This is a genomic window from Nocardia sp. NPDC046763, from assembly GCF_040645495.1.
GTDB lineage: Bacteria > Actinomycetota > Actinomycetes > Mycobacteriales > Mycobacteriaceae > Nocardia.
The window spans coordinates 55732-111804 of sequence record NZ_JBEYYI010000015.1; the positions used below are offsets into that span (position 1 = coordinate 55732).

The window sequence follows — 56073 nt, forward strand, 5'->3', positions numbered from 1 at the left end:
GCAACGAGAAGCATGTCAAGCAGGTGGCCGAGGCCAAGCTGCCCACCGAGTTCGGCGACTTCCGGGCCATCGGCTACGAGAGCGAATATGACGACGCCGAGCACGTGGCCCTGGTCATGGGCGATATCGGCGACGGCATGGACGTGCTGGTGCGCGTGCACTCCGAATGCCTCACCGGCGATGCCTTCGGCTCGCTGCGCTGCGACTGCGGCCCGCAGCTGGACGCAGCCATGGAGATGATCGCCCAGCAGGGCCGCGGTGTGCTGCTCTACATGCGCGGCCACGAGGGCCGCGGCATCGGGCTGCTGCACAAGCTGCAGGCCTACCAGCTGCAGGACGGCGGCGCCGACACCGTGGACGCCAACCTGGACCTGGGCCTGCCCGCCGACGCCCGCGACTACGGCATCGGCGCGCAGATCCTCGCCGATCTGGGCATCACCTCGATGCGGCTGCTCACCAACAATCCCGACAAGCGTGCCGGGATCGAGGGCTACGGCCTGAGCATCAGCGAGCGGGTGGCGATGCCCGTGCGCGCCAACAAGCACAATCTGCGGTATCTGCGCACCAAGCGGGATCGGATGGGCCACGACCTGGTCGGCCTGGAAGACCTGGACCTGGGCGAAACCGCGAACTGACGCGCCGGAGCCGACTATCGAGAGGGCGGAACAAGAATGAGCGGTACGGGCGTACCGACCTTCGAACTGGCCGATGCCAAGGACCTCAAGCTGGGGATCGTGGCGTCGCGCTGGCACACCACCATCTGCGACGCGCTGGTCGCGAACGCGGAGCAGACCGCCCGGGCCGCGGGCGTCGCCGATATCACGGTGGTCCGGGTCGCCGGCGCGATGGAGCTGCCGGTGGTGGCGCAGGCGCTGGCCCGCAGCCATGACGCGGTGGTCGCGCTGGGTGTCGTGATCCGTGGTGAGACACCGCATTTCGAGTACGTGTGCGATTCGGTGACCGCCGGTCTGACCCGGGTGTCCCTCGATGAGAGCACCCCGGTCACCAATGGCGTGCTCACCGTGAACACCGAGCAGCAGGCGCTGGATCGCGCGGGCCTGCCCGGCTCGATCGAGAACAAGGGCGAGCAGGCCGCGGCCGCCGCCCTCGACGCCGCGCTGACCCTGCGCGAACTGACCCAGACCGTCTAGCCATGCCGGTCGTGCGGATCTGGAAGCGGGACGGCTCCGAGGAGCCGCCCCGCAAGCCTGCCGCCACGCCGGAAACGCCTGCGGCGCACTCCGATCCGCGGGCCGAGCAGAAAGCGGAGTCCAAGGACACCATGGCCGAGCCGACCGAAACCGAAACGCCGGTGCAGCCCGGCACCGCCGCGGGCGACTGGGATCTCGAGGTGCGGCCCCACCACGCCATCGTCACCGTGCGGATCGTGGCGGGGGTGCTGGCGGCCATCTTCATCTTCGGCGGCATCGTGCTGCGGCACGGATCCACCGGCGTGAACTTCCGGGTCTCCGACCAGATCGGCCTGATGGTGTTCGGCCTGCTGCTGGCCGGCGGCGTGCTGACGCTCACCCGGCCCCGGGTGCGGGTCGGGCGGCGAGGGGTGACGGTGCGCAATATCGTGGGCGACAGCGAGTTCCAGTGGAAGGACATCCGCGGGATCTCCTTCCCGGACAAGAAGTCCTGGGCCCGGCTGGAATTGGCGCACGACGAGTACGTGCCCATGATGGCCATCCGCTCCAACGACAAGATGCGCGCCGCCGAGGCCATGGACCGGTTCCGGGAACTCGGCGCCAAGTACAGCGCCGAGAACGGGGACCGGCACTAGCGCGGGCCGCCGAGCACCGCGCCCTCGCGGCGCGGGTCCGCGCCGCCGATCCAGCCATTGCCGTCGCGGACCAGGGCCGACAGACCGCTGGACTGCGGCGCGACCGAGACCTGATCCCCGAACTGGCGCAGTTTCTGCACCAGCGGATCGTGGTCGCCGTTGTCGGTGGCGTCGACGGCCGGATGCTCACCACCCACATAGGTGGTGGGGGAGTTGGCCGCGCCGAAGTCGATCATCGACACCGCCTGCTGCGGGTTCATGCCCCAATCCAGCATGCCCACCAGGGTTTTCACCACGAACTGGATGATCACCGCCCCGCCGGGCGAACCGGTGACGTAGCTGAGCGCGCCGCGCGAGCCGTCGGGATTGCGGTCGAAGACCAGGGTCGGGGCCATCGAGCTTCGCGGCCGCTTGCCCGGGTCGAGGCGGTTGGCGATCGGGGTGCCGTTCATGTCGACCGGTTCGGCCGAGAAGTCGGTGAGCTGGTTGTTGAGGATGAACCCGTCCACGAAATGGAATGACCCGAACGCGGATTCGACCGTGGTGGTCATGGCGGCGGCGTTGCCGTACTTGTCGACGATGGAGATGTGGCTGGTGCCGTGCTCGGGCTGCTGCGGGCCGTTGCCGACCGGCGCCGGGCCGAAGTCACCCGGCTTGGCGGTGCCCAGGCTCCTGGTCGGGTCGATGACCGCCGCACGCTGCTTCAGGTAGCTGGGATCCAGCAGTGTCTGCGGCGAATTGCCCGGCAGCGGAACGAAATCCGAGTCGGCGATGTACTTGTCGCGGTCGGCGTAGGCGAGGCGTTCGGCCTCGGCGATCAGGTGCACGGCCTCCGGGGTGGGCTTGCCGCCGTTCCGGGCGGTGGCGCTGTCGCCGCCGAGGTCCGTCGGCTTCATCGCCGCCAGGTCGAAGTTGGACAGGATGCCCAGGGCTGCTTCCACCGTGATGCCGCCCGAGGACGGATTGGGCATGCCGCATACCTCGTGGGTGCGGTAGGGCGAGCACACCGCGGTGCGCTTCTTCGCCTGGTAGGACTGCAGATCCGCCAGGGACAGCAGCCCCGGGGTGCGTCCGCCGGCGGTGGCGGCTGTGGTGTCCACGATGTCGGCGGCGATCGCGCCGGTATAGAAGGCGTTCGCCCCGTCGGTCGCGATGGCCGACAGGGTCTTGGCGAAGGCCGGATTGGTGAGCGTGCCGCCGGACGGCTTCGGGCTGCCGTCAGGCTGCAGGAAATACGCCTTGGCGTTGTCGTCGCGCGCGAGGTCGGCCTTGGAGTCGGAGATCTGGCTCGCCATCCGCGGTGAGATCGTGAAGCCCTGATCCGCCAGGTCGATCGCCGGCGCGAACAGGCTCTTCCACGGCTGCTTGCCGTGCTCGTTGTGGGCCAGCTCCAGCATCCGCAGCACTCCCGGCGTGCCGATGGAGCGCCCGCTGGCCCGCGCATTCGGTTGCGGCACAGTGTGATCGGCGGCGCTGATGTAGCGCAGATAGTCCTCGGTGGCGGCCGCCGGGGCGGTCTCGCGGCCGTCGTAGGCGTCGACGGTCCTGGCGTTGGCGTCGTAGTACATCAGGAACGCGCCGCCGCCGATGCCGGTGGCCTGGGGCTCCACCAGATTCAGCACGGTCTGTGCCACGATGAGCGCGTCCGCGGCGGTGCCGCCGTCTCGCAACACCCGGCAAGCTGCCTCGGTGGCAACGGGATTGGCGGTGGAGACCGCGAAATCGCCGGTGCGCACGGGTGTCATGCCGGTGCGGTAGCCGGTGGCGACCTCGGGGTGCAGGGCCAGATTCGTGCCGCTGGGCCCGGCGGGCACCCCGGAGGTGACCGGAGTTCCGTTGGGCGACACCGTGCACGACGCGGTCTGGTTCGTCGACGACGAACAGGCGGTGACCAATCCGACCAGCAGCAGCAGAGCGGCAGCGCCGCTCCCGATTCGTCGCAAGCGCCTCATGATCGGACTCTAGCGCCGTGGGCCCGTGCGGGCAGGGGCTTTGAGGGGCCGGATCGGGGGGCTACCGGGGAACTCCGAGCCGTCGGTCGTCCAGGGATTTCAGCGCTTTCAAGGCAATCTCTGAAAAGCACACCAATTGGTCGCTTGACCGGGCCTTCCCTTTCGAGGGTTTCCCCGCTCTGGGCGTCGATGTGGAACCCAGCAAACGACAAGGTACCCTCAGGCTGCCTCACTTCACGATTGCGGAGGGTTAACCCGGCGAATGACCGAGATCCGGACTACTGCCACCAGCCTCAATGCCGAGGACAGCGGCTATCACAAAGCCCTCAAACCTCGGCAATTGCAGATGATCGCCATCGGCGGTGCCATCGGTACCGGCCTGTTCCTGGGCGCGGGTGGCCGGCTCCACAATGCCGGCCCATCGCTGTTCCTGGTGTACCTGATCTGCGGCATCTTCGTCTTCTTCATCCTGCGCGCGCTCGGCGAACTGGTGCTGCACCGTCCGTCCTCGGGCTCGTTCGTCTCCTATGCGCGCGAATTCTTCGGCGAGAAGGCCGCATTCGTAGCCGGCTGGATGTACTTCCTGAACTGGTCCATGACCGGGATCGTCGACACCACCGCGATCGCCACCTATCTGCACTACTGGGGACCCTTCCAGCCGATCGCGCAATGGCTGCTGGCGCTGGGCGCGCTGATCATCGTGCTCGGCATCAACCTGGTCTCGGTGAAATGGTTCGGCGAGATGGAATTCTGGGCCGCCATGATCAAGGTGGTGGCCCTGATGACCTTCCTGGTCGTCGGCACCGTCTTCCTGGCCGGGCGCTTCGCGGTCGAGGGGCAGAGCACCGGCCTGCGCATGGTCTCCGACGCCGGCGGCTGGTTCCCGACCGGCGTGCTGCCGCTGGTCACCGTCACCTCCGGCGTCGTGTTCGCCTACGCCGCCGTGGAAATGGTCGGCATCGCGGCCGGCGAGACCGAGAATCCGGCGAAGATCATGCCGCGCGCCATCAATTCGGTGATCATGCGTATCGCCGTGTTCTATTGCGGCTCGGTGATTCTGCTGGCGCTGCTGCTGCCCTACACCGCGTACAAGGGCGGCGAGAGCCCGTTCGTCACCTTCTTCGGCAAACTCGGTGTCGCGCACATGGGCTCGATCATGAATTTCGTGGTGCTCACCGCGGCGCTGTCGAGTTTGAATGCCGGACTGTATTCGACCGGCCGCATCCTCCGCTCGATGGCGATGAACGGCAGCGCGCCGAAATTCACCTCGCGGATGTCGAGCGCCGGTGTGCCGTACGGCGGCATTCTGCTCACCGCCACTATTGCGCTGTTCGGTATCTGGCTGAATTACATTGTGCCGTCGCAGGCCTTCGAAATCGTGCTGAACGTCGCGTCGCTCGGCATTCTGGCGTCCTGGGCGACCATCGTGCTGTGCCAGTTGAAGCTGTTCTACCTGTGGAAGACGGGGCAGGCGGAGCGTCCGGCTTTCCGGATGTTCGGTGCGCCCTACACCGGCATCGCAACGCTGGTTTTCCTCTTCGCGGTGCTGGTGCTGATGGCTTTCGACCGTCCGGTCGGTACGTGGACGGTGGCCAGCCTGGTGATCATCGTGCCCGCGCTGGCCATCGGGTGGAAGTTCGCCAGCCCGCGGGTGCTGGCCATCGCCACGTTGCGTGAGGGCTACACCGGCGAGTTCCCGGTGATTCCGCCGATCCCCATGGACGACAAGTAGTTTTCCGCTTCCGGAGGTAGACTGGGAAACTCTGTCCGGACCTGCGCTTTTCAATGGCCGCACGCGAAATCGCGTGCGGCCGTTATGTGTTCGAGATCACTGATTCCAATGCCGGCTATCGGTTGTGGCCATGGTCATAACTTGGTCAACCGGATTGTCTGGAATCCGAACATTTGGTTAGCGTCAGGTTCAGCGTGTTCGCAGGGGGCGCGCGACCAGGGGTTACTCGATGAGGAGTGCTGTGAGTTCGCAAACGGCCGTTGCCGACCAGGTGGATATGACACTCGGCGCCACGGAAAACGGCGTTCCAGCCACATTTTTCGAGCGGGCGCTCGACGGGGTGCGGGGGTTGCGCCGTGATGGTTCCGAGATCGACATGCCCGCCAAGGTCCGGGAGACGCAATACGCCGCGCTCGGCGCGATGGGACTGGCGGTGCTGCACAGCCTGCTGTCCATCACCGGCGGCGTCTCGTGCGTGGTCGGCAGTATCGGCCACTTCTTCGCCGCCTGGGTGACCGGCGGTGTCGCACTGCTTTTCGGGCTGCGCTCGCGCTGGATCTGGGTGACCGCGCTCGGATTGGCCAGCCTGCAGTCGTTCCTGGGCATCTTCACGCTGGTGTCGGCCGAAATGCCCACGGGCGTGGGACCGTTCACCGTGCTCTTCGGCGTAATGGTGTCCGGCGTGGTGCTGGCGCTGCTACTGCGCCGCGACCTCTACCGCTGGTTCGCGGTTGCACCCTGAAGTGATCGAGCGGCCTGCCGCCCGGACCAATATCCGGGCGGTGGGCGACAACTGATTTCGTGCCCTTCCGGGTAACTCGCCGGGTACGTCCTGAATTGGTTCGGCAGCCAGCCGCCGGCACGGGTGCATGTCGGCCAACGGCACTCAGCTGCCCGCTAAAGTTCCGGGGAGATCGGTCGCCCACCGCCCGGACCAATATCCGGGCGATGGGCGACAACTGATTTCGTGCCCTTCTGGGTAACTCGCCGGGTACGTCCTGAATTGGTTCGGCAGTCAACCGCCGGCACGGGTGCATGTCGGCCAACGGCACTCAGCTGCCCGCTAAAGTTCCGGGGAGGCGGTATTGCCCAGCGCGCGGCCGGCGGCGCGACCGGAGAAGATGCAGCCGCCGAGGAAGGTGCCCTCCAGCGCGTTGTAGCCGTGCACACCGCCACCGCCGAACCCGGCGACCTCGCCCGCGGCGTACAGGCCTGGGAACGGGGTGCCGTCGGCGCGGATGACCTGCGAGTCCAGATTGGTCTGCAGTCCGCCCAGGGTCTTGCGGGTCAGGATGTTCAGGCGCACGCCGATCAGCGGGCCGTGCGCGGGATCCAGGATCTTGTGCGGGCTCGCCACCCGGACCTTGTCGCCCAGGAAGCGGCGGGCGTTGTTGACGGCCATCAGCTGGGCGTCCTTGCTGTATTTGTTCTCCACATCCCGGTCGCGGGCCACGATCTGGCGCTCGATGTCGGCGAGGTCGAGGTGCGGGCCGCGCGAGATCTTGTTCATGCCCGTGATCAGCTCGGCGAGGGTGTCGGCGACCACGAAGTCCACGCCGTGCTGCTTGAACGCCTCCACCGGGCCCGGGGCGCCCTTCGCCACCCGGCTCTTGAGGGCCAGCTTCAGATCCTTGCCGGTGAGATCGGGATTCTGTTCCGAGCCCGAGAGCGCGAACTCCTTCTCGATGATCGACTGGTCGAGGATGAACCACGAGTAGTCGTAGCCGGTGGCCAGGATCTGCTTCATGGTGGCATTGGTGTCGAAACCCGGGAAGGCCGGTGCGGTCATGCGCTTTCCATTGGCGTCGAACCACAGCGAGGACGGGCCGGGAATGATGCGAATGGCGTGATCGGGCCAGATCGGATCCCAGTTGTGGATGCCCTCGGTGTAGTGCCACATGCGGTCCCGGTTCACGATGCGCCCGCCCGCGGCCTCGGTGATGCCCAGCATGCGGCCGTCCACGTGCGCGGGCACGCCGGAGATCAGGTGCTCGGGGCAGGGGCCGAGCCGGTCGGTCGGCCAATTGCGGCGGATGAGTTCGTGATTGTGACCGATGCCGCCGGAGGATACGATGACCGCCCGCGCGCGGAACTCGAACTCGCTCACGATATTTCGTGACGAGGCGACACCGCGGGCCTCGGTGGCGGGCTCCAGCACGCTGCCGCGCACGCCGGTCACCGCATCGTCCTCGACGATCAGTTCGTCGACCCGGTGCCGGAAGGCGAAGCCGACCTGTCCCCGCTTCTCGGCCTCGAGCACGGGTTCGAGGAACACCCGCACCACTTCGGGGCCGGTGCCCCAGGTGAGATGGAAGCGCGGCACCGAGTTGCCGTGCCCGTCGGCGGCCACGCCGCCGCGCTCGGCCCAGCCGACCACGGGCGTCACCCGCAGCCCGAGATCGTAGAGATACTGCCGCTTCTCGGTGGCCGCGAACTCCACGTACGCGCGCGCCCACTGCCGCGCCCAGTGGTCCTCGTCCTCACGGTCGAAGCCGGCCGAGCCGAACCAGTCCTGCACGGCGAGCGCGAGGCTGTCCTTGACCCCGAGTCGCCGCTGTTCGGGACTGTCCACGAAGAACAGCCCGCCCAGTGACCAGAACGCCTGGCCGCCCAGGTTGGCGCGGTTCTCCTGATCCAGCACGAGCACGCGGCGTCCCGCCTTGACCAGCTCGTGCGTGGCGACGAGGCCGGCCAGCCCGGCCCCGACCACGATGACATCCGGATTCTCGATCATGCCCATGATTTCCTTGGTGTCGAAGTTCGATACACGAATGTATCGAACGAGGTCGCTACTGTACAGGTGCTCGATACGGTGCTGTATCGAACGAGGTTGTCGGTGGGACATGGCATGGTTCGAGTGTGCCGACTTCTTCGTCCGGATCCCTGTCACTCGCGGCGGCGCGCCGCACTGCACTCGCGGCACAGGGCTTCGCCTCGGCACCGCCGAGCGGGACGCCCACCCGGCGCGCGGTCCTGAAGGTGCTCGACAGCACCCGGCTGCTGCAGTTGGACTCGGTGTCGGCGGTGGTGCGCGCGCACTACGCGCCGGTGTTCAGCCGGATCGGGGCCTACGACCGGGCGCTGCTGGACGAGGCCGCGTGGGGGCACACCGCTCGGCGGCCGCGGCAGCTCATCGAGTACTGGGCACACGAGGCGGCGCTGATTCCGGTCGAGGACTGGTCGCTCATGCGCTGGCGCATGGTGCAGTACCGGCACGGACGCTGGAACGGGATGCGGCAGGTGCTCGAACGCAATCCGGCCCTGGCCGACGATGTGCTCGGTGTGGTCAAGGAGTTCGGGGCCAGCACGGCGGGGGAGATCGAGCGGCATCTGGAGCTGGATCGGCCACGGGCCAAGGACAATTGGGGCTGGAACTACAGCGACACCAAGGTGGTGTGCGAGGCGCTGTTCGCGGCGGGGGAGCTGACGGTGCCGAAACGGGTGGGCTTCCAGCGGCACTACGACCTGGCCGCGAATGTCCTTCCGGCCCCGGTCCTCTCGCGCGAACCGGACGAAGCCGACGCCGTGCGGGAACTGGTGCGGCGGGCGGCGCGAGCGCACGGCATCGGCTCCGAAACCGATCTGCGGGACTACTACCGGCTCAACCGCCGCCAAACCGAGCCCGCCATCGCCGATCTCCTCGACGCCGGGGAGTTGGAGCAGGTCACCGTCGCCGGCTGGGACAAGCCCGCCTACCTGCATGCCGAGGCCCGCACTCCGCGCCGGGTGACGGGCGCGGCGCTGCTGTGCCCCTTCGATCCGCTCATCTTCTTCCGCGACCGCACCGAGCGGCTCTTCGACTTCCACTACCGCATCGAGATCTACACGCCGGAACACAAACGCGTGCACGGGTATTACGTCTTCCCGTTCCTGCTGGACGGCGAACTGGTGGCGCGGGTGGACCTGCGGGCCGAGCGCGGGACCGGGCGGTTGCTGGTGCCGGGCGCGTTCGCCGAGCCGGGCCGGGACCACTCGCGGGTGGCGGCGGCGCTGGCCGCGGCGCTGCGGGCCATGGCCGACTGGCTCGAACTCGAAACCGTCGAGGTGGGCGAAAAGGGCGATCTCGCACCGGCTTTGCGGCGCGAGATCGTGTAGGTCCGCACGACGCGGACCGGAACGGTGAGCGTCAGGTCAGAACGGCCCGTCGGTCCAGGCATTCAGCACGATGCCGTTCTTGCCCTCACCCCTGCACTCGATCGTCATGGGGATGAGCGGCCGTGGCGAATCGCCCACGATGTAGGTGGGGGCCTGGTAGCCGCTGCCCACCTGCCGGGTGCCCAGGCACTGCACCACCGCGGCGTACCAGGTGTCCGCGGGACAGGTGAAGGTCGCCGTGTCGAGCGCCCGCTCGATGCGGCAGACCGAGTCGGCGCCGGCGGCCGGCGCCGACACCGTGATCAGGCCTGCCACGCCGATGCCGAGTGCGGAACCTATCGCGAGTGACCGGCGGCGCGGGTGGAGATGGTGATGGTTCGTCATCGAACAAGCTCCCTCGTATACGGACAGATCAAGCGAAACAGTTCATCCCATACTGGGCACGAGACCCCGCTGGACGGCCGAACCTCGCGGAGATCGGTGTCCCGGCGTGGCGTGTCCTGCGGGACGCGTGGACGCTGCGGCCCGCGCCCGATGCGCATCCGTAGGCGATGCACTGCTGCGCGCGAGCGGCGGCGCAAACGCAGTCGGATCATGGCGTTCCCTCCCGGTGAATGATCTTGCGGATACTTCGTCGCCGGGACCGCCGCGGATGGTCGCCCGGGGCCCCGTGGGTGTGTCGGAGGCCTTGGCCGCCTGTCGGGGGCACTGACTAACCTGGAACCGTGGCAGATCCCGCGACCTACCGGCCCGCACCGGGCACCATTCCCGTCGAACCAGGCGTCTACAAGTTCCGGGACAAGTTCGGGCAGGTCATCTATGTCGGCAAGGCGAAAAGCTTGCGCCAGCGCCTGAACTCGTACTTCGCCGACGTGGCCGGGCTGCACCCGCGCACCCGGCAGATGGTGACCACGGCGGCCGGGGTCGAGTGGACCGTGGTGTCCACCGAGGTGGAAGCGCTGCAGCTGGAATACAACTGGATCAAGGAATTCGATCCGCGCTTCAATGTCCGCTACCGCGACGACAAGTCGTATCCGGTGCTGGCGGTCAGCCTCGACGAGGAGTACCCGCGGGTGTTCGTCTACCGCGGCGCGCGCAAGAAGGGCGTGCGGTACTTCGGCCCGTACGCCCACGCCTGGGCCATTCGCGAGACCCTGGATCTGCTGCTGCGGGTGTTCCCGGTGCGGACCTGCTCGGCGGGAGTCTTCAAGCGGCACAGTCAGATCGGGCGGCCGTGCCTGCTCGGCTATATCGACAAGTGCTCCGCGCCGTGCATCGACCGGGTGAGCGCGGCCGAGCACCGGCAGATCGTGGACGACTTCTGCGACTTCCTCTCCGGCAAGACCGACCGCCTGGTCAAGCAGCTCGAGCGCCGCATGCACGAGGCCGCCGACGAACTCGACTTCGAGCTGGCCGCCCGCCTGCGCGACGACGTGCAGGCGCTCAAGCGCGCCCTGGAGAAGCAGGCCGTGGTGCTGGGCACCGGCACCGACGCCGATGTCATCGACTTCGCGGTGGACGAGCTCGAGGTCGCGGTCCAGATCTTCCACGTGCGCGACGGCCGGGTGCGCGGGCAGCGCGGCTGGGTGGTCGACAAGTCCGGCGACGCCCTGGACCCGGGGCGGTCAGGCCCGGAGGCGTCGCTCCACCGCCCAGCGCTTGCCGGCGTAACCGCGGAGGGTCCCGCCGCAGGTCCGATCGAGCCCGACGTGGCGGAATCCGGCGGCGAGCTGGCCGCCCTGGTCGAGCAGTTCCTCACCCAGTTCTACGGCGAGCAGACCGCGGTCGCCGCGCAGAGCGGGGACGCGCAGCCCGGGGCCGTGGTCCCGCGCGAGGTGCTGGTCCCGGCTCTGCCCAATGATCATGAGCAGGTTCAGCAGTGGCTCTCGGACCTGCGCGGATCGGCCGTGCAGCTGCGGGTGCCGCAGCGCGGCGACAAGAAGGCGCTGGCCGAGACCGTGCAGCGCAATGCCCGGGAGGCCCTGGCCCAGCACAAGCTCAAGCGCGCCGGCGACCTGACCGCGCGTTCGGCAGCGCTGCAGGAACTACAGGACGCCCTGGATCTGGACAGCGCACCGCTGCGCATCGAATGCGTGGACATCTCGCATGTGCAGGGCACCGATGTGGTGGCCTCGCTGGTCGTGTTCGAGGACGGCCTGGCCCGCAAGTCCGAGTACCGGCACTACGCCATCAAGGAGGCCGCGGGCGACGGCCGCTCCGACGACGTCGGCAGCATCGCCGAGGTGACCCGGCGGCGCTTCGGCAAGCTCCGCCGCGACCTGGACGCCGCCGAGGCCGCCGACCTCGAATCCGGTTCGGACCCAGTCGAATCCAGCCTGCCCGGCATCGATCCCCGGACCGGTAAGCCGCGCCGCTTCGCCTACCCGCCCAACCTGTATGTGGTGGACGGCGGTGCGCCGCAGGTGAATGCGGCCGCGGAGGTGCTCGACGAACTCGGCATCACCGATGTCGCGGTCATCGGACTGGCCAAGCGCCTGGAAGAGGTGTGGGTGCCGAACGAGGCGGACCCGGTGATCATGCCGCGCACCAGTGAGGCGCTGTATCTGCTGCAGCGGGTCCGCGACGAGGCGCACCGTTTCGCCATCACCTTCCACCGCTCCAAACGCTCGCGGCGGATGACCGAATCGGTGCTGGACTCGGTGCCCGGACTGGGCTCGGCGCGCAAGACCGCGCTGGTCACGCACTTCGGATCGGTCGCCAAGCTCAAGCAGGCTACGGTGGAGCAGATCACCGAGGTCCCGGGCATCGGCGTGGCGACGGCCAAGGCGGTCCTGGCCGCCCTGCAGCAGCCGTAGCAACCGAGCGTGCGGACCCATCGGTTCGCCGCGAAGGCGCGTCGAATCGGGGCCCACCGGGTAGAGTGCGACACGCCGAATAGCAAAACTGCGACACGCCGTGTGTGCAGGTCGGGAGCGGAAATCACAGCTGTGTCTCGCTCCCCTCGTGTGCCTGCCGCGTTTCGGGGTGTCGGTGCAGGATGATCGAGGGAACTCCAGACACGAACCGGTAGGACATGACGCGCGTCGAAGCCAGTACTGATACGGCCGAAAACAGCAAGGCAACCGATACAGGTGAGTCCCAGCCGACCGCTCGCCGCGGGCGGTCGGCACCCGATTCCGCACCGGTCGAAGTCGTCATCGTGACGGGCCTGTCCGGCGCCGGGCGCGGTACCGCCGCCAAGGTGCTCGAGGATCTCGGCTACTACGTGGCCGACAATCTTCCACCCGAATTGATCGGGCGCATGGTCGATCTCGGCCGCGGCGCCGAACCGCCCATCCGCAAACTGGCGCTCGTCATGGACGTGCGCAACCGCTTCTTCACCGGGAACCTCGCCGCGGTCGGCGAGCAGTTACGGGCCGCGGGTGTGCGTACCCGCATCCTGTTCCTGGAGGCCTCCGACGATGTGCTGATCCGCCGCTTCGGGTTCGCGCGCCGCCGCCATCCGCTGCAGAGCGAGAGCGCCGACGGCACTCTGACCGCCGGCATCGCCGCCGAGCGGCAGCGTCTGGACCCGGTGAAAACGGCCGCCGACGTGGTCATCGACACCACCGCGCTGTCCATTCACCAGCTGCATCGCAAGCTCGAGGAGGTCTACGGCGGCGACGCCGCCACCGTGCTACAGCTGACCGTTCAATCGTTCGGTTTCAAATACGGAGTCCCGCTCGACGCCGACATGGTGTTCGATTTGCGGTTCCTGCCGAATCCGCATTGGATTCCCGAACTCCGCGAAAAGACCGGACAGGACGCCCCGGTCAGCGAGTATGTGTTGTCGCGGCCGGGCGCCCAGGACTACCTGGGCACCGCGCGGCATCTCGTCGACCTGACGACCGAGGGCTACCGCCAAGAGGGGAAGCGATACATGACCGTGGCAGTGGGCTGCACCGGCGGCAAACACCGCAGTGTGGCGATAGCGGAGGCGCTGGGCGAGGCGCTGGCGGGCAGCGACTCGGCCCCGGCGGGCAATGACTCGGGTGACGTGGTGCGCGTGGTTCATCGGGATCTGGGGCGGGAATGAGTGAGAACGACTCCGTCCGCTCCACCAATCCGGCCATCGTGGCCCTCGGTGGTGGGCACGGCCTGTATTCGACGCTGACCGCCATCCGGCGGCTCACCCGCAAGATCACCGCGGTGGTGACGGTCGCCGACGACGGCGGCTCCTCGGGGCGGCTGCGGTCCGAGCTGGGCATGCTGCCCCCTGGCGATCTGCGAATGGCCTTGGCGGCCTTGGCCGAAGAGGCCGACGGCATCTGGGCGCGAACTTTGCAACACCGCTTCGGCGGCACCGGCGCGCTGGCCGGGCATTCGGTGGGCAATCTGATTCTGGCGGGTCTCACCGAGGAGCTGGGCGATCCGGTCGCGGCCCTCGACGAAGCCGGGAGGGTCCTGCGCATCACCGGCCGCGTGCTGCCCATGTCGCCCATCGCGCTCACCATCGAGGCGGATGTGTCTGGGCTGGAAGGCGATCCGCGCGTGAGCCGCTGCATCCGCGGTCAGGTGGCCGTGGCGACCACGCCGGGTAAGGTGCGCCGGGTGCGGCTGATCCCCTCGGACCCGCCCGCCTGCCCCGAGGCGACCTCGGCCATCGAGCACGCCGACGTGGTGGTGCTGGGCCCCGGAAGCTGGTTCACGAGCGTCATCCCGCATGTGCTGGTGCCCGAATTGCACGAAGCGCTACTACACACGCGGGCACGGAAAGTGCTGGTGCTCAACCTCGCTGCCGAACCGGGCGAAACGGCCGGATTCAGCGCCGAACGGCACCTGCATGTATTGTCCCAGCACGCACCGGATTTCACAGTCGACCATGTTCTGGTGGACTCCGGTTCCGTACCCGAGGGTAGGGAACGCGAACATCTGGCAAGAGCTGCCGAACAGCTGCGTGCGCGAGTAACCTTCGCTGATGTCGCCGAGGCGGGGACGGACCGGCACCACCCCGGAAAGCTTGCCGCCGCACTGGATCAGGTGATCCGGCAACCTCGGCCGGAATTGGCAGGGCTTCGAGTCGAAGGACGGCATATGGGCCAACGTGTGCGGTCCGGGTTGGGTGGAAAGGAGCGCGTCTCGTGGCGATGACAGCGGAAGTGAAGGACGAGCTGAGCCGGCTCTCTGTATCACAGGTGAGCTCGCGCAAAGCGGAATTGTCCGCGCTACTGCGGTTCGCCGGTGGATTGCACATCGTCGGCGGTCGAGTGATCGTCGAAGCCGAGGTGGACATGGGTTCCATTGCACGTCGGCTGCGCCGAGAGATCTTCGAGCTGTACGGATACGGCTCGGACGTGCATGTCCTCGGCGCCGGCGGGCTCCGGAAAACCTCCCGGTACGTGGTACGGGTTTCCAAGGAGGGCGAGGCGCTGGCGCGTCAGACCGGTTTACTCGATGTGCGCGGCCGCCCGGTGCGCGGGCTTCCAGCCCAGGTGGTGGGCGGCAGCATCGGGGATGCCGAAGCCGCTTGGCGTGGAGCGTTTCTCGCGCACGGCTCGCTCACCGAACCGGGCCGCTCCTCGGCGCTGGAGGTGAGCTGCCCCGGGCCGGAGGCGGCGCTCGCCCTGGTCGGCGCCGCGCGGCGGATGGGCATCTCGGCCAAGGCGCGCGAGGTGCGCGGCACCGATCGCGTCGTGGTGCGCGACGGTGAGGCGATCGGCGCCCTGCTCACCCGCATGGGTGCGCAGGACACCCGGCTCACCTGGGAGGAGCGGCGCATGCGCCGCGAGGTCCGGGCGACGGCCAACCGGCTGGCCAATTTCGACGATGCCAACCTGCGTCGTTCGGCCCGGGCGGCCGTGGCGGCGGCGGCCCGCGTGGAACGCGCGCTCGAGATACTGAGCGAGGATGTGCCGGATCATCTGGCCGCCGCGGGCAAGCTGCGCGTGCTGCACCGGCAGGCGTCCCTGGAGGAGCTGGGCCAGCTGGCCGATCCGCCCATGACGAAAGACGCTGTGGCGGGCCGGATCCGGCGGCTGCTGTCGATGGCCGACCGGCGCGCCAAGGAACTCGGCGTGCCCGACACCGAAAGTGCTGTCACCGCAGAACTGCTCGAAGAGGCGTGAAACATCCACGCCGCCGCCTAAACTGATCGATACCGCACGGTGATTCCGTCCGGAAGCGCCGCAACCCCAAGGGTCGCGGCGCTTCCGGTCGTATGTGACGAAAGTGAACGTTTCGTAGTTCACCGTGGCGGGGGTATGTCCGTGATGTTTCCGTTACAGGTCTAGGGTTAGCACCGCAACGGAAACGATCCGCGAAGCTGAGGAGCGAAAACGTGACTGTCCGGGTAGGGATCAACGGCTTCGGCCGCATCGGGCGAAACTTCTTCCGAGCCGTCGAGGCGCAGAAGGCCCTCGGCACCACCGACATCGAGATCGTGGCGGTCAACGATCTGACCGACAACAAGTCGCTGGCGACCCTGCTGAAGTACGACTCGATCCTCGGCCGCCTGCCGCAGGACGTTTCCCTGGACGGCGACGAGACCATCGTCGTCGGCGACCAGCGCATCACCGCGCTGGCCATCAAGGAGGGCCCGGCCGCGCTGCCGTGGGGTGACCTGGGTGTCGACGTAGTCGTCGAGTCCACCGGTATCTTCACCGATGCCACCAAGGCGAAGGGCCACCTGGCCGCCGGCGCCAAGAAGGTCATCATCTCCGCGCCCGCCAAGGGCGAGGACATCACCATCGTGATGGGCGTCAACGACGACAAGTACGACGGTTCGCAGAACATCATCTCGAACGCGTCCTGCACCACCAACTGCCTGGGCCCGATTGCCAAGGTGCTCAACGACTCCTTCGGCATCGAGCGTGGTCTGATGACCACCGTGCACGCCTACACCCAGGACCAGAACCTGCAGGACGGCCCGCACTCGGATCTGCGTCGCGCCCGCGCGGCCGCGCTGAACATCGTGCCCACCGGCACCGGCGCCGCCAAGGCCATCGGCCTGGTGCTGCCCGAGCTGCTCGGCAAGCTGAACGGTTACGCGCTGCGCGTGCCGGTCCCGACCGGTTCGCTCACCGACCTGACCGTGGACCTGGCCAAGACCGCCTCGATCGACGAGATCAACGCCGCCATGAAGGCCGCCGCGGACGGCCCGATGAAGGGCATCCTGAAGTACAACGTCGACCCGATCGTCTCCTCCGACATCGTGACCGACCCGCATTCCTCCATCTACGACGCGCCGCTGACCCAGGTCATCGACAACCAGGTCAAGGTCGCCTCGTGGTACGACAACGAGTGGGGCTACTCCAACCGTCTCGCCGACCTCGTCGGCCTCGTCGGCAAGTCCCTCTAAGCGCCGATGACCATCAAGACTCTGCAGGATCTGCTGAACGAGGGCGTCGAGGGCCGGGGCGTGCTGGTGCGCTCCGATCTCAACGTTCCCCTCGATAACGGCGTCATCACCGACCCGGGCCGCATCATCGCGTCCGCGCCGACGATCAAGGCGCTGGCCGAGGCCGGCGCGAAGGTCATCGTGACCGCGCACCTGGGCCGCCCCGAGGGCGAGCCGGATCCGAAGTTCTCCCTTGCGCCGGTCGCGGCGCGGCTGTCGGAGGAGCTGGGCCGCAATGTCCAGCTCGCCGGCGACGTGGTGGGCCAGGACGCGCTCGCCCGCTCCGAGGGCCTCACCGACGGTGATGTGCTGCTGCTGGAGAACATTCGCTTCGACGCGCGCGAGACCAGCAAGGACGACGCCGAGCGCACGAAGCTCGCTCGTGCCCTGGTCGAGCTGGTCGGCGACGACGGCGCGTTCGTGTCCGACGGTTTCGGTGTGGTGCACCGCAAGCAGGCGTCGGTCTACGACGTGGCCAAGCTGCTGCCGCACTACGCGGGGACGCTGGTCGCGGCCGAGACCGAGGTGCTGAAGAAGCTCACCGAGAGCCCGGAGCGCCCGTACGCGGTCGTGCTCGGCGGTTCCAAGGTCTCCGACAAGCTGGCGGTCATCGAGGCGCTCGCGCCCAAGGTCGACACGCTGGTCATCGGCGGCGGCATGTGCTTCACCTTCCTTGCGGCACAGGGCCTTTCGGTGGGCACCTCGCTGCTGCAGGAGGAGATGATCGAGACCTGCAAGGGGCTGCTGGACAAGTACGGCGACGTCATCCACCTGCCGGTGGACATCGTGGTGGCCGACAAGTTCGCCGCGGACGCGGACTCGAAGACCGTGCCCGCCCACGAGATTCCGGACGGCTGGATGGGTCTGGACATCGGTCCCGACTCGGCCGCCCGCTTCTCGGCGCTGCTGACCGAGGCCAAGACCGTGTTCTGGAACGGCCCGATGGGTGTGTTCGAGTTCGAGAAGTTCTCGGCCGGCACCCGCGGTGTCGCCGAGGCGATCGCCACGGCGACCTCGAAGGGCGCGTTCACGGTCGTCGGTGGCGGCGACTCGGCCGCGGCCGTGCGTACCCTCGGTCTGCCGGACGACGGTTTCTCGCATATCTCCACCGGTGGCGGCGCGTCGCTGGAATACCTGGAGGGCAAGGAACTTCCCGGCCTCGCCGTGTTGGAGGACTGAACCATGGCACGTAAGCCTTTGATCGCCGGCAACTGGAAGATGAACCTCAACCACCTCGAGGCCATCGCTCTGGTGCAGAAGATCGCATTCGCGTTGCCGGAGAAGTACTTCGACAAGGTCGACGTGACGGTGATCCCGCCGTTCGTGGACCTGCGCAGCGTGCAGACGCTGGTCGAGGGTGACCGTCTCCTGATCACCTACGGTGCCCAGGACGTGTCCACCCACGACGAGGGCGCCTACACCGGCGAGATCAGCGGCTCCATGCTGGCCAAGCTGGGCTGCAGTTTCGTCGTGGTGGGTCACTCGGAGCGGCGTCAGTACCACAACGAGGACGACGCCACCGTGCTGGCCAAGGCCAAGCAGGCGCTCAAGTACGGCATCACCCCGATCGTCTGCATCGGTGAGGGCCTGGGCGTCCGTGAGACCAAGACCCACGTCGAGTACAACCTCGAACAGCTCCGCGGCTCCCTCAAGGGCTTGACGGCCGAGGAGATCTCGAAGATCGTCATCGCCTACGAGCCGGTCTGGGCCATCGGCACCGGCAAGGTCGCCACCCCGGCCGACGCGCAGGAAGTCTGTGGCGCCATCCGTAAGGAACTCGCCGAGCTGGCGAATCCCGAAGTGGCGGCCGGTGTCCGGGTCCTCTACGGCGGCTCGGTCAACGCCAAGAACGTCGGCGAACTGGTCGGCCAGACCGACATCGACGGCGCTCTCGTGGGCGGCGCGTCCCTGAAGGGTGACGAGTTCGCCACCCTCTCCGCGATCGCCGCCGGCGGCCCCCTGCCGTAACGGTTTCCGCTGCACAGGGCCGGGCATCCACCGGATGCCCGGCCCTTCGCCGTCTCCGGGCACGAGTGGGTGATCTCCGGCGGACGCCGCGCCGGGGCGCTCCCCTCGGCCGCAGTGCTCATACAGAAGAATGATCGGTATGAGCGACTGGAATACGAACATCATCAACGAGTTTCGGGCCAATGAGGGACGGGTCGGCGGGCCGTTCGAGGGGGCGCCGATGATTCTGGTGCACCATCGGGGCCGCAAGACCGGGCGGGAGCTGGTGACGCCCATGATGTACCTGGCCGATGAGCAGGATTCGGCGACCGTGTACGTTTTCGCGTCCAACGCGGGCGCGCCCACCAATCCGGACTGGTACTACAACCTGACCAAGGCGGGGAAGACCGAGGCCGAGGTCGGGACCGAGACCTTCCCGGTCGAGGTCATCGAGGTGACCGGCGCGGACCGCGACCGGATCTTTGACGAACAGGCCCGGCGATACCCGGGTTTCGGCGAGTACGCCGTGAAGACCGCCGGTATCCGCACCATCCCGGTGCTGGCGCTGCGCCGGGCCTAGGTTCGCGGCCGCAGGGCGCGGGTGCTTGGTCCGCGCCCTCGTAGGCGTCGGCGCGAGTGCGTTCGACGTATGGGTGGTCGGGGGTGCCCGAGGGGGATGGTGGGCGCGGAGATCGATCTCTAGTAGGCCGACGACCGCGGGCCGAGGCGGGGTCGACGGTGGTGGCGGCCTCGTTCGTCGGTGGGGAATCCGGGAGTGGGGTGCGGGGTCGCCTCGTCCATGAATTCATTTGCGGCGGTAGGGGAGTCGGCGGGGGAGCGTCAGCCGCCCGGGTGCGGGGGCGTGGGAATCGCGGGCGAGTGATCGCCGAATCTTGCTGGTCAGGACCTTGTCGCAGGCTGTCCGCATTGCTGACATAGAGTCCCTTCTTGACAGCTACTGTCATATCGGCAGATACTCGCTGTAACGAAGGAGGGCGACGGATGTCATTGCGGGAGCGGCAGCGCCGGCAGGTGCGCGACGAGATTCAGCGGGCGGCGTACGAGTTGTTCGCGGAAAAGGGCTTCGGGGAGGTGACGACCGAGCAGATCGCCGCCGCGGCGGGTGTGTCGGCCAGTACCTACTTCCGGCATGTGCGGAGCAAGGAGGATCTGCTGCTGGATCCGGTCCGCGAGGGCGGGTCGGGAATCGTCGCGCTGCTCGAGGGGCGCGACGGCGACGAGCCCGCGGATGTGGCGCTGGCGCAGTCGATTCTGGCGCGGTCCACCGCGCTGGCCCCGGCGGAGCTCGAGCAGTGGCGGGCCGCGTTCCGCACCGCTCCGCATCTGCTGGAGCGGGTGGCTCTGATCACCCCGGAACATCGGACGCGCCTGGTCGAGCTCGTCGCGCAGCGGATGGGCCGGGATCCCCAGCGGGACAGCACTCCGGGTTTGCTCGTGCATCTCATGCTGGCGGCGGCGGAGTTCGGTTACCTGCAGTGGCTGCGTAATTCGGCGCAGCCGGAGATGTCGTTGGCGGTGTGCGTCGAGGGCGCGCTGGACGCCGTGGCGGGGGAGCGCTGGCGGAGCCACGGCTGAAAGCCGTTGGCATGCGGGCGGATAGCTACAACAGAACACGAAGATAGAGGAAACATGCAGCAGGACAGGGCAACTGACGAGGTATTCGATCTGATCGTCGTGGGGTCGGGGGCGGCGGGTATGGCCGCGGCGTTGACGGCCGCTCACCACGGACTGTCCACGGTGATCGTCGAGAAGGCGCGGGCATGGGGCGGATCCACCGCGAGATCCGGTGGTGGCGTGTGGATTCCGGGTAATGCCGTGCTGCGCCGGGACGCGCCCGCCGATGACTTCGAGGCCGCACGAGCCTACTTGAAGCACATCGTCGGTCCCGGGGTGCCGCCCGAGCGGATCGACACCTTCCTCGACCGCGGGCCGGAGGCCTTCGACTTCCTGGCCGCGCACGCGCCGCTGCGCATGCGGTGGGTGCCGGGCTATTCCGACTACTACCCGGAGGCGCCCGGCGGCCGCGGCCACGGCCGCTCGATCGAGCCCATGCCTTACAACGCCACCGGTCTCGGCGCCGAATTGGACACCCTGGAGCCCGATTACGTGAAGGCACCGAAGAACGTCGTGATCACCCAGGCCGAGTTCCGGCAGCTGCATCTGGGCCTGCGCAATCCGCGCAGTCCGCTGGCGGCCGTGCGCGTCGCCGGGCGGTGGCTGGCGGCGGCCGTGCTGCGCCGGCGCGTCCTGGCCCGCGGCCAGGCCCTGAGCGCCATGCTGCGTGCGGGCCTGCTGGAGGCGAATGTGCCGCTGTGGCTGGACACTCCGCTGGTGGACCTGCGCACCGAGGACGGCCGGGTCACGGGCGCGGTGGTGCGCCGGGACGGGCGCGAGCGGGTGCTCACCGCACGCCGGGGCGTGGTCATCGCATCCGGCGGCTTCGAGCACAACGAGATGATGCGCAAGCAGTACCAGCGCGAGCCGATCGGCACCGACTGGACCGTCGGCGCGCAGGCCAATACCGGAGACGGCATCCGCGCGGGCGAGAATGCCGGTGGCGCGGTGGAATTCATGGCCGACGCCTGGTGGGGCCCGTCCATTCCGTTGCCCCGGCTGGCCTGGTTCTGCCTGGCCGAGCGCAATCTGCCGGGCAGTATCGTCGTCAACGACCGCGGTGAGCGGTTCATGAACGAATGCCTGCCCTATGTCGAGGCCACCCACCGCATGTACGGCGGCGAGCACGGGCACGGCGAGGGCCCGGGCGAAAACCTGCCCGCCTGGCTGATTTTCGACCAGCGCTACCGCAACCGCTACCAGTTCGCGGGTGTCCCGCCGCGTCAGCCCCTGCCCGGCCGCTGGTTCAAGTCGGGCGCGCTCACCCGTGCCGACTCGCTCCCCGAACTCGCCGAGAAGATCGGTGTCCCGGTCGACAAGCTCCGGGCCACCGTGACCCGTTTCAACGAATTCGCCGCCGCCGGTACCGATCCCGACTTCGGCCGCGGTGACAGCGCCTACGACCACTACTACGGCGACCCGCGCAACCGCCCGAACCCGAATCTCGGTGCGCTGGAGACGGGTCCGTTCTACGCGGCGAAACTGGTGCCGGGCGACCTCGGCACCAAGGGCGGCCTGAGCGCCGATGTCGACGGCCGGGTGCTGCGGGCGGACGGTTCGGTGATCGAGGGCCTGTACGCGGCCGGCAATGCGAGCGCTCCGGTCATGGGCCACACCTACGCCGGTCCCGGCGCGACCATCGGCCCCGCTGTCGTGTTCGGTTACCTGGCGGCCCGCCACGCGGCAGGCCGGTAGTTCCGGCGCCGACCGGCGCACCGCTGGGGGATCCGTCCGGTCCCGCGGCGGTGCGCCACCCGACGTCCGGGTCAGGCCAGGACCGCGCCGCCGTCGAGGGGCAGGACGGTGCCGGTGGCGTGGGGCTGGGTGAGGAAGAAGACGAAGGCCTGCGCGATATCGTCCACTTCGGCGATGCGGCGCAACGGCGTCGCGGCCGCGGTGTCGGCATAGAACTGCTCGCGCAGCTCCTCGGGGAAGTTCCACAGCGGCGACCGGACCACACCCGGCATGACCGCGTTCACCCGGATCGGCGCCAGTTCCACCGCCAGCGCCCGGGTCAGGGTCTCGACCGCGCCGCAGACGCTGGACGTGATCGTTGAACCCGGAACGGGGCGCGGCCCGGCGGTACCGCTGGTCAGGGTGATCGACCCGTCGGCCCGCAGCCGCGGCGCGGCCGCCTGCACCGCGGCCAATACGCTGAAGTACCTCAGCTCGAAGAACTTCCGCGTGGCGTCGAGATCCAGATCGGCCAGCGGGGAGAGCAGCAGCGGCTCGCCGGCGGTGTAGACGAGGTGGTCGAGCGCGCCGAGTTCATCGAACATCGCTCGAATCCGGTTGGCGTCGTTGAGGTCCGCGACCACGCCGGTGACGCCGGCCGGGAGTTCGGCCACCGCGCGGTCCACGTTCTCCTGGCGGCTGGAGACGACGGTGACCTTCGCGCCCTGTACGGCGGTCGCGGCGGCCACGGCGTAGCCGATTCCGGAGGTGCCGCCCAGGATGACGACGTGCTGTCCGTCGAGAGACATCGGGTTTCCTTTCGGGGAATGCTGTGCGTGTGTGCCTCTCCACCTTGGGTTTCGCGACCCTCTCCCGTCCAAGACCTATACCGCCGCCTGTAATACCCTGAAGGCATCATGAGTGATGTCGATCTGCGCAAGCTGCGCTACTTCGTGGCGGTGGCCGAACACTTGCATTTCGGCCGCGCCGCGGAGCAGCTCTTCATCGCGCAACCGGTCCTGTCACGCCAGATTCGCGCGCTCGAGGAGGAACTGGGCGCGCAGCTGTTCGCCCGGGATCGCCGCGGGACCGCGCTGACGGCGGCGGGGGAGCAGCTGCTGGCCGACGCCAGACCGCTGCTCGCCGCTGCGGAAGCCTTGCGGCGCAGGGTGATTCGGGCCGGGGAGGGGACGCAGCGCTTCACCGTCGGCTTCATGCCCGGCCTCATCGTGACCGCCGCGGTGCGGACGCTCACCGAGCGTCACCCCGGCCTCACCGTCGATCTGGTACGCACCGGCTGGTTCGACCAGATCGAGGTGGTCCATGACGGCCGCGTCGACGTCAGCGTGGTGCGGTTGCCGGTGGACCCGCACGGTCTGGTCGTGCGCCCGCTCTACACCGAGCCCCGGGTCGTGGTGCTGCCCGCCGACCATCGCCTCGCGGGCAAGGACGCGGTCGTCGTCGGCGACCTCGCCGACGAGCACCTGCTCCAGGACCCGGACATGGTCCCCGAATGGAGTGCGGTGGCAACCGAATTGCGCACCGATCGCCCCACCGTCCCGGTCTTCCACAGTGTGGAGGAGAAGCTCGAGCACGTCGCCGCGGGCCGGGGCATCATGTTCCTGCCGCTGTCGGTGGTGACCTTCTATACCCGCCCGGACATCGCCTACGTCCCGGTTCCCGACCTCGCGCCGCTGCAGGTGAGCCTGGCGTGGTCGTCGGCACGCCCGGTTCCGCTGGCCGAGGAGTTCGCCGCCCTTGCCGCCCAGTGAGATTCGATCCATGCCGTCCATTTCGGGAGTGATCTCGATTTCCGGGCGACGAATGCCGCGTGAGCGGTTACCGTCGATGGTGTGTTCGGCATCATCAGGCCCTGCCGTCATCGGCTGGGCGAGGAACTCGGGCGGGCCTGGCTGGCGCAACTGTGCGGACTCTGTCTGGCACTGCGTGACGACCATGGTCAGAGCGCCCGCATGGCAACCAATTACGACGGGCTGATCGTCTCGGCCCTGGTGGAGGCGCAGTCCACGGCGCCGCCCACCCGCCGCGCGGCCGGGCCCTGCCCGCTGCGCGGCATGAAGCGCGCCGACGTCGCCACCGGCGACTGCGTCCGGCTGGCCGCCACGGTCTCGCTGGTGCTGGCCGCCGCCAAGGTGCGCGATCACGTGGCCGATCACGACGGCGTGGCGGGCGCGGCCGGATTCCGGCCCGCCGCCCGGCGCATCGCCCAGCGCTGGGCCCGGCAGGGCGAATCCACCGGCGCCGGACTCGGTTTCGACACCGGCGTGCTGGTCACCGCGGTGGACCGGCAGGGCGAGGTGGAGGCCGCGGCCGCGGTGGGCACCCCGCTGCTGGAGGTCACCGAACCCACCGAGACCGCGACCGCCGCGGCCTTCGGCCACACCGCCGTCCTGGCGGGACGCCCGGGAAACCAGGCGGCGCTGTCGGAGGTCGGCCGATTGTTCGGCCGCATAGCGCATCTCGTGGATGCCGTCGAGGACTTGGACGAGGATCTCGCGCACGGAAAGTGGAATCCGCTGGCCGCCACGGGGACCGAGGTGATCGAGGCACACCGGTTGTGCACCGATGCCCTGCTCGGTATCGAATTGGCCTTGGCCGACGTGGAATTCACCGATGGACGGCTGATTCACAAACTGCTGAAGCACGAGCTGAACCGGTCGGTGACAAGGACCTTCGGCGGTCCCGCGCACACCTGCGCGAATCACGGTGCGGCCACCGCGCCGCTGAGCCGCTGGCGTCGCCGTGGTCCGGGGCCGGGCCCGTGGGGTCCGCCGCCGCCCGGTTACGGCCCGCCTCCGGGCTACGGCCCGGGTCCCGGCTACTACGGTCCCGCCCCGCGGCGCCGCAGTGGCTTCTGCCTGCCGTGCTGTGAGGGCTGCGTCTGCTGCGGCGAAGGATGCTGCTGTTGTGAGGAATCCTGTTGCTGCTGTGAGGAGACCTGCTGCGACTGCTGAGTCACCGCGAGGGCGGGCACTGCGGATTGCCCGGCCCTCCCGGCCCGGTGAACCCGCCACCTCCGGGTAGACGGCTCACCGATGCCGGATCGGCTAGCTGGAGGCGGAGGCGGAGCCGGTCGAGAGCAGGCTGCTGCCGCTCGCGCTGCCGCTGATCAGATTCGACAGGCCCGAGGAGCCGGTGTTCGTGGTGGTGGTCTGCAGGGTCCAGGTGCCGCAGCCGCTGGTGAAGAAGGCGACGTCGGTGGGCTTGATCTCGACGGTGACGGTGCCGTTGACCGCGCCGCCGGCCTGGATGGTGGCGCTGGCGTCGGGGGTGATGGCCGACAGCCGCGCCCAGGCGCACACGGTGGCGGCCGTCGTGGTCTTATAGACACCGGGTTGGATGTCAACGCCGACCTTGAAGGTGGCATCGGTACTCATGCTGGTGCCGACGGCATTGGCGGTGCCGGTGGAGGCCAGGATGGCTGCCGCGGTGAGTGCGAGGCCGTTGGCCCAGACTGTCTTTCTCATGATGTGTCCTCAAGGGTGTGAAACGAGAGCGTTTCGGAGAGTAATGGGTGCCCGGGTCGCCGGGGTGCGTTTTCCGTAACCTGGCGCGAATGGGCATCCGGACTATCCGGACATCGGAAACGGGATGCCGAAATCGCCCCGGGCCGCCATGATTGCTTGTGTGGCAGGACAATTCGTTCCCATCCCGGATTGGTTCTCACAGGACAACCAGGATTGCGGTCTCGCCGTCGCCGATCTGAGCGGCGACGGCACCCTCGACGCGGTGGTCCTCATGGTCGACAATCCGCCAGGTCAGAACACCGGAAACTATCGAGTCGGCCACGCCCTGGCCGCTGACGGCACCGTCCGCGAGTGGGGCCCCTGGCTACAGGTGCCCGACTGGTGGGGTTGGGAGAACCAGGGCGCGGGCATCGCCATCGCCGACCTGAACGGCAACGGCCGCCCGGACATGGTGGTGTTCCTCGTCGACAACCCCGTCGGCCAGAACCAGGGCTACTACCGCATCGGTCGCGACCTCGCCCCCGACGGCACCGTGACCGGCGGATGGACTGCGTGGCAACAGATTCCGGACTGGTACGGCTGGGAGAACCAGGGCGCCGATATCTGCCTGACCCACCTCGACGGGCAGCCGGTCCTGGTCGTCATGACCGTCGACAATCCGGTCGGGCAGAACAGCGGCCAGTTCCGGCTCGCCAAAGGCCTCGGTGCGGATGGCTCCGTCGCGGAATGGACGCCGTGGCTGGCGATTCCGGACTGGTGGGGGTGGGAGAACCAGGGCGCGGGCATGACCGTCGCCGACCTGGACGGGGACGGGCGGCCCGAACTCATCGTCTTCACCATCGATCACCCGCAGAACGGCAATGCCGGGCTCTACACCATCGGCTGGGGCCTGGACGGCACCGGGCACTGCGTCGACGGCTGGAGCCGCTGGTCGCACGTGCCGGACTGGGGCTTCTGGGAGAACGAGGGCGCGGCGGTCGCGCTGCTGCCCGGTGCCGGTGGCCTGCCGCAGCTGGTGGTGTGCGCCATCGACCATCCGCAGGGCGGCAATGCCGGATACCTGCGCGTCCTCGACCTCGACACCGATCTGGCCATCGCGGACACCCAGGGCGCCTGGCGCATCCTGGATTTCGGCACCGAGATCAATCCGGTGCACGCCGCCCTGCTGCACACCGGCGATGTACTGTTCTTCGCCGGATCCGGGAACGACCCGGATCGGTTGAACGCCCACGACTTTCGCACGCGGGTGTGGCACTACCCGAATCCGGGGTTGGACGCGCCCGCGACGCCCTTCGACATGTTCTGTTCCGGGCAGGCGTTCCTGCCGGACGGCCGGCTGCTGGCCGCGGGCGGGACCGAGCAGTACGACCCGTTCCTCGGGCTGCGCGACGCGTTGCTGTTCGACCCGCAGTCGCTGACCTGGAACCGGCAGCCCGATATGGTCTCCGGGCGCTGGTATCCGACCCTGGCCGCGCTGAAAAACGGTGCGGTGGTGGCGGTCTCGGGCCTGGGGGAGGACGGGTTCCTGTCCGAGACGCCCGAGTTGTTCGACCCCGTCACGCTGACCTGGTCGAAACTGCCTGTGCCCGGGCCCATTCCGATGTACGCGCACCTCATACTGCTGGCCGACGACCGGGTGTTCTACACCGGCGGGCAGTTCGGCACCAACAACGGCATGCACCCCTCGATCTGGGACACCGCCACCGGCGCGGTCACCGAGGTGCCGGGGCTCGTCGATCCGGAGTCGCGCAGCCAGTCCACCAGCGTGCTGCTGCCGCCCGCGCAGGCGCAGCGGGTCATGCTGATCGGCGGCGGCAGCGTCGACCCGCACGGTCCCGGCATGGCCGCCGCGGACACCCGGATCGTGGATCTGAGCGCGGCCGCTCCGGCGTACCAGGCCGGTCCTGCCATGGCGTATGCCCGCATGCACGTGTGCGCGGTGATCCTGCCGGACCGCACGGTCCTGGCCGCGGGCGGTTCGGGCATGGAGGAGATGGCGGATTCGGTACCGCCGCACGGCGAGATCTACGATCCGGTCGCCGGAACCTGGTCGCCCACCGCGCCGGAGCGGGTAGCGCGGCTGTATCACTCGGTGGCGCTGCTGACACCGGACGGCAAGGTGGTGACCGCCGGATCGAATCCGCTGCGCAAGACAGAGGAACTGCGCATCGAGATGTTCTGGCCGCCCTACCTGTTCAAGGGTGCCCGTCCCGAATTCCAGATGTCGAGCGGCACAGCGGAATACGGTGCGACCCTGACACTCACCACCACGGCCGCCGTGCGCGAGGCCAGCCTGCTGCACCCCACCTCGTGCACCCACTCCTGCGACAACAACCAGCGGCTGATCGACCTGCCGATCACCTCGGCCGCGCCCGGCGCCCTCACCGTCGCGCTGCCCTCGAACCCGGCGCTGGCCCCGCCCGGCTGGTACCTCGTGGTCGTGGTGGACACCGATGGGATTCCCTCGACCGGGCAGTGGCTGCGCCTGAACCCGGCGCCCGCACCCGGGTGACCCGCGAAAGGCGGTATTCCGCATTACGGTGGATGGCATGACCGCGGAGTACCGCCACCTGCTCGTGAAGCGCGACGGCGACACCGTCACCGTCACCATGAACCGCCCGGACCGCCGCAACGCGCTGTCCGCCGACCACCTGACCGAACTGCTGGCCGCGTTCCGCGCCGCGGGCGACACCGACGCCACCGGCATCGTGCTCGCCGCGGCCGGGCCGGTGTTCAGCGCGGGCCACGATTTCGCCGATGTGGCCGCCCGTGACCTGCTCGGCGTGCGCGACCTGCTCACCCTCTGCCAGCAGGTCATGGCCACCATGGAGACAGTGCCGCAGGTGGTGATCGCCCGCGTGCACGGGCTGGCCACCGCGGCCGGTTGCCAGCTCGTCGCGTCCTGCGACCTGGCCGTCGCCGCTGACTCCGCCGGCTTCGCCCTCCCCGGCGGCAAGGGCGGCTGGTTCTGCCACACCCCGGCCGTCCCGGTCGCCCGCTCGATCGGCCGCAAACGCCTCATGGAGCTGGCTCTCACCGGCGACGTCATCGACGCCCGCACCGCCGTCGACTGGGGTCTGATCAACTACGCCGTACCCGACGCCGACCTCGACGACGCCGTCGCCGACCTGCTCGCCCGCGCGACTCGCGGCAGCCGCGCCAGCAAGGCGCTCGGCAAACGCACCCTCTACGCCCAGCTCGATCGTCCCGAGGCCGACGCCTACACCCTCGCCCGCGAGGTCATGGCCGCCGCCTCCCAATTGCCCGGCGCCCGTGAGGGAATGGCCGCCTTCCTGGCGAAGCGCCCGCCCGTATGGCCCGACTGACCGGCATGTGGGTGGCGGGGGCGGGAACCCACCCGGTCTCCACCCCGGGGTGGTGGGTGGAGGCGGCTCGCGGGGCGACCGTAGAGGCATGAACTTGCAGAATGCGGTGGTCGACGGCGCGGTGGCGGTGCTGGTGATCGGATGGATCATGTACCGGCAGACCCAATGGCAGGTCCTCGACGCCAATCGGCTGTGGCGGGGACCGATCATTCTCGGGCTGGTTGGGTTTCTGCTGATGAGGTCCGTGGTCACCGGCGGCGGCCTCGGGGTGATGTCGGTGGCGCTGCTGGCCTTGTCGGCGGTGTTGGGTGTCGGGATCGGCGTGCTGATGGGCGTGCTGTCGCAGGTGCGCCGGACCGCCGCGGGATTGGAAGCGCGGACCGGGTGGGCCGGATCGCTGCTGCTGCTGGTGGCGCGCATCGGGGTGGACGTGGTCGCGCACCTGGCCGGCGCGGTGGCCGTCACCTCGGTCGGGGCGATCCTGCTGGTGGTGGCGCTCAATCGGGCGGGCCGGGCGCTGGTGCTGGCCCGGCGTGCCGAGCAGGTGCACCCGGTTGCGGCACACTGAGACCGATGTCCATCATCGACCCACCCTCGAGCCTGTCCAGGCTGCTGCGCCTGGTCGGGCTCGTCGCCGTGGTTTCCTCCTCGGCGAATGTGGCCCTGTTCCACCGGCCGTGGGTGGCGGTGCTGGTGGTGCTGTCGTGGCTGGGCTGGGCGGCGTGGGTAGTGATGCCCGCACGGCAGTGGCGGCGGGAACGAATCTGCCTGTGCGTCATGGCCATCGGTGGGGGATCGACCGTCGCTCAGTCGGTCGGCTCCGGAATCACCGCCCTGGCCACGGTATTCATCGCCCTCGGCATGCTGAGCGCGCCGCTGTGGTTCGGTCTGGCGATCGCGGTGTCCACTTCGGTGCTGATGTGCGTCTCCATACTGGTGGACGGGGCGCGTCCGGGGGCGCTGGTGGGATTGCTGGTCGGTGTGGTCGTGGTCGGCATGGCGGGCTGGAGTCGTCGCCAGGCCCGGGTCGGCGCGGAGCGCAATCGGATACTGGTGGAACAGAATCGGATCATCCGCGAGGAAAGGGACCGGGCGGCCGCCCTGGCCGAGCGCGGGCGCATCGCCCGCGACATCCACGATGTGCTCGCCCACACCCTGGGCGGTCTGGTGCTCCAGCTCGACGCCGCGGACGCACTGCTGGAGGCGGGGGAGACGGACCGGGCGGCGGAGCGGGTCAAGGCCTCCCATCGGCTGGCGGTGTCCGGGCTGGCCGACGCTCGCCGGGTGGTGGGGACGCTGCGGTCGGGCGGCTTCGACGCGGCGGCCGAACTGCGCCGGGTGGTGGAGGAGCACCGCGCCGCCGGCGGACAGCTCGCCGAACGATTCGATGTCGCGGTGGATCCGGCGAACGAGCAGGCGGCCGTGGCGCTGACCCGCGCGGTGCAGGAGGCGCTCACCAATGCGCGCAAACACGCACCCGGGCAACCGGTTACGCTCACGCTGCGCGGCAGCGGCGCGTCGCTGGAGGCAGTGGTATCGAATCCGTTTGCCGCGCACCGCATGCCGCTCGGCAGCACTGGATCGGGGGCGGGACTGCTGGGTATGCGGGAGCGGATCGAGGCGGCGGGCGGCCTGCTGTCCGCAGGGAAGGAGGAGGGTCGGTGGACGGTACGAATCCTGCTGCCGCGGAAGTGATCACGGTGGTGGTGGCCGACGATCAGACCACGGTGCGCGACGGGCTCACCACGGTGCTGTCGCTGCTGCCCGATATGCGGGTGGTGGGGGAGGCCCGCGACGGCGCGGAAGCGGTCGAGCTGGTGCGGCGGGTGAAACCCCGTGTGGTGCTGATGGACCTGCGCATGCCCGGCATCGACGGCGTGGTCGCGACCGCCGCCGTCACGGCCCAGTATCCCGAGACGGCGGTCCTGGTGCTCACCACCTACGCCGATGACGCCTCCATTGCGGGCGCGCTGCGGGCGGGCGCACGCGGCTATCTCACCAAGGACGCCGGTCGCGCGGAAATCGCCGCGGCCATACGATCCGTCGCGAGCGGTCACACCACCCTGGCCGCCGAGGTGGGCCGCCGCCTGCTCTCCGCCCTCGACGCGCCGCCCGAACCGCCCGCCGACCTCACCGACCGCGAGCGGGACGTGTTGCGGCTGATGGCGCAGGGGCACAACAACTCCGAGATCGCCAAGGATCTGTTCATCGGCGTCAGCACCGTGAAGACGCACATCAATTCGCTGTTCGCCAAGCTCGGCGTCCGGGATCGTGGCCAGGCCATCGCCTACGCCCATCGCACGGGTCTGGCCCGCTGAGCCAGGGGGCGGGGCTTCCCGGCCCTCAATCGACTATCTGAGTTTGTAGATATTGCAATCTGAGCATGGATTACCGCTATGGCACCGCTTCCGCGACACCCGGACGATGGACCTGTTCGGAAAAAGCAGCTGAGAAGGGTGCTGCCCGCCATCGGACTTCGTCGCGGCTAGGGGGAAACCGCTTGCCCGAAGCGGGCTTCGAATGCGGCGCGGTTGGCCGAGACGGGGGAGCGGTCCCAAATGGCGAAGACGACGCGGTCGAAGGCGGCGCCGTGGATCTGGAGCGCCCGGTCGAACGCCTCGGCGACCTCGTTCGGGTCATTGCGGAACACGCCGCATCCCCATGCGCCGAGGACCAATTCGCGGACGCGCTCGTGGGCGGCGACGGCGAGCACCCGTTCGGCGCGGGCGATCAGGATCTCGCGGACATCGACCCGTCGGCCCGAACGGTTCGCCAGTGCACCGGCATTCGGGGCGGGCGAGGTCAGGAACGAGGTGGTGAAGGTGTGCGCGGTGAGCGCACCGCGGTCGTCGCGGATGACCGGGACCTCGCGGGAGAAGATGACGCGATGGCTGTAGCGCAGGTCGTCGGATGCGCGGTGGGCCTCGTAATAACGGGGCGTCTCGAGCAGGCAGCGGTACAGCAGGGCGCTGCGGCACAGGTCTTCCTCCTGGGCGCGCGCACCGCGGAGGTAACCGCCGCCGGGGTTGCGGGCGGAGGCGAAATTGAGGACGGCGATGGCCCTTCCGCCCTCCTCGTGCAGCCGGCGCGCGGCCTGCATGCTGCCTTCGGCCGTGACCTCGGGGCGTCCGGTGAACGGTCCGAGGTCTCGGTTGTAGAGCTCCTCGTCGGGTTCGAAGCAGTGGGTCCAGGCGCGGGCCTCGGACAGTGCACCGGTGATGTCGATGAGGGTTCCGTCGGCCGCGCGATAGGTGCCGAGGGCGGCGATCCGCTCGTTCTCGACGGCGATCTGCTTTGGGCTGGTACTCATTTCAGCGACCATACGGGCCGGGCCGGAGGATGGCATCCGAATTTTAGTCGCGGACACCAATACTGGGCTGTCGCGGTGCGAGCACCGGGTTTGTCCGACCTTCCGCCTACGATGTCGCCATGACCGGCTCCCAGCGTTTGCGGATCGTCCCGTCGCAGTTCGCGGTGGATCATCTGCCGAATTCCACTTTCCCGGAGGATGACGAGTGGATCGCCTTGGTGCGGGCGCCGGAGGGGCTCACCGTGATTCGTGAGGCGCCCGCGTGGGCCGAGGGTGAGACCTGGAAGGGTTTCTACGGTGTCGACGCGGGCAGCCTGAGCGCGCCCGGCACGCTGGCGGCTTTGATCGGGCCCCTCGCGGAGTCGTCGATCCCAGTGTTCGTCGCCTCCACCTACCACGCGGATCTGGTGCTGGTTCCCGCGCATCGGCTGGAGGAGGCGTCGGCGGCGCTGCGTGATGCGGGGCATCGCATCGTCGACTGACGCTGCGTCGTTGTCGGCGAGCGGGGGCTGTCAGGTGGGAGAAATGCCGGTCCGGCGTTGTCTCGCTGTCCGGTTGCGTGTGACGTCCGCCGGGTGCACCATATTACTGTCTACGTACGTAGAACGTATGAGTGGGCGCGTCCCCGGCGGCCGGCGCGGCTTGAGTCCATACCGGCGATCACCCTACGATCGGGTGCGCACCAGGACAGTAGGCCGACACGCGATGCGGAATCGGCTGAGCCGTGAGGTGAGGAGACGTCAGACGTGAGTGCGCGAGGCTTCGGAGACCTGGAAGCGGTTGTCATCGAACGCATCTGGGACCGCTCCGGCAAGACGACGGTCCGGGAATTGTTCGACGAGCTGGCCGGCGAGCGCGACATCGCCTACACCACCGTCATGTCCACCATGGACAATCTGCATCGCAAGGGCTGGCTGGAACGCGAACGCGTCGGCAAGGCCTACCGATACTGGGCCACCTTGAGCCGTGAGGAGTACAGCGCCCGCCTCATGCGTGAGGCGCTGGGTAGCGGCGGCCGATCGGATCTGGTGCTCTCGCACTTCGTGGAGCAGATGAGCGCCGAGGAGTCCGAGGGCCTGCGGGCGGCCCTGCGCAAACTCGCGCGCTCCAAACTGCGCTGACCGAAGGGTCTGCGCGCCATCTCGAATCCCACCGCTGCGACCGGTAGTGGCGTGCTGCCGTGCGCCGGCCGCGGGTTCGGCGTATCGGGTGTCCGATTACGCAAACCTCATGCGTGTCCGGTCACTGCGGAGCGGTCAGCAGCGCGTGGGCGGCGGCCTCGATCGCCGCCTCGTCCAGCAGCACCGCCGCGGCGGCCGGACCCAGCGGCACGAAACTGTCGGCACTGGTCACGCGGGCTACGTGGCCCTCGAACCCGGCGTCCAGCAGCACCGCGCACACCGCTTCGGAAACGCCTCCGCTGCGGCGGGTCTCATCGGCGACGAGCACCCGGCCCGTGGCTCGCGCATGTTCGAGCAGATCCGCCACCGGCAGCGGCGTCAGCCAGCGCAGGTCGAGCACCCGCGCGTGAATCCCCTGCGCGGCCAGCCGCTCCGCCGCCCGCAGGCTCATCGGCACGCCATTGGCGAAGCTCACGATGGTGAGATCCGCGCCGGTGCCATATACACGGGCGTGCCCGATCTCGGCATGGCGCACACCGGAAATCGCCGCCAGCCAGCCGCCGTCCCCGGCGCTATACAGGTCCCGGGTGTGATAGAGCGCGATCGGCTCGAGAAACACGCACACCCGCCCGTCCACCCGTGCCGCCGACACGCACGTGCGCAACATCGCCGCCGCATCATCGGCTCGGGCCGGCGCGGCGATCACCAGGCCGGGGATATCCCGCAGCGCCGCAAGGGAATTGTCATTGTGGAAATGCCCGCCGAACCCCTTCTGGTAGGCCAGTCCCGCGATCCGCACCACCACCGGATTCCGGTACCGCCCACCCGAGAAGAACGACAGCGTCGCCGCTTCCCCCCGCAACTGATCCTCCGCATTGTGCACATACGCCAGGTACTGAATCTCCGGAATCGGCACGAACCCCGCCAGCCCCGCCCCCAGCGCGGTCCCCAGCACACTCTGCTCATCGAGCAGCGTGTCGAAAACCCTTCGCACCCCGAAACTCTGCTGCAACCCCTTCGTCACCCCGTACACCCCACCCTTACGCCCCACATCCTCCCCGAACACCAGCACATCCGGATCGCGAGCCAGCAACTCCGCCAGCGTGTGATTCACGGCCTGTGCCAGGGTGAGCGGCTCGCCGGAAACCGGTGAAGGAGGCGCTGCCGACGAGATCCACTGCGCTGCAGCCTGTTTAGCGGACACGGCGGCGTCGGGTCGGGTAGCGGAGGCCGGGTCCGATATCGCACCTGCCGCGTCCTCGGCGGCGGGCGCCGGACCGGCGGTCGCGGTGGCCGAGTCCACGGCAGCCGCGGTCGGGGGTGTGACATCGGCGGTGCGCAGGGCGTCGGCGCGGACCAGAGCCGGGTGGGCAGGGGCGAGCGGGGCGGTGATCTCGGCGGCCGAGTGCAATTTCGGTTCGTGCCAGGCTGCTTCGGCGGCCTTGGCGACCTGGTCGCCGATCTCGTCGTAGCGCCTGGTGATCGCGGTGGGGGTGGTGACGCCGGCGGTGATGAGCAGGCGGGCGGTGGCGGTCACCGGGTCGCGGCGCAGGTCGGCGGCGATGTCGGCGGGGCGGCGGTAGGCCGATTCCACGTCGGAGCCCGCGTGGCCGAACAGCCGTACGGTGCGCAGATGCAGGAAAGCCGGTTTCCGGTGTGCGCGTACGTGATCCGCGGCTGCGGTCGCCGCCGCCAGCGCGGCGGGCAGGTCCGTACCATCGGCGTCGAAGTACGCAAGTCCGGGCCGGGATCCGTAGGCCTGCTCGATCCAGGTGCGCGGAGTGGGCACGCTGATGCCGAGGCCGTTGTCTTCGCACACGAACAGGATCGGCATCGGTACGCCCTGGTGGGCGGTGTGGATCGCGGTATTGATGGCCCCGGCGGCGGTCGAATGATTGGCCGACGCGTCGCCGAAGCTGCACACCACCACCGCATCCACGGGCCACTCGGTGTGCAGGCGCAGCTGCGCGGCCCGGTCGAGGGCGAAGGCCAGGCCGACCGCGCGCGGCAGGTGCGAGGCGATGGTGGAGGTCTGCGGAATGATGTGGGCGGGCTTGCTGCCGAAAACCTTGTGCCGCCCACCGGAAATCGGGTCCGCGGCCGCCGCCGCGACACCCAACATCACATCGCGCAGCGGATCCAGGCCGGGCACCTGCCGGGCGCGGTACACGAAGAACGCGCCGGACCGATAGTGCAGCAGCGCCGGATCGGTGACCCGCAGCGCCGCCGCCACCGCGACATTGCCCTCGTGCCCCGACGAACCGATGCTGTAGTACCCGCGCCCCTCCCGGGTGAGCCGCCGCGCCGCCAGGTCCAGCTGCCGGGACGCGGCCTGGGCATCGAACAGTTCCAGGCACCGCGCGCCGGTCAATCCGGTGGCGGCGTCGATCGGTTCCCGGTGCGCGCGAGCCGCTCCCGGTGTCGTCGCGGCCACCTCCGCGCGAAACCACTGATCCAGCTCAGCTTCCCGATCGTTGATGACGCCCTCCCATATGTCGAGTTCGCCGGGACCTCAGCGTAGGTGTGACACAGCGCGATCAGCGGCAATATCGGATCTGCCGGCCGGTCTGTCCAGAGTGCCGGGCGCTGACCCGTCGCGGGCGTATTTCCACCATATTGGTGATCTGCTCGGAAGTGTTCCAGGTGATGTCGGTGGCTGGCCTGTGGATTTCCGAGGACGGGCCACCACGCTCAGCGTGGCCAGGCGTCGCGCGCCAGCATGCCGGCGATCAACGCGGCGATGTTCCAGGCGTCGTCCCCGCCGCGATGGTGAGTCCCCTCGAAGGGTAGCCCCGCCAGCCGCAATGCCCCCGCCATCCCGTACCGCCGCTTGGTGTCCCGCGCGACCGAGAAGGCCAGCTTGGCATTGATGTGCCTGCTGCCGAACGGGTACCGCACCCCCATCACCTCGCACTGCGAGGCGAACTGCTTGCGGTCGTAGTCACCCCAGCTCGCCCACGGCCGCGAATCGGCATGAAATTCGGTGCGCAGCAACTCGCAGGCCTCGGCGAACCCGATTCCCGCCCCCACCTGGTTCGCCGTGAGTGTGGTCAGTTGTGTGCAGAACTCGCTGACCGTCGAATGCTCGGGCCGCACCAGGATGCTGTGCGTGCTCACCCGCTCGCGGGTGACTGTATCGAGGACGCACAACCCGATCTCGATGATCTCGTTCGGCTGTCCTGGCGGATTGGGCCCCTCCCAACAGGTGGCCTCCACATCCACCACATTCAGATATCTCTCGTTCATGCAACCGGACGCTAGCGCCCGAACAGCGCCGAGCGACAACGATTTTCGGCGGCGATCACCCCGGCGGCCGGCTGGGCGGACGAGCGGGTTCACCGGATGCGGCAAAGATCCGATCCCAGGCGCTTCTCACTCCGCGCGCAGTTTCAATCCGGTGTTGTTGCCGGTGTTGCGGAGGGTCAGTTCGTTGGAATCGATGGTGGCCTTGGTTTTTCCGTCCAGTGCCTGCAGCACCTGCTGCTCGACCTCCATGACCTGCGGGTCGCACATCATGCGGGTGGTCGCGATCTGGAAGGTGACATTGTCGTCGTCGATCTGGGCCGTGCCGGTCATGGTGTTGCAGCCCGCGCTGCCCGAAACCTCGCCGTCCGGGGTGATGGTGAGGGCGGGGCGGACCTCGTCGAGGGTGGCCGAGTGGACCTCGGCGTCGGGGCGCAGCAGGGCGGTCACGATCCAGGGCGTGTCGATCAGCGGTTTGTCCGGGTGGGCGGCCTTGCGGTCGAGCATGGTGACGGTGGAGCCGTTGCCTTTCAGGGTGAGCGTGTCGCCGGCCAGCGTCCAGGTCGGCTGGGAGCGCAGCAGGCCGTCCTGCCAGCCGTCCGCGCCCGCGAGGTCGCCCGGGCATGCCATGAGCGTGGTCGCCATCTCACCCACCTGGATGGTATTGCCTTGCAGGTCAACGGGTCCGGTGGCGGTATTGCAGCCGGAGGTGGCCGAGATGCGCCCGTCGGCGAAGGTCAGGGTCAGCGGCCCGCCACCCGGGATCGCGGTGCCCGCCACCGCGGTCGAGACGAAGGAGCGGCCCATGAGCGAGGCGGGTGGTATGTCGTTGACGCCGCCGTTGGAGGAGCATCCGGCGGCGGTCACGGCGGTCAGTGCGAGCAAGACCCACGGACGAGTTGCTGGCATATGCCCGATCGTACGGCGATCGCACCGGCATCCCGAGCGCCGACGCGAGCGTCTGTCCGACTGAGTTTGCGCCGGCGGCACCGCGACTACCCAGCGCAAAACGGCTCAGCCGTGAGCGAGCGCCTGGTCCGTGAACGCACCGATGGCAGGTCCGAGTGTCCGGGCGTAGCCGACGGTGAGATGGTTGTCGTCGCGGTACACCAGGGTGTTGCCGACGATGAGGGGACAGCGGACGGCAGTGCAGAACAGGGAGGTGAGGTCGGCGTACTGGCCGCCTCCGGCGACGGCTGCTGTCTGCTCGGCCACGACACCCGCGTCGTTCACCGCGACCGGTCGCTCGGGGGTACATGCCAACGCATCGTCGATGTGCTCGGACAGGCACGCCGGCACGGTGGTGTGCGGATCGGGGATCGGCCCGAGAACGAGGACGGCCGAGCCGATCGCGCGCAGCTGGGCAACCAGGCGGGTCAGGCCATCCATCCAGGCACGGTCATAGGAGACGAAGCCGAAGTCCCCGCCATAGCGTCGGGACATGCTCACCACAATCAGCCGTGGGCGTTCGCTCCGCAGCCGGGTCAGCACCTGGCCGCGCCATTGCTCGCATTCGGTGTACTCCCGGTCCAGATAGGGACTCGTAATGGGCAGGTCCAGCAGTGGGCAGGTGACCTTCGCCATGGTTTCCAGCCGCAAGCCCCGCGCCGCGGCGATCGGCTCCAACGCCGGACTCCACATCGCGGCGTGCGAATCACCGACCAAGGCCACCGTGGTGGCCGAGTCCGGATTACCCGAGGCACATTCGGGCTGGCCCACATCGCGCCAGGAGCGCACACACCCATTGACAAACACGTCTGCCTTGTCGCCGGATGCGTCGCCGAGCGAGGGGGTGAGATTCGAAGGGACAGCCCGGATTTCGGCCGAGGCGGCGACCGCCGACTGAGTTTGTGTGACCAGCTGCCGAACCGCCTGGTCGCGGGGGTCGGCGGCAGGAGTGGACGGCGCGGGGGGTGCGACGAGGGTGAGCGCCGGCGCCGACCTACCGTGTCCGACCGGGGCGGGGACGAGCACGAGCAGTGCCACCGCCACACAGATGGCGACTGCGGTGCACGCGCCGCCGCAGGCGAGGCTGAGCCTGCCGGAGCTCCGCAACAATGCGGCGAAGCGGACCGGATTCTCGACCGACCAGTGCGTCAGCAGGGCGAGTCCGCCGGCCATCACCACCGCGCCGAGTGCGCCGACTCGCCCCAGCGGGTGGCTGAGCGCCAGGGGCGCCAGCAGCAACACCGGCCAATGCCACAGATACCAGGTGTAGGACAGGCCGCCGATCGCCCGCACCCGGGCCGGAGCCAGTACCCGGCCAACCCCGAATCGTGGTTCGGCACAGCCGGACACGATCACCGAAGCCGCGCCCAGGACAGGCAGCAGCGCCGCGGCGCCGGGATACGGTGTCTTGCCGTTCAGCTGGGTGCAGGCCGTGACGATCAGGACCAGGCCGATCCATCCGACGAGCACGGCCACCGATTTCGGCAACCGGGACCATACGACGGCCGAGAGCGCCACCATGCCCCCGACCGCCAGCTCCCAGGCCCGAGCGGGCAGCGAGAAGAAGGCCCATGGCGGCAGCACACGGGTCCACACCAGCGAGATCGTGAACGAGGCGGCTGCGACAACCGCGAGCACGATCAGGTACGGCAGCGGCGTGGCCGATCCGGTTCGTCGCCGCCGGACGAGCCAGGCCGTCGTCATGATGACCACCGGCCACAGCAGATAGAACTGCTCCTCCACACCGAGCGACCAGAACTGCTGAAACGGCGACGGCGGCGCATCGGCGGCAAGGTAGTCGGTACCGTGCAGGGCGAGCCGGTAGTTGCCGGCGTACAACGCGCTTGCGATCCCGTCGCCCAGGACCTGGCGGGCCTGCAGCGGCGGCAGCAGCACCGCCGCGCCGATCGCGGTGGTGACCAGGACGATGCTCGCCGCGGGCAGCAGCCGGCGAGCCCGTGCGCCGTAGAACCGGACCAGCTCGATAGTGCCGGTGGCCGTTGCCTCCCGGCAGAGCATTCCGGTGATCAGGAAGCCCGATATCACGAAAAAGACGTCCACGCCGACGAATCCACCACCGAGCCCGGGCGTACCCGCATGGAAGAACACGACGGCCAGTACCGCGACTGCTCGCAACCCTTCGATATCGGGCCGAAATCCCGCCCGGGGCGGCGATACATTCTGAACCCGGTCTGCCTGCCGATTTATCAATCCGCTCCCGGCCGTGTCCGTCATGGGGCTGCATTGTTATCGATCGGGTCGGCCATGTCAGCGCGACTCTCCGGGTGGGCCTCGTTTGCCGCCTCGACTTCGCGCCATCGCCGTGCGGCCCGTGTCGATCGTCCTGTCACGGTCGGGCCGGATGTTTGCTGCACGCTTGGCAGCGGGCAGGATGGTCGCACGTGAGTGAAGTTTCCCGCCCGCGCCGCACACAGCAGCAGCGCCGCGCAGATCCGCGAACCGCTGTTCTTCATGCTGCTGCACCTGTTCTCGGGTGAGGTCGTGGTGCGCGGGGTCTTCCAGCGACCGGGCCGGGACACCGCTGTTCTCCGTCTCGTGGAGGACATGCCGGCGGTTTGCTCCGCCACGCCTCGCCCCCGGTGGCGCCGAGTTGACCTTGCCGCTACGTCAACCCACAGCGTCGAGGCCATGAGCGAGCACGCCGAACCGGCCATCGACCGGACCATCTACCCCATGCCCATGTTCGCCACCTTCCGGGTGCGCGACCTCGCCGCCGCGACCGCCTGCTACGAGGCCGCCGGATTCATCGCGCTGGCAACCATTCCCGGCGCCGACGGCACACCCGTCCTGGTGCACCTGCGGCGGATGAAGTATCAGGACCTGCTGCTGGTCCCGGGCGAACCGGCGCCGGGCAGCACGACTGTCACCTTCGCCGCCGGCGGCACGGACCTCACCTCACTGGCGAAAACCCTGCGGGAGCGCGATCTCCCGGGCCTCGGCGTGGCAGGTCCCGCGGACACCGCCTGGTACACCACGGATGTCACCCTCGACGACCCGGACGGCAACCGGGTCATCTTCACCGCACCCCGCGAGGCCGAGATGGACCGGGCCAAGGAGTGGGCGGCGACCTTCGAGGGCGACTGGGTCGGCAAGAATTAGCGACGAGACGGGAGGGCTTCGTGGAGTGGACGATTCAGCAACTGGCCGACAGCCCCGGCGTCACCAGCCGCACGTTGCGTCACTATGACGAGATCGGGCTGCTCCCGCCCGCCCGGGTCGGCCACAACGGCTACCGCTTCTACGACGCCGATTCGGTGGCGCGACTGCAGCGCATCCTGCTGCTGCGCGAGCTCGGCCTGAGCCTGCCGGTGATCGCCGAGTTCCTCGACCGCGAACACGATGCGGACAAGGCCCTGCACACCCATCTGCGGTTGCTGGAAGACGAACGCGCCCGCCTCGACGAGCGCATCCGGACCCTGCGTCACACCCTCGACGCGCGCGCCGGGGTCGACGGATCGCTGCAGATGATGCTGGAGGGCTTCAACGACCCCTACCGCGACGAGGTCGTATCCCGCTGGGGTGAAGACGCTTTCGCCGTGAGCAACGAGTGGTGGCACGGCAAGTCGTTGCGGGAGCAGCGGGAGTGGAAGCGTGACACCGACGATCTGATCGCGTGCTGGATCGCCGCCCGCAAGGACGGGTGCCCCCCGGACTCCGAGCGCGCGCAGGCGCTGGCCGCACGGCACGTGGCGTGGTTGCGGGCCATCCCCGGAACGCCACTGGCGGAGGGTGATCGGGAGCGCTCCATCGCCATGATCGGCGGACTCGGGCGGATGTATGTCGAGGACGAACGCTTCGCCGCCGCCTACGGCGGGCCCGAACACGCTGCCTTCGTGCGTGATTCGCTCGACGAATACGCCCGCCGGACACTGTGAAGCCCTGCCGCGCCGCGAAACGCGTGCCCGGCAGGGCTTTTCACGCGGGTACGGCTCAGCTGCCGTAGACCTGGCTGGAATTGAACGAGAACTGATGTCCCATCGAGGTGCACTGCACCGCGCTGCGGTAACCCTGCGTGCACGTCGCGCCCGCGTAGCTGATGCTGGCCGGAGACCACATGTCACCACTGAACGGCACCGCCTGGTTGCCGCCGGGCCGGGTGTGGCCGGTGCCGCCGCTCCATTCCGGATGGGCGGGCCAGGCGGCGTTGTCGATGATCGCGGCCGGGGCGTACGGCACCGGATAGGCCTGGCCGGTGGGCCCGGCCAGCGATACGTACATCAGCGCGCCCGCCGGGTTGAGATCGCAGCCGACAACGCCATTGGCGGCGATCGAACAGTTGAAACCACCGATATTGAAGAAAGCGGTGTCTCCGACGAGGAAACCCGACGGATCGGTGGGGTCGGCGGAAGCGATGCCGGTGCTGAGGCACAGGGCGCTCCCGGCCGCGGCGGCGAGCAGGACAGATCGAGCCTTCAACGTCATGAATCCCTCTCCTGTGGTGAACGACCTTCGATAGCTGATCATGTGCTATTCGTATCAGCACTGTTCAGCGGATGTTAACCAGTCGAACCCGCCCCCGAGAACACATGCACCGGCACCAGGTCCGCCTCACCGCCGTGGACCGCCGCGCCGAAGAACGAGTCGAAGAATTCACCCTCGGCGGGGGCCGCACCCCCCACCTCATCGCCGTAGGCCCCGCCGACCCCACCCGCGTCAACTGGCGTACCTGACGGCAGGCCCGGAAATTCGGTTCCCGGGTCGGCTGCGAATGTTGTTGTACCGCAAGCCCGATGGATTGGCCGTCTCGGAAGGTTCCGGCCTGTGGAGGTCAGCCGGTCTTGAAAACCGGGGGCGGGCAACGTGTCCCGGAGGTTCGACTCCGACCTACGTCACCAACGATTCGTAGCTCAGTGGTCGGAGCACCGCCCTGACAAGGCGGGGACCGGAGGTTCGGCTCCTCCCGAATCGACTGTGATCGAAGCCGAAGCGGCCGAGGCACCGGATTGTGATTCCGGCGGAAGCGGGTTCGAGTCCCGCCGACCACCCCGGCGATCGTTGTCGATCACGGAGTCTCGGAGCGGGTTGAGACAATCCACCATGCGAACAAACACGGTCGTCGTGCTCGCCGTGGCAGCCGCGGTGCTGGTCGTGGTGCACGCAACTCCGGTCTACTGGGTTGTGTGGTCGGTTCTGGTCGTACTCGCGACCGCGCTCTGGCTTGTCCGGCGTTGAGCATGCGCCTCATCGGCGTGTTCGAGCTCGCCGATATCAGCTGTTGGTTCTGACCGTGACCGCATGCCCCGGGCCACAGCCCTCCCTGGCCTGATTCGGGGTGTTCCATCTCGACCGCATACACTGTCGGCCATGCGGATGTTCCTGGATATCCTCCTCGTTATCACCAGCGTGCTGCTGGTGCTGCTGGTGCTGCTGCACCGGGCCAAGGGCGGAGGTCTGTCCAGCCTCTTCGGTGGTGGCGTGCAGTCGAGCTTGTCGGGGTCCACTGTTGTCGAGAAGAACCTCGATCGCATCACGATCTTCCTCGGGTTGATCTGGCTGATCTCCATTCTCGGCATCGGCCTCGAAATCAAGTTCTCCTAGCCCCAAGCTCCTGAAATCGCCCGGGCACCCCATCGGTGCCCGGGCGATTCGTCGTGCGCGGCAGGGTCACCGCGGATGACGCTGCACGGGTGACAGATTCGCGAGGGCGGCGCTGAGGGCCCGGCGGGCATCGGCGCGGCTGATGGGGGTGTCGTCGTCGAGGGCGGCCAGTTCGATGGTGAGGAAGTCGCGGATCAGGTCGGACATGCTCACGCCGCGATGGTCGGCCTCGGCGCGGATGCGCTGATCCATGGCGTAGGGGAGCCGGACCGTGCGCAGCACCGTGACCGGGGTGTCGGGGCCGGGGAGGTCGGGTTCGGGGGCGTCCTCGTCGAAGGTGAGGCTGTCGAGGAAGTCGCGGGCTTCGTCGGCCGTGTGCGGGTAGCCCTTGTCCGGATAGTCAGTCATGGTCCGCCTCCCATTGTTCGAACTGGGCGAGAAGCCTTCCGGTCACCGGCCGGACGCCGACGACCTGCTGGTCCCACTGCGACAGCGGGCGCACCACCACCGCCAGCGGCTGCCCCGCGCCGGTGCGGCCGATGATCATGAGAGCGGGTAGCCCGCCCGTCCCGCGCACCGGTCGCGGCCAGCGCCGGTCGGGGCCGGTCAGGACCCGCATGATCTCCTCGGGTGCGATGCCGAGCCGGGCCGCGACGTCGAGGGCCCACTCGGGAATCTCATATCCCACGGCCGCATAATACGATCGTAAAACAGCTGGTCGCCACCTGTCGACCAGCCTTTCACGGACAGCGTGGGCGCATCGGTGGCAGGAGTGTTGCCAAAGGGTGTTGCCAACTCGCATGACGCGCCGCGCCGAGATCGGCATCATGAACGAATGGACCCGGTGAAGACGGTCGCGCCGAGCCTTGCGGGGGTGCTGGACCGGAATCTGTTCTGGATGGTGTGGAACACCGTATTGGCATGGATCCCGGTGGCTTTGGCGCTACTGGTGTTCCGCGGCGTGCGCGATGACGAACGGCGACTACCGATTTCGCCGGTGTGGTGGGGCGGATTGGTGCTGTTGCTGCTGTTCCTGCCCAATGCGCCCTACGTGGTGACCGATCTGGTGCACCTGCGCGACGACATCCGGGCGGCCGGCAACGGCCCGGTGGTGACGACGATCCTGCCGGTCTACGGCGCGTTCATCGCCTCCGGTTTCATCGCCTACTACCTGGTGCTGGCCGAGCTGGGTCGCTTCCTGGAGGCGCGCGGGCTGGGCGCGTGGCGCACCCCGGTGACGCTCGCGATCCATTTGCTGTGCGCGGTAGGCGTTTTCCTGGGCCGCTGGGTGCGATTGAACAGCTGGGAGCCGGTGGTGCAGCCGCGCGGCACCTTCGATCGGATGATGCTGGCGCTGAGCTGGAACTGGGCCCCGGTGCTCATCGCGGCCATGTTCGTGGCAACGGCCCTGGGGCACTTCGTGACCCGGGCCGTGGTGGAGGCGGGCATCGACAGCGCCCGCCGGGGCGCCCGGCTGATCCGAACCCGGAAGTTCGCCTAGCCGAGCGCCCGCGGGGAATCAGGCGATGCCCAGGCGCTCCTGAGCCAGCACGCGGATCGCCTTCTTGTCCGGTTTGCCGAGTCCGGTCAGCGGCAGTTCCTCGATCACCACGACATGCTTGGGCACCTGCACCGAACCCTTGCGCTGTTTGACCGCGGCCTGGATCTCGGCGGTGACCACCTCGATCGCGGCCGGATCGGCCGCGGTGGCGGGGTCGAGGACCAGCACGGCGGTCACGGCCTCGCCCCAATGCGGGTCCGGCACACCGACCACCGCGACGGTGACCACCTTCGGGTGTTCGGAGACAACGTCTTCCACTTCGCGCGGGAACACATTGAACCCGCCGGTGACGACCATGTCCTTGGAACGCCCGACGATGAACAGGAACCCGTCCTCGTCCTGGCGGGCCAGATCACCGGTGCGCAGCCAGCCGTTCTTGAACGTATCGGCGGTGACCTCGGGCAGATTCAGGTAGCCGGCGGCGAGCAGCGGCCCGGAGACACAGATCTCGCCGACCTCACCCTGGGGGACCGGCTTGTCCTCGCCGTCCAGCAGCGCCACCCGGATCGCGGTCGAGGGCCGACCACACGAGGTGAGCCGTTCCTTGTCGTGCTCGTCCTTGCCCAGGTAGCTGATCGCCATCGGCGCCTCGGACTGCCCGAAGTACTGGGCGAAGATCGGCCCGAAGCGATCGATGGCCTCCTGCAACCGATTCGGGTCGATGGCCGAGGCCCCGTAGTACACCGTCTCCAGCGAGGACAGGTCCCGGGTCTTGGAATCCGGGTGATCGAGCAACGCGTACAGCATGGACGGCACCAGCATGGTCGCCGAGATCTTGTGCTCCTCGATGGCGCGCAGCACTTCTCCGGCGTCGAAACGCGGCAGCACCACGCACTGCCCGCCCAGCAGCACGACCGGCAGGAAGAACGCCGCGCCCGCGTGCGAGAGCGGAGTGCAGATCAGGAACTTGGGCCGCTTGGGCCACTCCCACTCCGAGAGCTGGATCTGCGTCATGGTGTTCATGGTCAGCGCGGTGCCGATCACGCCCTTGGGCTTGCCGGTGGTGCCGCCGGTGTAGCTGATGGAGATGACGTCGGAGGGCAGCAGCTCCACCGCCTCCACCGGATGCGGCTCGTACTTGTCGGCGGTCGCCAGCAGATCCACGCCGACATCGGCGAGCAGCTCGGGCACCGGGCCCAGCACCAGGATCTTGGTCAGCGTCGGCACCATGTCGACCAGTTCCCGGGCGCGCTGCACGAACGCGGGCACCGGATCCAGGATGAGCGTCGAAATGCCCGCGTCGGCAAGCACATACGCATGATCGTCCAGGCCGCCGATAGGGTGCAGGGCGGTGCGCCGCGAGCCCACGATCTGGCCGGCGCCGATGGTGAACAGCACCTCGGGCCGGTTCAGTGCGAGCACGCCGACCGGGGTGCCGGTGGTGACGCCGTGCTCGGCGAAGGCGTCGATGTAGCGGCTCATGCCGTCGAGCACCTCACCGCCGGTGAGGACGTGGTCGCCGAGGGTGAGCACCGGACGGTTGCGGTGCCGCTTCAGCCCGGCCACCAGGGCGTGCCCGTTGTGCACGGGCAGCCGCAGCAGGGTGTCGGGATCGAGTGTGGTCATGGGGTTCTCAACTCCGTCCGATGGTCACGCCGTGTGGGCCGCGTACAGGGTGACGACCACCGCGCCGCCCAGGCCCAGATTGTGCGCCATCGCGGTGCGCGCGCCCGCGACCTGCCGCGCGCCCGCGAGTCCGCGCAGCTGCCAGCTCAATTCGGTGCACTGGGCCAGGCCGGTCGCGCCGAGCGGGTGGCCCTTGGAGATCAGGCCGCCCGACGGGTTGACCACCCAGGTGCCGCCGTAGGTGGTGGCGCCGGACTCGATCAGCGCGCCCGACTCGCCCTCGCCGCACAGGCCCAGCGCCTCGTAGGTGATGAGCTCGTTGATGGAGAAGCAGTCGTGCAGCTCGATCACGTCGACGTCGGCGACGCCGATTCCGGCGCGCGCGAACACTTTCGAGGCCGCCGCGCGGGTCATGGGCGCACCCACCACGTCGATCATGGAACCGGTGGAGAAGGCGGTGTTGTCGTCGGTGGCCAGCTCCTGGGCCAGGATCTCGATGGCCTGGCCCTCGAGGCCGTTGGCCTTGACGAACTCCTCGCTCACCACGACCGCCGCGGCCGCGCCGTCGGACATGGGTGAGCACTGCGAGCGGGTCAGCGGGCCGTGCACCGGCTTGTCGCCCAGCACCTGCTCGAGGGTGTAGGCATCCTGGAACTGCGCCAGCGGATTCCGGGTGGAGTGCTCGTGGTTCTTGACCGCGACGGCCGCCAGCTGCTCGGGCGTGGTGCCGTAGCGCTTCATGTGCTCGATGGCGGCATTGCCGAAGAACTGGGTGGTGATCGGCGCGGCGGAGAACTCGAAGTGCTCCTTGTTCACCTTCAGGTGCGCGTCGACGGTGATGACCTTGGGCTTGGTGGTCGGACCGGCCATGGCCTCCTTGGTCATCTGCTCGAACCCGACGGCCAGGGCCACATCGGTGATGCCGGCGGCCACCCACTCGCGGGCGAACATGAGCGCGGTGGAACCGGTGGCGCAGTTGTTGTTCACATTGACGATCGGGATGCCGGTCAGGCCGATGTCGTAGAGGGCGCGCTGCCCGGCGGCCGAGGGCTGGAAGACGTAGCCGACCGCGGCGCGCTGCACCTGGTCGTAGGTGACGCCCGCGTCCTTCAGCGCGCCGTTCACGGCCTCGGCGACCATCTCCGGGTAGGTCCACTCGCGGGAACCGATCTTGACGAACGGCGTCATGTTCACGCCGACGACGAAAACGCGTCGCATAGGGTTGTCCACTCCTGTTCTTCGGGAACGTAATTCGTGATGTCTAGTCGGCGCGCGGGACGCGGCCGTCGAGGTCGGTGAAGCCGTAGGCCTCGGCCAGATCGGCGACCTTCCAGGCTTTTCCGGTGCGCGCCAGGCGATCCGGATCCGCAGCCAGCGCGACCACGGCGCGGCCGGCGAAGTGCGGGGTCTCGGCCTGGTCGAGATCGAAGGTGCCCTCACCCGGCAGGGTGACCAGGCGACGGCCCTGCGCATCAGCCGGAACCATTTGCAGCAGTTCGGTGTTCACGATGCCAGGCCAGATCGAGACGGCGGTCGCGCCGGTGCCGTCGAGATCGTGCGCCATGTCGGCGGTGAGCCGGTCCACGGCGGCCTTGCCGACGCCGTAGACCGCATTGTGCATCTGGCGGATCGCGCCGGGTGAGGACACGCTCACGATCAGGCCCTGCGACTCGATGAGCAGCGGCGCGGCGAAAACGCTTGCCACGTAATGGGATCGGACGCCGATATCGAAGCCCTCGTCCCACGCCCTGGGCGGCACCTCCCAGAACTTGCGGCCGATCCAGCGCGCCGACGCGGGGGAGTTGTAGACATTGTTGACCAGCACGTCGAGCCGGCCCTGCTCGTCGCGGACCTGCGCGAACAGTTTCTCCACGGCCGCGTCGTCGCGGTGATCGCAGACCACCGGCACCCCGATCCCGCCCAGGGCGTCGATCTCGGCGGCGGTCCCGGCCACGGTGCCCGGCAGGTGTCCGGCCGTGACGGTGCGCCCGGTGACGTACACGGTCGCCCCGGCCGCGCCCAGCTCCAGGGCGATGCCCTTGCCGATGCCGCGGCTGGCGCCGGTCACCACCGCGACCTTTCCGGCGAGAATCTTGGGTATTTCGCTCACGACCTCTGGACATTACCTTGAAATAGGAACGTGTTCTAGAAATTGGAGGCGGAGTGGAACTGACACATCGGACGATCGACACCGGGGAGGTCCGCATGCACGTCGCGGATCAGGGCGAGGGCTTCCCGGTCGTCTTCTGTCACGGGTTTCCGCACACCTGGTTCATGTGGCACCACCAGCTTGACGCCGTCGCCGCGGCCGGCTACCGGGCCCTCGCCCCCGACCTGCGCGGATACGGCCGCACCGAGGCGCCCGCCGACCCGGAGGCCTACACCAACGCCGCCGTCATCGGCGACCTCATGGCCCTGCTCGACGACATCGGCGCGGAGCGGGCGGTCTTCGTCGGCCTCGACTTCGGTGCGCAGCTGGTGTGGGAGCTGAGCCTGCGCGCCCCCGAGCGGGTTGCCGCCGTCATGGTCCTGAACAACCCGTTCGCCCCGCGCCCGCCGCGCGCGCCGTCAGCCTTCTGGACGAAGGCGGCCGAACGCCACTTCCTGCACCTGTCCTACTTCCAGACCCCCGGCATCGCCGACGCCGAACTCGCCGCGGATCCGCGCGGCTTCCTGGCCCGCGTCTACTATTCGCTCTCCGGCGACTACCACTACCTCGACACCTGGAAGAACCCGCCCGGCCTCGGCTACCTCGACGTCCTCCCGCAGGCGCCCGCCCTGCCCTGGCCGTGGCTCTCGGAAGCCGAATTCGACACCCTGGTCGAGGATTTCGAGCGCACCGGCTTCACCGGCGGCCTCAACTGGTACCGCAACCTCGACCGCAACTGGGAACTCACCGCCGCCTACGCCGACGCCAAGGTCGAAGTCCCCACCTTCTTCCTCTACGGCCAGAACGACCCCGACATGGAGGGCTTCAGCGGTCGCGACCCCTTGGCCACCCTGCGTGCCAACGTCCCCGACCTCCGCGAGGTCGTCGAGGTCCCGGCCGCGGGCCACCTGGTCCAGCTCGAGCGCCCCGACGCCGTCAACACCTTCCTCACCGATGCCCTGAAGAGCCTCGGCCTCCCGGCGTAACCCGACTCGACTCGTGGTCCGGGACATCAGGCCCGGCCACCGGTCGATTCGAGGATCCTGCTGTTCGTGCGTGCAGGTGGGGGCGTACCGTCGGGCAGACATCGGGTGTGTGTCGATCAGGAGGCCCGGTTCATGGCAGTTCGAGTTCACGCTTTCAGCGATGACGCGCTCGGCGAGCATGACGGGGTGGCCATTGCCGCGCTGATCCGGAGCGGTCAGCTGAGTGCGGCCGAGGTCGCCAAGGCGGCCCGCGAGCGGGTGGCGCAGGTGGATCCGGTGTTGCACGCGGTTGTAGTGGAGGCGGATCCGCCGCTGGTCTCGGGGGATCGGGAGGCGCTGCTGTACGGTGTGCCGACCTTCGTGAAGGACAACACCGACGTGGCCGGGCTGCCGACCCAGCACGGCAGTGCGGCCTGGCGGGCGCGGCCCGCGAAGGCGCACGGACCCTTCGCGAAACAGTTTCTGGGCACCGGTGTGACCGTGCTCGGGAAGAGCACCCTGCCCGAGTTCGGGTTGAACGCGACCACCGAATTCGTCGATGCCGAACCGACCCGCAATCCGTGGGACACCGAGGTCTCCTCGGGCGCCTCGTCGGGTGGTTCGGCCGCCCTCGTCGCGGCGGGGGCGGTGCCGATCGCGCACGGCAATGACGGCGGCGGTTCCATTCGGATTCCCGCCGCCTGCTGCGGGCTGGTCGGCCTGAAACCGACGCGTGGCCGTCACATCGACGGCCCGCAGGCTCGTTCCATGCCGATCAACCTGGTCTCCGAGGGCGTGCTCACCCGCACGGTCCGCGATACCGCCACCTATTTCGCGGCGGCCGAACGATTTTGGCGCAATCCCACGCTGCTGCCGATCGGGCTGGTCGAGGGGCCCGCCCAGCGACGGCTGCGCATCGGCCTCCTCAGCGATCCCATCACCGGGGCAACCCTGGACCCGCAGATCCGCGCGGTGCTCGACGACACCGTCACGCTGCTGGAGGGCCTCGGCCACGAGGTGCGGCCCATCCCCTACCCGGTGGACCGGGGCTTCGCCGAGGATTTCGCCACCTACTGGGCGATGCTGGCCTTCCTGGGCAGCCTCACCGGCAAACTCAGCTTCGGCCGGTCCTTCGATCCCGCCCGCCTCGACCCGTTCACCCGCGGCCTGGCCGCCCGCTTCCGCGGCTCCGCCCTGCGCTCACCCGCTGTGCTGCACCGGCTTTCGCGCCTCCGCCACGCATACGCGGCCTCCTTCCACGACGTCGAACTCGTGGTGTCCCCGGTGCTGGCGAGCCTCACACCCCGCCTGGGCTACCTGAGCCCCGACCAGGCCTTCGACGAGGTCTTCGGCCGCCTGCTGGACTATGTCACCTATACGCCGTTCGCGAATGTGACCGGGGCCCCGGCCCTTTCGCTCCCGATGGGCGCATCCGAGTCCGGTCTCCCCATCGGGGTGATGTTCTCCGCCCTCCACGGCGACGAACGCACCCTGCTCGAACTCGCCTACGCCCTCGAATCGGCCCGCCCCTTCCGCCGCATCCAGCAGTGACGAGCTAGACCGAGACCGCGCGCAGTGCCTCGGGCGTCAGATCCTTCAGCGTCGGATACCCGTCCACCGCCATGATCAGATCCGACTCCGCCAGCAGCGTGCGCAGCACGTGCGCGATGCCGTCCGCGCCGCCCAGCGCCAGCCCGTAGGCGTAGGGGCGGCCGATACCGACCGCGGACGCGCCCAGCGCCAGCGCCTTGATGATGTCCGCGCCCGAGCGCACCCCGGAATCGAACAGCACCGGCAGCCCCTCGGCGGCGGCCACCACCTCGGGCAGCATGTCCAGCGCCGGGAGCCCGCCATTGGCCTGGCGGCCACCGTGATTGGAGCAGTAGATGCCGTCGACGCCCAGATCCCGGGCGCGGCGCGCGTCCTCGGGGTGGCAGATGCCCTTCACGATCAGCGGCAGCTTCGTCAGCGAGCGCAGCCACGGCAGATCCGCCCAGGTCAGCGGATTGCCGAAGACCTGGATCCAGCGCAGGATGGCCGACTGCGGATCCTGCTCCGGCGACTGTGCCAGGCTCGCCCGGAACACCGGATCGGTGAAATAGTTGGCCAGGCAGTGCCCGCGCAGCTGCGGGAAATTGCCGGTGGACAGATCGCGCGGCCGCCAGCCGGTCACCCAGGTGTCGAGGGTGACCACGATGCCCTTGAACCCCGCCCGCTCGGCCCGCTCCACCAGGCTGGCGGCCAGCTCCCGGTCGGTGGGCGTGTAGAGCTGGAAAAAGCCGGGGGTGTCACCGAATTCGGCCGCCACGTCCTCCATCGGATCCACGCTCAGCGTGGACGCCACCATGGGGACGCCGGTGCGCGCCGCGGCCCGCGCGGTCGCCAGATCACCGCGCCCGTCCTGCGCGCACAGCCCGATCACACCCACGGGCGCCATGAAAACCGGTGCGGGCCAGGCGTTCCCGAACAATTCCACCGACAGGTCACGCTGCTTGGCACCCACGAACATGCGCGGAATCACACCCCACCGATCGAACGCCGCCACATTGGCCCGCTGGGTACGCTCGTCGCCTGCGCCGCCCGCCACATACGACCACACCGACGGCGGCAGCGCCGCCTGCGCCCGCTCGGCCAGCTCCGCGAAGCTCACCGGCAGCGCCGGCACCACCCCGCGCAACCCGTTGAAGTAGATCTCGTTCTGAAAATCACCGAATGCCACGACGCACTCTCCAGTTCCGTCTCTGCCGAAAGCGATCCTGCGATTGTGCAAGACTGGGCATCGGACGCGGGTGAATCGCAGGATACGAGCAGAGGGTGCCGGACCGTGCAGGATGACGTCAGGCTGCTGACCGAGGAGGAGCTGGCGCTCATCCACGCCCTGCAGCTGCGACCCCGCGCCTCGTGGACCGACCTCGGACGGGTGCTCGGCGTGGACCCGGTGACCGTGGCCCGCCGCTGGCAACGACTCAGTGACCGCGGCGAGGCCTGGATCAGCGTCTCACCCGGCCCGGCGGTTTTCGATCTGCTGTGTGCCGCCTTCGTCGACATCGATTGCGCCGCAGGGCAGACCGACGCGGTGGTCGCCACCCTGGCCGCGCATCCGCACATGCTCACCCTGGAACGCGCGGGCGGTAGCAACCGCATTCTCGCCACCGTCGCCACCGGCGATTTCGGGCAGATGTCGCGCTACACCCTCGACGTGCTGCCGGCCGTCGCACACATCGCGGCCGTGCGCACCCGCATCGTGACCCACTGGTTCGCCGAGGGCGGCAGCTGGCGCATCGACGCCCTCGCCCCCGGCCAGCGTGACCAGTTGCGCACCGCGCCCGTCCCGGCCGGAGCCGATCGCGGCCGCCGCGTCACCCCGCTGGACCGGGCCCTCATCGGCGCACTGGCCCGCGACGGCCGCAACGCGCACAGTGTCCTCGCCGCCGCCCTCGATACCAGCGCCTCCACCGTCAAACGCCGCATCGACGAGCTCACCCGTCTCGGGCTGCTCCGCTTCCGCTGCGATTTCGCGCGCCCGCTGGGTGGCTGGCCGGTCGCGGTCACCTTCTGGGCGACCGCGCCCACCGCCGCGCTGCCCGAGATCGGCTACGGGCTCATCCAGCTCCCGCAGACCCGCAACTGCGCCGCCGTCAGCGGCACCCACAATCTGGTGCTGCAGGCCGGACTGCACTCGGTCGCCGAGGTCACCCGCTTCGAAAACCAGCTCGCCACACAGCATCCCGAGCTCGTCGTCACAGAACGCACCATCACGCTGCGGCACGAGAAACTACTCGGCCGCATCCTCGACCGGCACGGACGCTCCCGGGTCGTGGTGCCGCCCGATATCTGGCGGGAAACCGCACCGGCACCGGGCTATTCGCGCTGAAAGACGGCAATCTGGCACCGGCACTCGGCAATTCGAGGCCGAGTCGCTGCCCTCGGCTGCGACGTCTCAGAAGTTCGCGTTGAGGTACTCCGCCGCATGCGTCGTCCACAGCACGCCCGTGCCCGGCATATTGTGCCCGGAATACAGCACGTGCTGCCCGTCCGGCCACGGCGTCAGATACCCGATCAGCCCACGTACCGCCGCCTGGTACCGATCCAGGTTCGCCATCGGACTCTGCATCAGGAAATCCAGCAGCTCATGGAAGATCACCGGCGTCAGATTCCCGATCTGCGCCCCCTCGACCAGCGAGAACGGCGAAATCGCGATATCGATGGCCCGCAGCGGCGAATCGGCGGGGGAGGAGGTGATGATGTCGTCGGGATTCGCGTACTCCCGCACATCCATCCCCAGCGGCCACGCGCCCCGCTGCCCGTGCAGCCCATAGCTCGTCGCCGGACACAGATTCCCGACCGACTGCCCCGCCCGCCGCATGGGATTGGCGATATTCACCACGAACGCGATCTCCAGCGGCGACCCGTCGACATTGGTGTAGATACCCGCCCGCACCCCCTGCAGTATCGTGCTCGCCACGATCCCACCCAGCGAATAACTCATCAGCCCACACACATTCGGCGAATCCTGCAGCGCCTCGACCCCCGCCGCCACCCCCAACCGCACCGACGTGTCCAGCGAAGGCCCCCAGGTATCCGGATCCGGCCCGACCGAAGCAGGCCAATCCGGCTCGAAACACCGGAACTTCGCCGTATCCAGCAGCTTGGTGACATCGTGCAGCATGCCCGCCGGCGTCCCATCGCTGTTGCGCTGCTCCCCGGTACCCCGCAGAGTGATGATGTCGATCATGTCATTCCCCTCGCGCCGAACCCTTCGGCCACCGAGCCTCCACGCTATGACCGCAACCAGGCTTGATCGCGAGTACTCGACTACCCGAATCCAGCGCACGGAACCCGGGCGGACCTGTGGGTTTGTCGTATTCGAGCAGGAGGACGGAGGGGCGGACCCGCGGGTGCGGGTCCGCCCCTCCGGCGGATGATGATTCGTCCTGGATCTAGCTCGGGAGATCCGCCGCGGCCGATTCGTCGAGGAGCCAGGTGGTGGATTCGGTGCCGATGGCGCCGGCGGCGGGGATGTCGAGCGGGGAGGCGCCGTTGAGGGCGGCGGCTACCGCGGCGGCTTTGGCCTCGCCGGAGACGATGAGCATCACGTGACGGGACTTGCGGATGGCGGGGAGGGTCAGGGTGATGCGGACGGCCGGGGGTTTGGGGGAATTCGTTTCGGCTACGACGAGTTCGTGCTGTTCGCGGGTGGCGTCGGTGTGGGGGAACAGTGAATTGATGTGGCCCTCACCGCCCATGCCCAGCAGGTGCAGGTCGAAGGCGCCGTGTTCGGCCAGGTGGGCGTGGACGGTGGCCGAGTACTCGCCCGCGGCCTCGAGCGGGTCGGGGTAGTCGCCGCTGGAGGTCTCGGTGGGGTGGACGCGGGCCGGGTCGACCGGGACGTGGTCCAGCAGGGCCTGACGGGCCTGGAGTTCATTGCGTTCGGCGTCGCCGGTGGGGACGAAACGCTCGTCGCCCCAGAAGACGTCGAGCTTGGACCAGTTGATGTCGCCGGGCGCCTTGCGGACCCATTCCAACAGGGCGATACCGGTGCCGCCGCCGGTCAGGACCACCGAGGCGGAGCCGCGCAGACGCTGCGCCGCCACCACCTGGGCGACGAACTTCGCGGCCGCGGCCTGCACGAGTTCGTCGGTGGTGGCGAAGGTTTCGACGGCGGGCTTACTCATAGGTCACCCTTTCGATTCCGGTGAGGGCCTCGGCGTAGATGTCGTCCGCGTCGAGGTGACGCAGCTCCTCGGCCAGGCAGTCCTTGGTCTCCCGACGGGCCAGCGCGAAACGCTGGTCGGGTTCACCGGTGCGGGTGAGCGTCGCGGTGCGGCCGTGCTGCGGACGCGCAATGGAGATCGACACCGTGGGCCGGTGCATCTCCACCTTCAGATCACCGGTGCGCCGCACCACCGGGCAGTCCAGCCGTGCGGCCAGCCAGCCCGCCAGCATGTCCAGCGCCGGTTCTTCTGCCAGGCCCGAAATCGTCACGGACTCAACGGGTTCGAACGGAGCCTCGTCCAGCGCCGCCGCCAGCAGCGCCCGCCAGTAGGTGACCCGGCTCCACGCCAGGTCGGTGTCGCCGGGCGCGTAGGACTGCCGCCGGCCCTTGATGGTGGTCTGCGGATCCGAAGCGAAGGTCGCATCGGTGATGCGGCGGGTCGCCAGTCGGCCCACCGAATCCTTGGAAGGGAACTCCGGCGCGCCCCGCGGCCACCACGCCACCACTGGGGTGTCGGGCAGCAGGAACGGGATCACCACACTCGACTCGTGCGGTACCAGATCCCCTTGCAGCCGAAGCACTATCACCTCGGCCGCCCCGGCGTCTCCACCGACGCGGATCTGCGCGTCCAGCCGGGTCTGGGCCATGCGGTCACCGCGCGCCAGCACTATCACCCGGCACGGGTGCTCCCGGCTGGCGTCGTTGGCGGCGTCGATGGCGTCCTCGGCCTCGGAGCTGTCCAGGGTGCACACCACCAGGGTGAGCACCCGCCCCATGGTCACGACGCCATTGGATTCCCGCAGTTGCACAAGGCGTTTCGACACCTCGCGAGTGTCGGTGTCGGGCATGTCGATGATCACGGCCGCCGCCATTCCCGCCCGCTGCGCGCGAGCATCTCGTCGGCGGATTCCGGGCCCCAGCCGCCCGCCTGGTACGGGTCGGGCTTGCCGGTCTCGGCCCAGTG

The 56073-nt window shown here is 68.8% G+C and carries 55 protein-coding genes and 2 tRNA genes (2 of these 57 cut by a window edge); 36 read left to right on the top strand and 21 right to left on the bottom strand.

Annotated elements, in window-relative coordinates:
* The 3 genes in view from ABZ909_RS23940 to ABZ909_RS23950 are tightly spaced (at most 36 nt apart) and all read left to right on the top strand, a layout consistent with a single transcriptional unit that may run on beyond the window.
* A protein-coding gene (locus tag ABZ909_RS23940; RefSeq protein WP_357003216.1) for a bifunctional 3,4-dihydroxy-2-butanone-4-phosphate synthase/GTP cyclohydrolase II crosses the window boundary here: on the top strand, nt 1-635 show its 3' portion. Its footprint begins 610 nt before the window's first position; only the last 635 of its 1245 coding nucleotides appear in the window; its start codon lies beyond the left edge, outside the window; the stop codon is at nt 633-635.
* 36 nt (nt 636-671) lie between these two features.
* Nucleotides 672-1151 (top strand): 6,7-dimethyl-8-ribityllumazine synthase, encoded by a 480-nt coding sequence (gene ribH / locus ABZ909_RS23945; protein WP_357003218.1) that lies wholly within the window; start codon nt 672-674, stop codon nt 1149-1151.
* Nucleotides 1152-1153: 2 nt separating this feature from the next.
* The gene (locus ABZ909_RS23950) at nt 1154-1786 is read left to right on the top strand and encodes a PH domain-containing protein (RefSeq protein WP_357003220.1); all 633 of its coding nucleotides are present in this window, start codon (nt 1154-1156) and stop codon (nt 1784-1786) included.
* Here the strand turns inward: ABZ909_RS23950 and ABZ909_RS23955 are convergent.
* Nucleotides 1783-3738 carry a gamma-glutamyltransferase family protein gene (locus tag ABZ909_RS23955; RefSeq protein ID WP_357003222.1) on the bottom strand — a complete coding sequence of 652 codons (1956 nt, stop codon included), beginning with the start codon at nt 3736-3738 and terminating at the stop codon, nt 1783-1785. The two genes, ABZ909_RS23950 and ABZ909_RS23955, sit on opposite strands and share 4 nt — an antisense overlap.
* Before the next feature lie 262 nt (nt 3739-4000).
* Here ABZ909_RS23955 and ABZ909_RS23960 point away from each other — a divergent pair, with 262 nt between their 5' ends.
* Nucleotides 4001-5470 carry an amino acid permease gene (locus ABZ909_RS23960; protein ID WP_357003224.1) on the top strand — a complete coding sequence of 490 codons (1470 nt, stop codon included), beginning with the start codon at nt 4001-4003 and terminating at the stop codon, nt 5468-5470.
* A 241-nt stretch (nt 5471-5711) separates the two neighbouring features.
* On the top strand, nt 5712-6212 hold the full coding sequence (locus tag ABZ909_RS23965; protein ID WP_357003226.1) for a hypothetical protein: 501 nt from the start codon (nt 5712-5714) through the stop codon (nt 6210-6212).
* A 321-nt stretch (nt 6213-6533) separates the two neighbouring features.
* Here ABZ909_RS23965 and ABZ909_RS23970 read toward each other — a convergent pair whose 3' ends face one another.
* Nucleotides 6534-8204, bottom strand: coding sequence for an FAD-binding dehydrogenase (locus tag ABZ909_RS23970; protein ID WP_357003228.1), 1671 nt, complete (start codon nt 8202-8204; stop codon nt 6534-6536).
* Between the two features lie 125 nt (nt 8205-8329).
* Between ABZ909_RS23970 and ABZ909_RS23975 the strand changes: the two genes are divergently transcribed.
* The gene (locus ABZ909_RS23975) at nt 8330-9565 is read left to right on the top strand and encodes a crosslink repair DNA glycosylase YcaQ family protein (protein ID WP_357003230.1); all 1236 of its coding nucleotides are present in this window, start codon (nt 8330-8332) and stop codon (nt 9563-9565) included.
* Between the two features lie 36 nt (nt 9566-9601).
* Here the strand turns inward: ABZ909_RS23975 and ABZ909_RS23980 are convergent, their stop codons facing one another.
* Entirely contained in the window at nt 9602-9949 is a 348-nt protein-coding gene (locus ABZ909_RS23980; protein ID WP_357003232.1) for a hypothetical protein, read from the bottom strand.
* A 341-nt stretch (nt 9950-10290) separates the two neighbouring features.
* Here ABZ909_RS23980 and uvrC point away from each other — a divergent pair, with 341 nt between their 5' ends.
* The 10 genes from uvrC (at nt 10291) to kstD (ending at nt 22178) form a co-directional block, all read left to right on the top strand.
* The gene (gene uvrC / locus ABZ909_RS23985; RefSeq protein ID WP_357003234.1) at nt 10291-12381 is read left to right on the top strand and encodes an excinuclease ABC subunit UvrC; all 2091 of its coding nucleotides are present in this window, start codon (nt 10291-10293) and stop codon (nt 12379-12381) included.
* Between the two features lie 218 nt (nt 12382-12599).
* The gene (gene rapZ, locus ABZ909_RS23990) at nt 12600-13601 is read left to right on the top strand and encodes an RNase adapter RapZ (RefSeq protein ID WP_357003236.1); all 1002 of its coding nucleotides are present in this window, start codon (nt 12600-12602) and stop codon (nt 13599-13601) included.
* Nucleotides 13598-14656 (top strand): uridine diphosphate-N-acetylglucosamine-binding protein YvcK, encoded by a 1059-nt coding sequence (yvcK, locus tag ABZ909_RS23995; protein WP_357003238.1) that lies wholly within the window; start codon nt 13598-13600, stop codon nt 14654-14656. Before rapZ ends, yvcK begins: the two co-directional genes overlap by 4 nt.
* Nucleotides 14647-15630, top strand: coding sequence for a DNA-binding protein WhiA (whiA, locus tag ABZ909_RS24000; RefSeq protein WP_040858457.1), 984 nt, complete (start codon nt 14647-14649; stop codon nt 15628-15630). The genes yvcK and whiA overlap by 10 nt, the downstream gene beginning before the upstream one ends.
* Nucleotides 15631-15842: 212 nt before the next feature.
* Nucleotides 15843-16862: a type I glyceraldehyde-3-phosphate dehydrogenase gene (gene gap / locus ABZ909_RS24005; RefSeq protein ID WP_354837476.1), complete on the top strand. Its 1020-nt coding sequence runs from the start codon at nt 15843-15845 to the stop codon at nt 16860-16862.
* 6 nt (nt 16863-16868) lie between these two features.
* The gene (locus tag ABZ909_RS24010; RefSeq protein WP_357003240.1) at nt 16869-18080 is read left to right on the top strand and encodes a phosphoglycerate kinase; all 1212 of its coding nucleotides are present in this window, start codon (nt 16869-16871) and stop codon (nt 18078-18080) included.
* Nucleotides 18081-18083: 3 nt separating this feature from the next.
* The gene (tpiA, locus tag ABZ909_RS24015) at nt 18084-18869 is read left to right on the top strand and encodes a triose-phosphate isomerase (protein WP_357003242.1); all 786 of its coding nucleotides are present in this window, start codon (nt 18084-18086) and stop codon (nt 18867-18869) included.
* Between the two features lie 130 nt (nt 18870-18999).
* The gene (locus ABZ909_RS24020) at nt 19000-19428 is read left to right on the top strand and encodes a nitroreductase/quinone reductase family protein (RefSeq protein ID WP_357003244.1); all 429 of its coding nucleotides are present in this window, start codon (nt 19000-19002) and stop codon (nt 19426-19428) included.
* A 422-nt stretch (nt 19429-19850) separates the two neighbouring features.
* A complete protein-coding gene (locus ABZ909_RS24025; RefSeq protein WP_357003246.1) occupies nt 19851-20444 on the top strand; it encodes a TetR family transcriptional regulator in 594 nt (197 codons plus the stop codon).
* Between the two features lie 54 nt (nt 20445-20498).
* Nucleotides 20499-22178 (top strand): 3-oxosteroid 1-dehydrogenase, encoded by a 1680-nt coding sequence (gene kstD, locus ABZ909_RS24030; RefSeq protein WP_357003248.1) that lies wholly within the window; start codon nt 20499-20501, stop codon nt 22176-22178.
* 71 nt (nt 22179-22249) lie between these two features.
* Here kstD and ABZ909_RS24035 read toward each other — a convergent pair whose 3' ends face one another.
* Nucleotides 22250-22966 carry an SDR family oxidoreductase gene (locus ABZ909_RS24035; RefSeq protein WP_357003250.1) on the bottom strand — a complete coding sequence of 239 codons (717 nt, stop codon included), beginning with the start codon at nt 22964-22966 and terminating at the stop codon, nt 22250-22252.
* 108 nt (nt 22967-23074) lie between these two features.
* Between ABZ909_RS24035 and ABZ909_RS24040 the strand changes: the two genes are divergently transcribed.
* Together ABZ909_RS24040 and ABZ909_RS24045 are read left to right on the top strand one after the other, a co-directional pair.
* Complete coding sequence (locus ABZ909_RS24040; RefSeq protein ID WP_357003252.1) at nt 23075-23929, top strand: LysR substrate-binding domain-containing protein; 855 nt, start codon at nt 23075-23077, stop codon at nt 23927-23929.
* Nucleotides 23930-24010: 81 nt separating this feature from the next.
* Entirely contained in the window at nt 24011-25132 is a 1122-nt protein-coding gene (locus ABZ909_RS24045; RefSeq protein WP_357003254.1) for a DUF5685 family protein, read from the top strand.
* A gap of 93 nt (nt 25133-25225) precedes the next feature.
* Here the strand turns inward: ABZ909_RS24045 and ABZ909_RS24050 are convergent, their stop codons facing one another.
* On the bottom strand, nt 25226-25645 hold the full coding sequence (locus ABZ909_RS24050; protein WP_357003256.1) for a hypothetical protein: 420 nt from the start codon (nt 25643-25645) through the stop codon (nt 25226-25228).
* Between the two features lie 160 nt (nt 25646-25805).
* Here ABZ909_RS24050 and ABZ909_RS24055 point away from each other — a divergent pair, with 160 nt between their 5' ends.
* From ABZ909_RS24055 to ABZ909_RS24075, 5 genes are all read left to right on the top strand, one after another.
* Nucleotides 25806-28157 carry a galactose oxidase-like domain-containing protein gene (locus tag ABZ909_RS24055; protein ID WP_357003258.1) on the top strand — a complete coding sequence of 784 codons (2352 nt, stop codon included), beginning with the start codon at nt 25806-25808 and terminating at the stop codon, nt 28155-28157.
* A gap of 37 nt (nt 28158-28194) precedes the next feature.
* Entirely contained in the window at nt 28195-28971 is a 777-nt protein-coding gene (locus ABZ909_RS24060; protein WP_357003260.1) for an enoyl-CoA hydratase-related protein, read from the top strand.
* A gap of 88 nt (nt 28972-29059) precedes the next feature.
* Nucleotides 29060-29539, top strand: coding sequence for a hypothetical protein (locus ABZ909_RS24065; RefSeq protein ID WP_357003261.1), 480 nt, complete (start codon nt 29060-29062; stop codon nt 29537-29539).
* Nucleotides 29540-29544: 5 nt separating this feature from the next.
* Complete coding sequence (locus tag ABZ909_RS24070) at nt 29545-30666, top strand: histidine kinase (RefSeq protein WP_357003263.1); 1122 nt, start codon at nt 29545-29547, stop codon at nt 30664-30666.
* Nucleotides 30633-31289, top strand: coding sequence for a response regulator transcription factor (locus ABZ909_RS24075; RefSeq protein WP_357003265.1), 657 nt, complete (start codon nt 30633-30635; stop codon nt 31287-31289). The genes ABZ909_RS24070 and ABZ909_RS24075 overlap by 34 nt, the downstream gene beginning before the upstream one ends.
* 167 nt (nt 31290-31456) lie before the next feature.
* On the opposite strand, the gene ABZ909_RS24080 is transcribed toward ABZ909_RS24075, so the two are convergent.
* Complete coding sequence (locus ABZ909_RS24080) at nt 31457-32281, bottom strand: TIGR02452 family protein (protein WP_357003267.1); 825 nt, start codon at nt 32279-32281, stop codon at nt 31457-31459.
* A 119-nt stretch (nt 32282-32400) separates the two neighbouring features.
* Here ABZ909_RS24080 and ABZ909_RS24085 point away from each other — a divergent pair, with 119 nt between their 5' ends.
* Nucleotides 32401-32763 (top strand): ACT domain-containing protein, encoded by a 363-nt coding sequence (locus ABZ909_RS24085; protein ID WP_357003269.1) that lies wholly within the window; start codon nt 32401-32403, stop codon nt 32761-32763.
* Between the two features lie 264 nt (nt 32764-33027).
* A complete protein-coding gene (locus ABZ909_RS24090) occupies nt 33028-33402 on the top strand; it encodes a BlaI/MecI/CopY family transcriptional regulator (RefSeq protein ID WP_357003271.1) in 375 nt (124 codons plus the stop codon).
* 121 nt (nt 33403-33523) lie between these two features.
* Here the strand turns inward: ABZ909_RS24090 and ABZ909_RS24095 are convergent, their stop codons facing one another.
* The 4 genes from ABZ909_RS24095 to ABZ909_RS24110 form a co-directional block, all read right to left on the bottom strand.
* Entirely contained in the window at nt 33524-35836 is a 2313-nt protein-coding gene (locus ABZ909_RS24095; RefSeq protein WP_357003273.1) for a thiamine pyrophosphate-dependent enzyme, read from the bottom strand.
* A gap of 257 nt (nt 35837-36093) precedes the next feature.
* A complete protein-coding gene (locus ABZ909_RS24100; protein ID WP_357003275.1) occupies nt 36094-36648 on the bottom strand; it encodes a 3'-5' exonuclease in 555 nt (184 codons plus the stop codon).
* 126 nt (nt 36649-36774) lie between these two features.
* Nucleotides 36775-37554, bottom strand: a complete 780-nt coding sequence (locus ABZ909_RS24105) for an META domain-containing protein (RefSeq protein ID WP_357003277.1) — start codon at nt 37552-37554, stop codon at nt 36775-36777.
* A gap of 105 nt (nt 37555-37659) precedes the next feature.
* Nucleotides 37660-39804 (bottom strand): acyltransferase family protein, encoded by a 2145-nt coding sequence (locus ABZ909_RS24110; protein WP_357003499.1) that lies wholly within the window; start codon nt 39802-39804, stop codon nt 37660-37662.
* A 195-nt stretch (nt 39805-39999) separates the two neighbouring features.
* Between ABZ909_RS24110 and ABZ909_RS24115 the strand changes: the two genes are divergently transcribed.
* Together ABZ909_RS24115 and ABZ909_RS24120 are read left to right on the top strand one after the other, a co-directional pair.
* Complete coding sequence (locus tag ABZ909_RS24115; protein WP_357003278.1) at nt 40000-40713, top strand: hypothetical protein; 714 nt, start codon at nt 40000-40002, stop codon at nt 40711-40713.
* A gap of 20 nt (nt 40714-40733) precedes the next feature.
* On the top strand, nt 40734-41489 hold the full coding sequence (locus ABZ909_RS24120) for a MerR family transcriptional regulator (RefSeq protein WP_357003280.1): 756 nt from the start codon (nt 40734-40736) through the stop codon (nt 41487-41489).
* A gap of 55 nt (nt 41490-41544) precedes the next feature.
* Here ABZ909_RS24120 and ABZ909_RS24125 read toward each other — a convergent pair whose 3' ends face one another.
* On the bottom strand, nt 41545-42036 hold the full coding sequence (locus ABZ909_RS24125; RefSeq protein WP_357003282.1) for a hypothetical protein: 492 nt from the start codon (nt 42034-42036) through the stop codon (nt 41545-41547).
* A 71-nt stretch (nt 42037-42107) separates the two neighbouring features.
* Here ABZ909_RS24125 and ABZ909_RS24130 point away from each other — a divergent pair, with 71 nt between their 5' ends.
* The 5 genes from ABZ909_RS24130 to secG all read left to right on the top strand — a co-directional run bounded on the left by ABZ909_RS24130 (nt 42108) and on the right by secG (nt 43152).
* Nucleotides 42108-42284 (top strand): hypothetical protein, encoded by a 177-nt coding sequence (locus ABZ909_RS24130; protein WP_357003284.1) that lies wholly within the window; start codon nt 42108-42110, stop codon nt 42282-42284.
* A 166-nt stretch (nt 42285-42450) separates the two neighbouring features.
* Nucleotides 42451-42523 (top strand) — tRNA-Val (locus ABZ909_RS24135).
* A gap of 2 nt (nt 42524-42525) precedes the next feature.
* Nucleotides 42526-42599, top strand: a tRNA-His gene (locus ABZ909_RS24140).
* Nucleotides 42600-42651: 52 nt separating this feature from the next.
* Nucleotides 42652-42786, top strand: a complete 135-nt coding sequence (locus tag ABZ909_RS24145) for a hypothetical protein (protein WP_357003286.1) — start codon at nt 42652-42654, stop codon at nt 42784-42786.
* Nucleotides 42787-42918: 132 nt separating this feature from the next.
* On the top strand, nt 42919-43152 hold the full coding sequence (gene secG / locus ABZ909_RS24150) for a preprotein translocase subunit SecG (protein ID WP_040858416.1): 234 nt from the start codon (nt 42919-42921) through the stop codon (nt 43150-43152).
* Between the two features lie 66 nt (nt 43153-43218).
* On the opposite strand, the gene ABZ909_RS24155 is transcribed toward secG, so the two are convergent.
* Entirely contained in the window at nt 43219-43560 is a 342-nt protein-coding gene (locus tag ABZ909_RS24155; protein ID WP_354846543.1) for a hypothetical protein, read from the bottom strand.
* A complete protein-coding gene (locus ABZ909_RS24160) occupies nt 43553-43840 on the bottom strand; it encodes a hypothetical protein (RefSeq protein WP_357003288.1) in 288 nt (95 codons plus the stop codon). The genes ABZ909_RS24155 and ABZ909_RS24160 overlap by 8 nt, the downstream gene beginning before the upstream one ends.
* A gap of 147 nt (nt 43841-43987) precedes the next feature.
* On the opposite strand from ABZ909_RS24160, the gene ABZ909_RS24165 reads away from it, so the two are divergent.
* Entirely contained in the window at nt 43988-44653 is a 666-nt protein-coding gene (locus tag ABZ909_RS24165) for a DUF1361 domain-containing protein (RefSeq protein WP_357003290.1), read from the top strand.
* Nucleotides 44654-44671: 18 nt separating this feature from the next.
* Here the strand turns inward: ABZ909_RS24165 and fadD8 are convergent, their stop codons facing one another.
* The 3 genes from fadD8 to ABZ909_RS24180 are packed head-to-tail and all read right to left on the bottom strand — an operon-like array spanning nt 44672 to nt 48389.
* A complete protein-coding gene (gene fadD8, locus ABZ909_RS24170; RefSeq protein ID WP_357003292.1) occupies nt 44672-46279 on the bottom strand; it encodes a fatty-acid--CoA ligase FadD8 in 1608 nt (535 codons plus the stop codon).
* 24 nt (nt 46280-46303) lie between these two features.
* Nucleotides 46304-47497 (bottom strand): Nonspecific lipid-transfer protein, encoded by a 1194-nt coding sequence (locus ABZ909_RS24175; RefSeq protein WP_357003294.1) that lies wholly within the window; start codon nt 47495-47497, stop codon nt 46304-46306.
* A 43-nt stretch (nt 47498-47540) separates the two neighbouring features.
* Nucleotides 47541-48389 (bottom strand): SDR family NAD(P)-dependent oxidoreductase, encoded by an 849-nt coding sequence (locus ABZ909_RS24180; RefSeq protein ID WP_357003296.1) that lies wholly within the window; start codon nt 48387-48389, stop codon nt 47541-47543.
* A 53-nt stretch (nt 48390-48442) separates the two neighbouring features.
* Between ABZ909_RS24180 and ABZ909_RS24185 the strand changes: the two genes are divergently transcribed.
* Both ABZ909_RS24185 and ABZ909_RS24190 read left to right on the top strand, forming a co-directional pair.
* Nucleotides 48443-49414, top strand: coding sequence for an alpha/beta hydrolase (locus ABZ909_RS24185; protein ID WP_357003298.1), 972 nt, complete (start codon nt 48443-48445; stop codon nt 49412-49414).
* A gap of 132 nt (nt 49415-49546) precedes the next feature.
* Entirely contained in the window at nt 49547-50944 is a 1398-nt protein-coding gene (locus ABZ909_RS24190) for an amidase (RefSeq protein ID WP_357003300.1), read from the top strand.
* A 4-nt stretch (nt 50945-50948) separates the two neighbouring features.
* Here the strand turns inward: ABZ909_RS24190 and ABZ909_RS24195 are convergent, their stop codons facing one another.
* Nucleotides 50949-52112 (bottom strand): lactate 2-monooxygenase, encoded by a 1164-nt coding sequence (locus ABZ909_RS24195; protein ID WP_357003302.1) that lies wholly within the window; start codon nt 52110-52112, stop codon nt 50949-50951.
* Between the two features lie 105 nt (nt 52113-52217).
* Between ABZ909_RS24195 and ABZ909_RS24200 the strand changes: the two genes are divergently transcribed.
* Entirely contained in the window at nt 52218-53267 is a 1050-nt protein-coding gene (locus ABZ909_RS24200; RefSeq protein ID WP_357003304.1) for an Lrp/AsnC family transcriptional regulator, read from the top strand.
* Between the two features lie 66 nt (nt 53268-53333).
* Here ABZ909_RS24200 and ABZ909_RS24205 read toward each other — a convergent pair whose 3' ends face one another.
* From ABZ909_RS24205 to zwf, 4 genes are all read right to left on the bottom strand, one after another.
* Entirely contained in the window at nt 53334-54128 is a 795-nt protein-coding gene (locus ABZ909_RS24205; protein ID WP_357003305.1) for a hypothetical protein, read from the bottom strand.
* Nucleotides 54129-54333: 205 nt separating this feature from the next.
* Nucleotides 54334-55068: a 6-phosphogluconolactonase gene (gene pgl, locus ABZ909_RS24210; RefSeq protein ID WP_357003307.1), complete on the bottom strand. Its 735-nt coding sequence runs from the start codon at nt 55066-55068 to the stop codon at nt 54334-54336.
* Nucleotides 55061-55969: a glucose-6-phosphate dehydrogenase assembly protein OpcA gene (gene opcA, locus ABZ909_RS24215; RefSeq protein WP_357003309.1), complete on the bottom strand. Its 909-nt coding sequence runs from the start codon at nt 55967-55969 to the stop codon at nt 55061-55063. The genes pgl and opcA overlap by 8 nt, the downstream gene beginning before the upstream one ends.
* A protein-coding gene (zwf, locus tag ABZ909_RS24220) for a glucose-6-phosphate dehydrogenase (RefSeq protein WP_357003311.1) crosses the window boundary here: on the bottom strand, nt 55966-56073 show its final stretch. 1455 nt of this gene lie beyond the right edge of the window; the window shows 108 of its 1563 coding nt (coding positions 1456-1563); its start codon lies beyond the right edge, outside the window; its stop codon occupies nt 55966-55968. Before zwf ends, opcA begins: the two co-directional genes overlap by 4 nt.

Bases quoted from the DNA above. Each gene is read 5' to 3' on its own strand.
- ribH (WP_357003218.1), top strand. From the start codon at position 672: ATGAGCGGTACGGGCGTACCGACCTTCGAACTGGCCGATGCCAAGGAC.
- ABZ909_RS23950 (WP_357003220.1), top strand. From the start codon at position 1,154: ATGCCGGTCGTGCGGATCTGGAAGCGGGACGGCTCCGAGGAGCCGCCC.
- ABZ909_RS23955 (WP_357003222.1), bottom strand. From the start codon at position 3,738: ATGAGGCGCTTGCGACGAATCGGGAGCGGCGCTGCCGCTCTGCTGCTG.
- ABZ909_RS23960 (WP_357003224.1), top strand. From the start codon at position 4,001: ATGACCGAGATCCGGACTACTGCCACCAGCCTCAATGCCGAGGACAGC.
- ABZ909_RS23970 (WP_357003228.1), bottom strand. From the start codon at position 8,204: ATGATCGAGAATCCGGATGTCATCGTGGTCGGGGCCGGGCTGGCCGGC.
- ABZ909_RS23980 (WP_357003232.1), bottom strand. From the start codon at position 9,949: ATGACGAACCATCACCATCTCCACCCGCGCCGCCGGTCACTCGCGATA.
- rapZ (WP_357003236.1), top strand. From the start codon at position 12,600: ATGACGCGCGTCGAAGCCAGTACTGATACGGCCGAAAACAGCAAGGCA.
- yvcK (WP_357003238.1), top strand. From the start codon at position 13,598: ATGAGTGAGAACGACTCCGTCCGCTCCACCAATCCGGCCATCGTGGCC.
- ABZ909_RS24010 (WP_357003240.1), top strand. From the start codon at position 16,869: ATGACCATCAAGACTCTGCAGGATCTGCTGAACGAGGGCGTCGAGGGC.
- tpiA (WP_357003242.1), top strand. From the start codon at position 18,084: ATGGCACGTAAGCCTTTGATCGCCGGCAACTGGAAGATGAACCTCAAC.
- ABZ909_RS24020 (WP_357003244.1), top strand. From the start codon at position 19,000: ATGATCGGTATGAGCGACTGGAATACGAACATCATCAACGAGTTTCGG.
- ABZ909_RS24025 (WP_357003246.1), top strand. From the start codon at position 19,851: ATGTCATTGCGGGAGCGGCAGCGCCGGCAGGTGCGCGACGAGATTCAG.
- kstD (WP_357003248.1), top strand. From the start codon at position 20,499: ATGCAGCAGGACAGGGCAACTGACGAGGTATTCGATCTGATCGTCGTG.
- ABZ909_RS24035 (WP_357003250.1), bottom strand. From the start codon at position 22,966: ATGTCTCTCGACGGACAGCACGTCGTCATCCTGGGCGGCACCTCCGGA.
- ABZ909_RS24040 (WP_357003252.1), top strand. From the start codon at position 23,075: ATGAGTGATGTCGATCTGCGCAAGCTGCGCTACTTCGTGGCGGTGGCC.
- ABZ909_RS24050 (WP_357003256.1), bottom strand. From the start codon at position 25,645: ATGAGAAAGACAGTCTGGGCCAACGGCCTCGCACTCACCGCGGCAGCC.
- ABZ909_RS24060 (WP_357003260.1), top strand. From the start codon at position 28,195: ATGACCGCGGAGTACCGCCACCTGCTCGTGAAGCGCGACGGCGACACC.
- ABZ909_RS24065 (WP_357003261.1), top strand. From the start codon at position 29,060: ATGAACTTGCAGAATGCGGTGGTCGACGGCGCGGTGGCGGTGCTGGTG.
- ABZ909_RS24070 (WP_357003263.1), top strand. From the start codon at position 29,545: ATGTCCATCATCGACCCACCCTCGAGCCTGTCCAGGCTGCTGCGCCTG.
- ABZ909_RS24080 (WP_357003267.1), bottom strand. From the start codon at position 32,281: ATGAGTACCAGCCCAAAGCAGATCGCCGTCGAGAACGAGCGGATCGCC.
- ABZ909_RS24085 (WP_357003269.1), top strand. From the start codon at position 32,401: ATGACCGGCTCCCAGCGTTTGCGGATCGTCCCGTCGCAGTTCGCGGTG.
- ABZ909_RS24100 (WP_357003275.1), bottom strand. From the start codon at position 36,648: ATGAACGAGAGATATCTGAATGTGGTGGATGTGGAGGCCACCTGTTGG.
- ABZ909_RS24105 (WP_357003277.1), bottom strand. From the start codon at position 37,554: ATGCCAGCAACTCGTCCGTGGGTCTTGCTCGCACTGACCGCCGTGACC.
- ABZ909_RS24125 (WP_357003282.1), bottom strand. From the start codon at position 42,036: ATGACGTTGAAGGCTCGATCTGTCCTGCTCGCCGCCGCGGCCGGGAGC.
- ABZ909_RS24130 (WP_357003284.1), top strand. From the start codon at position 42,108: ATGTTAACCAGTCGAACCCGCCCCCGAGAACACATGCACCGGCACCAG.
- ABZ909_RS24145 (WP_357003286.1), top strand. From the start codon at position 42,652: ATGCGAACAAACACGGTCGTCGTGCTCGCCGTGGCAGCCGCGGTGCTG.
- secG (WP_040858416.1), top strand. From the start codon at position 42,919: ATGCGGATGTTCCTGGATATCCTCCTCGTTATCACCAGCGTGCTGCTG.
- ABZ909_RS24155 (WP_354846543.1), bottom strand. From the start codon at position 43,560: ATGACTGACTATCCGGACAAGGGCTACCCGCACACGGCCGACGAAGCC.
- ABZ909_RS24165 (WP_357003290.1), top strand. From the start codon at position 43,988: ATGGACCCGGTGAAGACGGTCGCGCCGAGCCTTGCGGGGGTGCTGGAC.
- fadD8 (WP_357003292.1), bottom strand. From the start codon at position 46,279: ATGACCACACTCGATCCCGACACCCTGCTGCGGCTGCCCGTGCACAAC.
- ABZ909_RS24175 (WP_357003294.1), bottom strand. From the start codon at position 47,497: ATGCGACGCGTTTTCGTCGTCGGCGTGAACATGACGCCGTTCGTCAAG.
- ABZ909_RS24190 (WP_357003300.1), top strand. From the start codon at position 49,547: ATGGCAGTTCGAGTTCACGCTTTCAGCGATGACGCGCTCGGCGAGCAT.
- ABZ909_RS24205 (WP_357003305.1), bottom strand. From the start codon at position 54,128: ATGATCGACATCATCACTCTGCGGGGTACCGGGGAGCAGCGCAACAGC.
- pgl (WP_357003307.1), bottom strand. From the start codon at position 55,068: ATGAGTAAGCCCGCCGTCGAAACCTTCGCCACCACCGACGAACTCGTG.